The organism is Changchengzhania lutea, from assembly GCF_006974145.1.
Lineage (GTDB): Bacteria > Bacteroidota > Bacteroidia > Flavobacteriales > Flavobacteriaceae > Changchengzhania > Changchengzhania lutea.
Genome location: NZ_CP039456.1, coordinates 1248358 through 1306028 on the forward strand (window position 1 = coordinate 1248358; position 57671 = coordinate 1306028).

The 57671-nt window shown below is 35.1% G+C and carries 54 protein-coding genes (2 of these 54 only partly in view); 20 read left to right on the top strand and 34 right to left on the bottom strand.

Features of this window, described 5'->3' with window-relative positions; all coding sequences use genetic code 11:
• The 3 genes in view from FAF07_RS05890 to FAF07_RS05900 are tightly spaced (at most 45 nt apart) and all read left to right on the top strand, a layout consistent with a single transcriptional unit that may run on beyond the window.
• Nucleotides 1-389 carry the end of an undecaprenyl-diphosphate phosphatase gene (locus FAF07_RS05890; RefSeq protein WP_142784231.1) on the top strand. Its footprint begins 406 nt before the window's first position, so 389 of the gene's 795 nt are visible here — the last part of the coding sequence; the start codon falls outside the window, past its left edge; the stop codon is at nt 387-389.
• Nucleotide 390: 1 nt separating this feature from the next.
• Nucleotides 391-1092 (top strand): tRNA pseudouridine(55) synthase TruB, encoded by a 702-nt coding sequence (truB, locus tag FAF07_RS05895; protein ID WP_142784232.1) that lies wholly within the window; start codon nt 391-393, stop codon nt 1090-1092.
• Nucleotides 1093-1137: 45 nt separating this feature from the next.
• Nucleotides 1138-1860 (top strand): hypothetical protein, encoded by a 723-nt coding sequence (locus FAF07_RS05900; protein WP_185956528.1) that lies wholly within the window; start codon nt 1138-1140, stop codon nt 1858-1860.
• Here the strand turns inward: FAF07_RS05900 and FAF07_RS05905 are convergent.
• Nucleotides 1844-2461 (bottom strand): thioredoxin family protein, encoded by a 618-nt coding sequence (locus FAF07_RS05905; RefSeq protein WP_142784233.1) that lies wholly within the window; start codon nt 2459-2461, stop codon nt 1844-1846. The two genes, FAF07_RS05900 and FAF07_RS05905, sit on opposite strands and share 17 nt — an antisense overlap.
• 227 nt (nt 2462-2688) lie before the next feature.
• Between FAF07_RS05905 and FAF07_RS05910 the strand changes: the two genes are divergently transcribed.
• Complete coding sequence (locus tag FAF07_RS05910; RefSeq protein ID WP_142784234.1) at nt 2689-3252, top strand: DNA-3-methyladenine glycosylase I; 564 nt, start codon at nt 2689-2691, stop codon at nt 3250-3252.
• Between the two features lie 142 nt (nt 3253-3394).
• Here FAF07_RS05910 and FAF07_RS05915 read toward each other — a convergent pair whose 3' ends face one another.
• The 4 genes from FAF07_RS05915 to FAF07_RS05930 all read right to left on the bottom strand — a co-directional run bounded on the left by FAF07_RS05915 (nt 3395) and on the right by FAF07_RS05930 (nt 6063).
• Nucleotides 3395-3949, bottom strand: a complete 555-nt coding sequence (locus FAF07_RS05915) for a GNAT family N-acetyltransferase (RefSeq protein ID WP_142784235.1) — start codon at nt 3947-3949, stop codon at nt 3395-3397.
• A gap of 101 nt (nt 3950-4050) precedes the next feature.
• Nucleotides 4051-4680 carry a leucyl/phenylalanyl-tRNA--protein transferase gene (gene aat, locus FAF07_RS05920; RefSeq protein ID WP_142784236.1) on the bottom strand — a complete coding sequence of 210 codons (630 nt, stop codon included), beginning with the start codon at nt 4678-4680 and terminating at the stop codon, nt 4051-4053.
• A 99-nt stretch (nt 4681-4779) separates the two neighbouring features.
• Nucleotides 4780-5157 (bottom strand): DUF3127 domain-containing protein, encoded by a 378-nt coding sequence (locus FAF07_RS05925; RefSeq protein WP_142784237.1) that lies wholly within the window; start codon nt 5155-5157, stop codon nt 4780-4782.
• Nucleotides 5158-5193: 36 nt separating this feature from the next.
• On the bottom strand, nt 5194-6063 hold the full coding sequence (locus FAF07_RS05930) for a flavin reductase family protein (protein WP_142784238.1): 870 nt from the start codon (nt 6061-6063) through the stop codon (nt 5194-5196).
• Nucleotides 6064-6182: 119 nt separating this feature from the next.
• On the opposite strand from FAF07_RS05930, the gene FAF07_RS05935 reads away from it, so the two are divergent.
• Together FAF07_RS05935 and FAF07_RS05940 are read left to right on the top strand one after the other, a co-directional pair.
• On the top strand, nt 6183-7346 hold the full coding sequence (locus tag FAF07_RS05935; RefSeq protein WP_142784239.1) for a sensor histidine kinase: 1164 nt from the start codon (nt 6183-6185) through the stop codon (nt 7344-7346).
• Nucleotides 7339-7689 (top strand): hypothetical protein, encoded by a 351-nt coding sequence (locus FAF07_RS05940; RefSeq protein ID WP_142784240.1) that lies wholly within the window; start codon nt 7339-7341, stop codon nt 7687-7689. The genes FAF07_RS05935 and FAF07_RS05940 overlap by 8 nt, the downstream gene beginning before the upstream one ends.
• On the opposite strand, the gene FAF07_RS05945 is transcribed toward FAF07_RS05940, so the two are convergent.
• On the bottom strand, nt 7684-8073 hold the full coding sequence (locus FAF07_RS05945; protein WP_142784241.1) for an HIT family protein: 390 nt from the start codon (nt 8071-8073) through the stop codon (nt 7684-7686). The two genes, FAF07_RS05940 and FAF07_RS05945, sit on opposite strands and share 6 nt — an antisense overlap.
• A gap of 44 nt (nt 8074-8117) precedes the next feature.
• Nucleotides 8118-8591, bottom strand: a complete 474-nt coding sequence (gene greA / locus FAF07_RS05950) for a transcription elongation factor GreA (protein WP_142784242.1) — start codon at nt 8589-8591, stop codon at nt 8118-8120.
• Between the two features lie 159 nt (nt 8592-8750).
• Here greA and FAF07_RS05955 point away from each other — a divergent pair, with 159 nt between their 5' ends.
• A complete protein-coding gene (locus tag FAF07_RS05955; RefSeq protein WP_142784243.1) occupies nt 8751-9182 on the top strand; it encodes a hypothetical protein in 432 nt (143 codons plus the stop codon).
• A gap of 47 nt (nt 9183-9229) precedes the next feature.
• Here FAF07_RS05955 and FAF07_RS05960 read toward each other — a convergent pair whose 3' ends face one another.
• The 8 genes from FAF07_RS05960 to FAF07_RS05995 all read right to left on the bottom strand — a co-directional run bounded on the left by FAF07_RS05960 (nt 9230) and on the right by FAF07_RS05995 (nt 16579).
• The gene (locus FAF07_RS05960) at nt 9230-11290 is read right to left on the bottom strand and encodes a TonB-dependent receptor (RefSeq protein WP_246067782.1); all 2061 of its coding nucleotides are present in this window, start codon (nt 11288-11290) and stop codon (nt 9230-9232) included.
• 499 nt (nt 11291-11789) lie between these two features.
• Nucleotides 11790-12197, bottom strand: coding sequence for an alternative ribosome rescue aminoacyl-tRNA hydrolase ArfB (gene arfB / locus FAF07_RS05965; protein WP_142784244.1), 408 nt, complete (start codon nt 12195-12197; stop codon nt 11790-11792).
• Nucleotides 12197-13750: a DUF4301 family protein gene (locus FAF07_RS05970; protein ID WP_142784245.1), complete on the bottom strand. Its 1554-nt coding sequence runs from the start codon at nt 13748-13750 to the stop codon at nt 12197-12199. The genes arfB and FAF07_RS05970 overlap by 1 nt, the downstream gene beginning before the upstream one ends.
• Nucleotides 13750-14316, bottom strand: coding sequence for an AAA family ATPase (locus FAF07_RS05975; RefSeq protein WP_142784246.1), 567 nt, complete (start codon nt 14314-14316; stop codon nt 13750-13752). The genes FAF07_RS05970 and FAF07_RS05975 overlap by 1 nt, the downstream gene beginning before the upstream one ends.
• Nucleotides 14277-14909, bottom strand: coding sequence for a nicotinamide riboside transporter PnuC (pnuC, locus tag FAF07_RS05980; RefSeq protein ID WP_142784247.1), 633 nt, complete (start codon nt 14907-14909; stop codon nt 14277-14279). Before pnuC ends, FAF07_RS05975 begins: the two co-directional genes overlap by 40 nt.
• On the bottom strand, nt 14893-15153 hold the full coding sequence (locus FAF07_RS05985; RefSeq protein WP_142784248.1) for a thiamine-binding protein: 261 nt from the start codon (nt 15151-15153) through the stop codon (nt 14893-14895). Before FAF07_RS05985 ends, pnuC begins: the two co-directional genes overlap by 17 nt.
• 71 nt (nt 15154-15224) lie before the next feature.
• Entirely contained in the window at nt 15225-15953 is a 729-nt protein-coding gene (locus FAF07_RS05990; RefSeq protein ID WP_142784249.1) for a geranylgeranylglyceryl/heptaprenylglyceryl phosphate synthase, read from the bottom strand.
• A complete protein-coding gene (locus tag FAF07_RS05995; protein ID WP_142784250.1) occupies nt 15953-16579 on the bottom strand; it encodes a 4'-phosphopantetheinyl transferase family protein in 627 nt (208 codons plus the stop codon). The genes FAF07_RS05990 and FAF07_RS05995 overlap by 1 nt, the downstream gene beginning before the upstream one ends.
• Nucleotides 16580-16716: 137 nt before the next feature.
• On the opposite strand from FAF07_RS05995, the gene ahcY reads away from it, so the two are divergent.
• Nucleotides 16717-18033 carry an adenosylhomocysteinase gene (gene ahcY, locus FAF07_RS06000; RefSeq protein WP_142784251.1) on the top strand — a complete coding sequence of 439 codons (1317 nt, stop codon included), beginning with the start codon at nt 16717-16719 and terminating at the stop codon, nt 18031-18033.
• 519 nt (nt 18034-18552) lie between these two features.
• On the top strand, nt 18553-19023 hold the full coding sequence (locus tag FAF07_RS06005) for a very short patch repair endonuclease (RefSeq protein ID WP_142784252.1): 471 nt from the start codon (nt 18553-18555) through the stop codon (nt 19021-19023).
• A gap of 51 nt (nt 19024-19074) precedes the next feature.
• Here FAF07_RS06005 and FAF07_RS06010 read toward each other — a convergent pair whose 3' ends face one another.
• Complete coding sequence (locus FAF07_RS06010; protein WP_142784253.1) at nt 19075-19338, bottom strand: hypothetical protein; 264 nt, start codon at nt 19336-19338, stop codon at nt 19075-19077.
• Between the two features lie 261 nt (nt 19339-19599).
• Here FAF07_RS06010 and FAF07_RS06015 point away from each other — a divergent pair, with 261 nt between their 5' ends.
• The 5 genes from FAF07_RS06015 to tamL all read left to right on the top strand — a co-directional run bounded on the left by FAF07_RS06015 (nt 19600) and on the right by tamL (nt 30214).
• Entirely contained in the window at nt 19600-20703 is a 1104-nt protein-coding gene (locus tag FAF07_RS06015; protein WP_142784254.1) for an ISAs1 family transposase, read from the top strand.
• 349 nt (nt 20704-21052) lie between these two features.
• Entirely contained in the window at nt 21053-21418 is a 366-nt protein-coding gene (locus tag FAF07_RS06020; RefSeq protein ID WP_142784255.1) for a S24 family peptidase, read from the top strand.
• 1 nt (nt 21419) lies between these two features.
• On the top strand, nt 21420-22727 hold the full coding sequence (locus FAF07_RS06025; protein WP_142784256.1) for a Y-family DNA polymerase: 1308 nt from the start codon (nt 21420-21422) through the stop codon (nt 22725-22727).
• 108 nt (nt 22728-22835) lie between these two features.
• Nucleotides 22836-27926 carry a translocation/assembly module TamB domain-containing protein gene (locus FAF07_RS06030; protein ID WP_246067783.1) on the top strand — a complete coding sequence of 1697 codons (5091 nt, stop codon included), beginning with the start codon at nt 22836-22838 and terminating at the stop codon, nt 27924-27926.
• 41 nt (nt 27927-27967) lie between these two features.
• Nucleotides 27968-30214, top strand: a complete 2247-nt coding sequence (gene tamL / locus FAF07_RS06035; protein WP_142786548.1) for a translocation and assembly module lipoprotein TamL — start codon at nt 27968-27970, stop codon at nt 30212-30214.
• Between the two features lie 67 nt (nt 30215-30281).
• Here tamL and rpmA read toward each other — a convergent pair whose 3' ends face one another.
• From rpmA to FAF07_RS06055, 4 genes are all read right to left on the bottom strand, one after another.
• A complete protein-coding gene (gene rpmA, locus FAF07_RS06040) occupies nt 30282-30542 on the bottom strand; it encodes a 50S ribosomal protein L27 (RefSeq protein WP_142784257.1) in 261 nt (86 codons plus the stop codon).
• A 53-nt stretch (nt 30543-30595) separates the two neighbouring features.
• Nucleotides 30596-31336 carry a 50S ribosomal protein L21 gene (gene rplU, locus FAF07_RS06045; RefSeq protein WP_142784258.1) on the bottom strand — a complete coding sequence of 247 codons (741 nt, stop codon included), beginning with the start codon at nt 31334-31336 and terminating at the stop codon, nt 30596-30598.
• A gap of 77 nt (nt 31337-31413) precedes the next feature.
• A complete protein-coding gene (locus FAF07_RS06050) occupies nt 31414-31866 on the bottom strand; it encodes a DUF4199 family protein (protein WP_142784259.1) in 453 nt (150 codons plus the stop codon).
• Nucleotides 31867-31956: 90 nt separating this feature from the next.
• A complete protein-coding gene (locus tag FAF07_RS06055; RefSeq protein WP_246067784.1) occupies nt 31957-32865 on the bottom strand; it encodes a DMT family transporter in 909 nt (302 codons plus the stop codon).
• 71 nt (nt 32866-32936) lie between these two features.
• Between FAF07_RS06055 and FAF07_RS06060 the strand changes: the two genes are divergently transcribed.
• The gene (locus tag FAF07_RS06060; protein WP_142784260.1) at nt 32937-33482 is read left to right on the top strand and encodes a heavy-metal-associated domain-containing protein; all 546 of its coding nucleotides are present in this window, start codon (nt 32937-32939) and stop codon (nt 33480-33482) included.
• A gap of 58 nt (nt 33483-33540) precedes the next feature.
• Here FAF07_RS06060 and gldD read toward each other — a convergent pair whose 3' ends face one another.
• From gldD to mutY, 4 genes are all read right to left on the bottom strand, one after another.
• Complete coding sequence (gene gldD, locus FAF07_RS06065; RefSeq protein WP_142784261.1) at nt 33541-34146, bottom strand: gliding motility lipoprotein GldD; 606 nt, start codon at nt 34144-34146, stop codon at nt 33541-33543.
• 21 nt (nt 34147-34167) lie between these two features.
• Nucleotides 34168-35472 (bottom strand): gliding motility-associated protein GldE, encoded by a 1305-nt coding sequence (locus tag FAF07_RS06070; RefSeq protein ID WP_142784262.1) that lies wholly within the window; start codon nt 35470-35472, stop codon nt 34168-34170.
• A 59-nt stretch (nt 35473-35531) separates the two neighbouring features.
• Nucleotides 35532-35975, bottom strand: a complete 444-nt coding sequence (locus tag FAF07_RS06075; RefSeq protein ID WP_142784263.1) for a single-stranded DNA-binding protein — start codon at nt 35973-35975, stop codon at nt 35532-35534.
• 88 nt (nt 35976-36063) lie between these two features.
• Entirely contained in the window at nt 36064-37107 is a 1044-nt protein-coding gene (mutY, locus tag FAF07_RS06080) for an A/G-specific adenine glycosylase (RefSeq protein WP_142786550.1), read from the bottom strand.
• A gap of 142 nt (nt 37108-37249) precedes the next feature.
• On the opposite strand from mutY, the gene FAF07_RS06085 reads away from it, so the two are divergent.
• Together FAF07_RS06085 and FAF07_RS06090 are read left to right on the top strand one after the other, a co-directional pair.
• Complete coding sequence (locus FAF07_RS06085) at nt 37250-37540, top strand: HU family DNA-binding protein (protein WP_055442767.1); 291 nt, start codon at nt 37250-37252, stop codon at nt 37538-37540.
• A gap of 398 nt (nt 37541-37938) precedes the next feature.
• The gene (locus tag FAF07_RS06090) at nt 37939-39486 is read left to right on the top strand and encodes an Rne/Rng family ribonuclease (protein WP_142784264.1); all 1548 of its coding nucleotides are present in this window, start codon (nt 37939-37941) and stop codon (nt 39484-39486) included.
• 237 nt (nt 39487-39723) lie between these two features.
• Here FAF07_RS06090 and FAF07_RS06095 read toward each other — a convergent pair whose 3' ends face one another.
• The 4 genes from FAF07_RS06095 to FAF07_RS06110 all read right to left on the bottom strand — a co-directional run bounded on the left by FAF07_RS06095 (nt 39724) and on the right by FAF07_RS06110 (nt 44180).
• Entirely contained in the window at nt 39724-40845 is a 1122-nt protein-coding gene (locus FAF07_RS06095) for a M57 family metalloprotease (protein ID WP_142784265.1), read from the bottom strand.
• Nucleotides 40846-41095: 250 nt separating this feature from the next.
• Complete coding sequence (locus FAF07_RS06100) at nt 41096-42133, bottom strand: NADP(H)-dependent aldo-keto reductase (RefSeq protein ID WP_142784266.1); 1038 nt, start codon at nt 42131-42133, stop codon at nt 41096-41098.
• A gap of 277 nt (nt 42134-42410) precedes the next feature.
• The gene (locus FAF07_RS06105; RefSeq protein ID WP_142784267.1) at nt 42411-43370 is read right to left on the bottom strand and encodes an OmpA family protein; all 960 of its coding nucleotides are present in this window, start codon (nt 43368-43370) and stop codon (nt 42411-42413) included.
• 45 nt (nt 43371-43415) lie between these two features.
• Complete coding sequence (locus FAF07_RS06110) at nt 43416-44180, bottom strand: exodeoxyribonuclease III (protein ID WP_142784268.1); 765 nt, start codon at nt 44178-44180, stop codon at nt 43416-43418.
• Nucleotides 44181-44346: 166 nt separating this feature from the next.
• Here FAF07_RS06110 and FAF07_RS06115 point away from each other — a divergent pair, with 166 nt between their 5' ends.
• Nucleotides 44347-47757 (top strand): hypothetical protein, encoded by a 3411-nt coding sequence (locus tag FAF07_RS06115; RefSeq protein ID WP_142784269.1) that lies wholly within the window; start codon nt 44347-44349, stop codon nt 47755-47757.
• Here FAF07_RS06115 and FAF07_RS06120 read toward each other — a convergent pair.
• The 5 genes from FAF07_RS06120 to FAF07_RS06140 form a co-directional block, all read right to left on the bottom strand.
• Nucleotides 47754-48698, bottom strand: a complete 945-nt coding sequence (locus tag FAF07_RS06120) for a M28 family peptidase (RefSeq protein WP_142784270.1) — start codon at nt 48696-48698, stop codon at nt 47754-47756. The genes FAF07_RS06115 and FAF07_RS06120 overlap by 4 nt on opposite strands.
• 85 nt (nt 48699-48783) lie before the next feature.
• On the bottom strand, nt 48784-49530 hold the full coding sequence (locus tag FAF07_RS06125; protein ID WP_142784271.1) for a succinate dehydrogenase/fumarate reductase iron-sulfur subunit: 747 nt from the start codon (nt 49528-49530) through the stop codon (nt 48784-48786).
• A gap of 9 nt (nt 49531-49539) precedes the next feature.
• Entirely contained in the window at nt 49540-51537 is a 1998-nt protein-coding gene (locus FAF07_RS06130) for a fumarate reductase/succinate dehydrogenase flavoprotein subunit (protein WP_142784272.1), read from the bottom strand.
• A gap of 5 nt (nt 51538-51542) precedes the next feature.
• Nucleotides 51543-52235 (bottom strand): succinate dehydrogenase cytochrome b subunit, encoded by a 693-nt coding sequence (locus FAF07_RS06135; protein WP_142784273.1) that lies wholly within the window; start codon nt 52233-52235, stop codon nt 51543-51545.
• 110 nt (nt 52236-52345) lie between these two features.
• Entirely contained in the window at nt 52346-54145 is a 1800-nt protein-coding gene (locus tag FAF07_RS06140; RefSeq protein ID WP_142784274.1) for a T9SS type A sorting domain-containing protein, read from the bottom strand.
• Nucleotides 54146-54322: 177 nt separating this feature from the next.
• Here FAF07_RS06140 and FAF07_RS06145 point away from each other — a divergent pair, with 177 nt between their 5' ends.
• The gene (locus tag FAF07_RS06145) at nt 54323-55615 is read left to right on the top strand and encodes an aminopeptidase P family protein (RefSeq protein ID WP_142784275.1); all 1293 of its coding nucleotides are present in this window, start codon (nt 54323-54325) and stop codon (nt 55613-55615) included.
• 62 nt (nt 55616-55677) lie between these two features.
• On the opposite strand, the gene FAF07_RS06150 is transcribed toward FAF07_RS06145, so the two are convergent.
• Nucleotides 55678-57000: an aspartate kinase gene (locus FAF07_RS06150; RefSeq protein WP_142784276.1), complete on the bottom strand. Its 1323-nt coding sequence runs from the start codon at nt 56998-57000 to the stop codon at nt 55678-55680.
• Nucleotides 57001-57097: 97 nt separating this feature from the next.
• On the opposite strand from FAF07_RS06150, the gene FAF07_RS06155 reads away from it, so the two are divergent.
• Nucleotides 57098-57671, top strand: the 5' portion of a protein-coding gene (locus FAF07_RS06155) for a hypothetical protein (RefSeq protein WP_142784277.1). Its footprint extends 83 nt past the window's final position; only the first 574 of its 657 coding nucleotides appear in the window; it begins with the start codon at nt 57098-57100; its stop codon lies off the right edge, out of view.

Here is a 57671-nt window from a genome sequence, read left to right on the forward strand (position 1 = left end):
ACACCCAAAAAAAAGTATCCTTTTCAAATGCCTTTATTATTGGTATTTCACAAGCTGTGGCGATGCTTCCAGGAATTTCTAGATCTGGGGCAACCATATCGACCTCTGTATTGTTGGGAAATGATAAAACCAAGGCAGCTCGATTTTCATTTCTAATGGTGGTTCCTTTAATATTTGGTAAAATTGGAAAAGACATTTTTAGTGGGGATCTTAGATATGATAGCACAAACTTCACCTCATTATCCATTGGTTTTATTGCTGCTTTTATTGCTGGTTTATTTGCTTGTACATGGATGATTGCATTAGTTAAAAAAAGTAAACTCTCCTACTTTGCTATATACTGTGCCATAGTTGGTACTGTTGCTATTATCTTTTCATTATTAAATTAAGATGAAAACCGTCGAAGATTATCTTTCAGGTCAAGTACTCCTCATAGACAAACCATTAAAATGGACTTCCTTCCAAGTTGTAAACAAGTTGCGCTGGGAAATACGGCAACACTTTAAAATTAAAAAAATAAAAGTAGGTCATGCCGGAACTTTAGACCCTTTGGCTACGGGTTTGCTGGTGATTTGCACAGGCAAAATGACAAAGCAGATTGACACCTTTCAAGGACAGCTAAAAGAATATACAGGCACTTTTGTTTTGGGCAGCACCACACCTTCTTATGATTTGGAGACCGAAGTTAACGGCACTTTCCCCGCAGATCACATTACAGAGGATTTAATTCATAAAACAACAGCGCTATTTATTGGAGAGATTCAGCAATATCCACCTGTTTTTTCAGCACTGAAAAAAGATGGCAAGCGTTTATATGAATTCGCACGAGCTGGTGAGGATGTAAAAATAGAGCCAAGAACCGTGCACATCCAAGAATTTGAAATTACAAAAATTGACGGGTTACAAATTGATTTCAGAGTGGCTTGCAGTAAGGGTACTTACATCCGTTCTTTAGCTTATGATTTTGGGAAGGCTCTTAATTCAGGTGCACATTTATCAGCCTTACGGAGAACAAAAATTGGCGATTTTAATGTGGAGAAGGCTGAGACTATTGAAGGCTTCATTAACGGGCTTAACAACCTTATTACATAATTTTACGTATATTTCATATACAAACATCAAGAATATTATTAGATTTTGAACTTTACAGATCAACATAAAGCCGTATTACTCACGTTTCTTATCTCCGGAACGGTAGTACTTTCTGTGTTCAATTTTAATCTAAAACAGAAAAATACTTTTGAATCTGAAAGCTACTATCAAGTAGAACCAGAACAAGAATTAACGGAAGAAGATATTAAAGTGCTCGAAGCCTTGGAACAATTAAATGCAAGTAAGGCCGAAACCAATCAGGCCTTTAATGAAAGTCAAGATAAAAAGCATTTTGCACAAGCCTACAAACCCATTGCCCCTCCCGAAGACTTTAAACCCGCTACACCAAGTGAAAGTGATGAAGGAGACAGCGCTAACACAAGTATACCTCCCAAGGACATACATGAACCCGCTATAGATGAAGCCGATATCTCATCTTTTAGTAAGGTTAATGATTTATTGAAAAAGCAACAAAGTGAGGGTGTCAATAAAAAAAGTACGATACGCTATTCCTTAGTTGGAAGAACACATCAATTCTTACCAACGCCTGTTTACTTATGTGAAACTGGTGGTAAAATCGTCATTAATATTACTGTTAATTCCAGAGGAAAAGTGACTGACGCCTATGTCAATTCATCCTCAACATCATCTAATGAATGTTTGAAAGAACACGCCTTGGAATATGCAAATAAATCAAAATTTAGTGCGGATGCTTCAAAAGATACGCAGCTAGGGTCTATAACGTTCTATTTTATTGGCAAAAGCTAGTTTCTAATTGACAAAATATGGCAGTCATGTCCTCAATTACATTCTGCCCTTTGTTTTGATTGTACCAATGCTGTAAATCCTCCTTAAAATCTGGCGTTAAAACACCATGTAGCGCTTTAAACCTTTTCACAAAATGAGTAGCTTCAGAAGGTCTAGGGCCAAAGGTGTTTACAACCTCACCAGAATCATTATCCACTAATAATACTTTAGGTACGGAACGACTACCGTTAGTTAAAAAAGCATCCATAAGTTCTGGATGCTCATCACGAAGTACGACCTTAAATTCAATATGAGTATTTAATTGGGCTATTTTATTAAGTACAGGCAAAACATGTGCCGCATCACCACACCAGCTCTCCGAAATGACCAACATGGTAATAGGGGCGTTAACAGACTGTATTTTAGCCTTGGCATCATCACTAACCTTAAGCGTTTTATCCCAGCGATTCATACGCTTGTCGTTCATTTTTGTGTAATTAATTAAGTCTTCGGTTTTTTCAAGACCTGTTGTAGAATGCGTCTCAGCCAGCCTCTTAACCAACTCTCTATAGGCTTCGTAAGATATGCCTTGTTCTAATCCTTTTTTTATATAACCTTTCATGTGCTTCTATTTATTGTTTTCTATTGTCACATCTAACAATCATTCTTATGTGTGACTATATATTTAGTCATGGATGTTTCATCTCCCTTAATTTAACAACACAAATTTTCACGACAAATTTAGTATCTTGGTATTGAAGTTTAAATGACATATGTCATACTTTAAACAAAAAACTTACAACCTTAATTGTTCGTGGTTTTATAGTTACGTTTTATAATTTACAGCTTATGAAAAAACACAGATGTGGTTGGTGTACTGGTGACGCTTTGTATGAAGCCTACCATGATAATGAATGGGGCGTGCCAGTTTATGACGACGACACACTATTTCAATTTCTAATATTAGAAACCTTTCAAGCAGGTTTAAGTTGGATTACCGTGTTGCGTAAACGTGAAAACTTTAGAAAAGCATTGGATCATTTTGATTATCGGAAAATTGCCAATTATGATGAAGAAAAAATTGATGCTTTGCTCCAGAATGTAGGGATTATCCGTAATAAATTAAAGTTGCGGGCCACCATTACAAACGCTCAAGCTTTTATGGCTATTCAAAAAGAATTTGGAAGTTTTAGCACCTATATATGGGGGTTTGTAGATGGCAAGCCTATTACAAATTCACTTGAGCATTATAAAAACGCCCCTGCCAACACGCCATTAAGCGATACTATTAGCAAAGATTTAAAAAAACGAGGTTTTAAGTTTGTAGGTTCAACCGTAGTTTATGCACACATGCAGGCTACGGGCATGGTAAACGATCATGAAGTGAGGTGTTTTAGGTATGAAGTGGTTTAAATTGGGTATGTTCTTTTTAATAGCTTGAGTATGATTAGTGCATTTGTTGCACAAATAACCTGTTAAAAGAAATAAACCATAGGAAGATACATAAGATTTTCAATGAATTGACCTGAGCAATTAATTATATAGATTGTTGTGCTTAGTCATTTTTTCTTTTGTCAGTTTCGAGTATTGAATATTCAAAATTGTCCGACCATCCTGATTTTAAAGGTAATAGTTGTCTTCTTCGCCCTTCTCTTATCATACCTGATTTTTCCAGAACTTTAAAGGAACCTATATTATCTACCGCGCATCCAGCTTCTATTCGATGTAATTTGAGGGTTTCAAATCCAAAATTTATTACTGCTTTTAAAGATTCAGTTGCGTAACCTTTTTTCCAATAATCTAAATGTATTTTATACCAAACTTCAGCTCTTTTATATTTTTTGTTTCCGAGCTTTAGTCCAAATAAACCAATAAATTTCCCGTCTGAATTGTTTTCAATTGCAAAAGTGTAATTCTTTATTTCACTCAATTGATTTTCTGTGGTCCAAGGCAAAATTATAAATTTGGTTTCATCAATATTTTTCGGAATTCCCAAAGCATTATATTCATCCGTTTCGGGTAAAGAATGGAGTTGATGAATCGAATCTAAATCTGATAAGTCAATCAATCTCAATTTTGTTCTTTCCGTTAATATCTCGATTTCTGTCATTTTTTAAATTAAATACAACTTTTGCCAATATCCAACTTTCTAATGTTTTATATCAGAATTTAAACGAATCCATAATTTTATTCTGACAAAATCAAACCATTTTATCCTTGTAAATATTCCAAAAATAAATCCCTAGAAATGTCCTCAGCACCTAAACTTTCTAAATGTTTAGTATATACTTGGCAGTCTATAAGTTTATAATTAGTGTTTTGAATAAAGGTGATGAAGCCTACTTTACTGGCGTTACTTTCTTTTGCAAACATACTCTCCCCACAAAATACGCCATTGCCCAAATCGACACCGTAAAGTCCCCCGATTAAATTATCTTCTCGCCAAACCTCTACAGATTTAGCATACCCTAATTCGTGCAGTTTTAAATAGGATTCAACCATGCCGTTAGTTATCCAAGTACCTGCTTGTCCATCACGTTTTGCCAAAGCGCATTCAGTTATTACCGCTTTAAAATTTTTATTGATAGTTACAGTAAAATCTTTATGTCGTAAAACCTGTCCCATACTTTTTGAGACTTTCAATTTATTCGGAAATAGGACAAAGCGTGGATTTGGCGACCACCATAAAATGGGTTCTTTTTGTTCAAACCAAGGAAATATACCATGCTTGTAAGCATGCAGTAACCGCTTTACCGATAAATCGCCACCAACAGCCAACAACCCCTCTGATGAGGCTTCAGAGACTTCTGGGAACCATATATTTTTGGTTAGGTGTTGCATGGGGTATTTTCTGTAAAAATAAAAAACCTCAAGGTTTTAATAAACAGTGAGGTTCTTATTTTAATATTCCCGCCTTCGCGGGAATTACCGTTCTTTTTATTAAAAAGGAAGATCGTCGTGATCTTCTTCTTTTAAGTCTCCGGCAGGCTCAAAAGCATCTGCTGGTGGTACTGGTGGTACATTTTCACCGGTAGCTTCACTCTGTAATGCTTCAATTCTCCAACCTTGAATCGAGTTAAAATATTTGGTTTCGCCTTGTGGATTTACCCACTCTCTACCTCGTAAGTTGATACTTATCTTAACCTGTTGACCTACTTGGTAACTGTTTAATAAATCCGTTTTATCTTGTACAAACTCCACCATAATATGTTGTGGATATTGCTCTTCTGTTGTCACTACAATCTCTCTTTTTCTGAACCCATTACTTCCAAAAGTTTGAGTTTCTCCTACCATTTTAATTCTTCCTTGAACTTCCATTAATTTAAATTTATCTGTTTATTTATTTATCTATGTTTAACTCAACAATATCTTCCAAGCACTTTCAACATCACCAAAACTTAAATAGTTTCTTGCCAGTTTGTGCTTTTGTCTATGCGTTGTTTTTTTTATATTAGGATAGCGTTCTCCCAAATCCTTAATAAATGCTTCCACTATAGCTGCGCTGGGTAAATTCTCAACATTAGCTAACATGCCCAAATCATTTCCTGTTAACACCATGCTATTTTTAACATGATCTGGGAAATTATCAACACCAATTCCCAAGGTTGATAAAGGTTTTGGTATTTCAAAAAAGCCCTTTTTAGCACGACTGTAATAGTTGCCTCCAGCTCTAGCAACCAAATCCAACATTTGCTGATTTATGGATCCATCATCATCTAAAACCTCATTATCTATATGCATCTTCACCACCTCGCAAATAATTAAATTCCCAGCACCTCCTTCTGTGCCTAATTTAATAATGTCATTCACCTTGCATTCAAACTGTACAGGGGACTCTCCAACACGGTAAGGCTTTACAATATCTGACTTTACCATGGTTAAGCCTGCCTTTTCAAACTCATTCACATCTTCGGCATACTCGGTACTGCTCAATGACATTTGATGCACGATATCATAATTCACAACGTTTATAACCACTTCTTTAGTGTCCTCCACATTACGTAAAGTGTGTTTCACCGTATTATCCCTAACGCGTCTTGCAGGCGAAAAAATTAAAATAGGTGGGTTCGCACTAAAAACATTAAAAAAGCTAAATGGCGACAAGTTTGGATTTCCATCCGCATCAACGGTACTAGCAAAAGCAATAGGTCTTGGTGCCACAGCACTTAATAGATAACTATGTAATTTACTGGTTGATACCTGCTTAGGATCTATAGAGGTCATTAAACTTTTAGGTTTGTACAAATGTAACTAATCTGGACTTGAAGTAAAAACAGATTTACTAACAACTTGAACAATAATATTAACAGTTTTGCATTATATTACCTGTAAATTAGTATGGAATGATTTTTACCAAGTACAGCAACACCTTTCGCTGGATTATAATTATGGTGTCTTTTGCTATGGTGGCTCTTATCTTATGGAACACCTATGTTTTTTTTCAAAATTTTAAAGAAGAAGAGCGCGTAAAAATGCAAAATTGGTCATTTGCTCAAAAAGAATTGAGTAGCACTGACAACTTAACCGATAATATTGGTGAACTTCCCATTGAAATTTTACAGAGCAATAAAAGCACGCCCATGATTAAAGTTAATCAAGATGGCAGTATTGATTATAATAATATAGATGAAAAAAAAGCGGAAGATCCTGCCTATTTACAGAAACTGATCCTAAAATTTAAGGACGAATACAAACCCATAGAAATTAAATATAAGGATGAGGTTTTATCAACTATATACTACGGAAACTCACCATTGCTCAACAAGCTAAAATACTATCCCTTAGCGCTATTGCTCATTATTTTTTTGTTTGGTGCTGTTATTTACTTTTTTTATCGAAGCAATAAGAATGCCACACAAAACAAATTATGGTCTGGAATGGCCAAGGAAACAGCGCATCAAATTGGAACCCCGTTGTCCTCTCTAATTGGCTGGACGGAGATTTTAAAAAGTGAAAACGTTAATCCTGAATATATTGTTGAAATTGAAAAAGATGTTGACCGGTTACAGACCATCACAGAGCGGTTTAGCAAAATAGGATCTTTGCCTACCTTAGAATTGAAAGATATTGTTTCAGAAACCATAGAGGCTTATGATTATTTAAAGTCGAGATCTTCTAAATTAATTGAATTTGATATTATTGTACCTGATGGCGATATCCCTGTGTATTTAAACAAGCAACTTTTTAGTTGGACCATTGAAAACTTAGTGAAAAATGCTATTGATGCCATGAAAGGCCGCGGACAATTAACCGTTGAAATTGCGCAACTAGAGAATGATGTTAAAATAAGAGTGACCGATACTGGCAAAGGCATTCCTAAAAAAGATTTTAATAAAATTTTTGAGCCGGGTTTTACAACCAAAAAACGTGGGTGGGGTCTTGGGCTATCACTTACCAAACGTATTATTGAAGACTTCCATAATGGTAAAATAAAAGTCTTGCAATCCGAAATTGGTAAAGGCACCACATTTCAAATCAACTTAAAGCGCGCTACCCATTATGAATGATAAACTCATACCCATAAAAGAAGTACCTCTAAAAAATAATTGTCCGGAATGCTATAGTAACGATGGTTTGCGCCTAACATTTAAGCAACGCTTCTTCGAAAACACGTTTTACAAGTCTATTAAAAATGATATTACACATGAGCTCGCGTGTAAGACCTGCAATACGTCTATTTACCCTGTACAATGGACTGAAGATATTGAACGTGTTTTTGAATATCATAAAAAGGGCCTTAGGCCAAAACGAGCTTCCACATATTTAAAGAAAGCCACTTGGATTATTCTTGCTTTAGTGGGTGTAATTGTGATTTCTGCCGTGGCTTGGACGTTTTATACAACCTTATAATTGGGCTTTAATTGATTGGGCTATATTCAGAAATTCTGTCTCAGAAAGTTTTTCCTTTTGAATAAATCTAGCATCTTCCATAGTATGTAACGGAATTAAATGCACATGCGCATGAGGAACTTCTAATCCAATAACACTCATACCAATACGTTTACAAGGAATCGCCTTTTTAATGGCTATAGCTACTTTTCTTGAGAAGGACATTAACCCGTTATAGGCATCTTCATCTAAATCAAAAATTTTATCAACTTCCTTTTTGGGAATGCACAAAGTGTGACCCTTGCTATTTGGATTCACATCCAGAAAAGCCAAATAATCATCTGTTTCGGCAATCTTATAACAAGGAATGTCGCCTTTTACTATTTTAGTGAAAATGGATGCCATAATTATGAGGGGTTATTAAACTTCCGCAAAGCGGAAAATACAATTTATCTTGATATTTCTATGATGTCAAATTTCATAACACCATTAGGGACTTGAATCTCTGCAACGTCTCCTACAGACTTTCCTAATAAACCCTTACCAATAGGCGAGTTTACTGAAATCTTCCCTGAGGCCAAATCTGCTTCACCATCTGCAACCAAGGTATAATTCATTTCCATACCATTGGTTTGATTTTTTATTTTTACCTTAGAAAGCACTAATATTTTAGAGCTATCCATTTGAGATTCGTCAATAATACGTGCGCCAGCCAAAGCATCTTCCAGTTTAGCAATCCGCATTTCTAACATGCCTTGCGCTTCCTTTGCGGCATCGTATTCTGCATTTTCACTTAAATCGCCTTTGTCCCTTGCCTCGGCAATAGCTCTTGAGGCTTTTACACGTTCAATATCCTTTAACTGTTTTAGTTCGTCTCTTAGCTTTTTTAATCCTTCAGGTGTATAGTATGATACTTTACTCATAACTTCATCGTTTATAATTACATAATATAGCGATAATACAAAAGCAGATTTGGTATTAACGCAAAAAATCTCGTTTACACGAGATAGCCTAACAAATATACAAAATATTTAACGCAATTTACTTTTTGTTGTAAATTGCATTCTTAATTCCCTATGTAAATGAAAGTCTATTCCCTTCTCATCATATTCCTAGTTAGTACCGCTTGCAGTAAAAATAATGCTAATAATGAAAATTGCAAATTTCTACTCGATCTCGGTGTTAATGAAACTGTTAATTTAAGCCTTCCTCAATACAGTCAGCTCGACTTTATTAGTGTCCCTGTTTATATTCCCAATGCTGGAAATGGCGGCATTATCGTGACTAAAACGGGAACTTCTTCCTATGTGGCGTTTGATGCAGCAGACCCAAATCATATTTTTAGTTCGTGCTCTGTATTAAGCATTGACGGTATCAATGGCATATGTGGTTGTGATGATAAAAACGAGTATAACCTGTTTAACGGTTTACCTGCTAAAAGTGGTATACTACCTTGTAGTTTACGGCCTTACCGTGTGGAAAAAAGCGGCAACACACTGCTTATTTTTAATTAATTCCTCTCCCAGCCCCTCCGAAGGAGGGGAATAGAAAGATTGTCATATTAGAATTTTAAAGTTGCGCCAATTAAAAAATTAGTTGTGGCTTGCGGGTAGTAGTACACATAACCGCCACCGTAATCTGCTCCATTAGATTCGTATTTTTCATTTAGCAGATTGTTTATAAGACCCGTAATTGTAATTGACTTAAAAATTGAGTTCGGTTTTATCTCATAAATGATATTAAAGTCATTCACAAAATAACGATCCAATGTACCTCTTTCATCTTCAATATTATTTAAATATTGCTTTCCTACATATTTGCTGTATAGTGAAAATTGTAAATTATTTGCAGGTGTATAAACAACAGCATTTCCTAAAACGATATTTGGTGAAAATGAAATTTTAGTATTATCTAGAACAGATGTTGTACCATTTATTTCTTTAACAAAATCGATATTTTTATTATCGCTAATTGCAATATTTGGCTGAATACTAAATGCATAAGAAAATTTAATTTGTGCATCAACTTCCAAACCTAAGCGATAACTTTTGCCACTGCTTGCTCTTATTGGGCTTCCAACATCATCAAAAGCACCAGTTAGCACTAATTGATTTTGATAAAACATATAGTAGATATTAGAGTTAACACTAACTTTATTTGAATTGTATCTCCATCCTAATTCAATATCATTAAGTGTTTCATGCTGCGTAACACCCGCTTTAAAATCATCACGATTCGGTTCTCTATTAGCTCTTGCGTATGATACATACAAACTATTCATATCAGAACTTTTATATGTTAAACCAACTTTAGGGTTAAAAAAACTAAAATTGGCATCAGTAACAAAATCCACTAAATCAGAGCTTACACCATCAGTTTTGTAACTCACAAAACGCCCTTGTAAATCAACAAATCCTGTAAATTTTTCTGCTAACTTAAAAGTGGCTTTAGAAAACATACTAAAATCGTTTTTAATAGCATCACCTTCATAATAACGATCTCTAATATTAACATTTTGAGCTAGATCGCTTCCCCAAATAACTTCCCCAAAATGATCTCCAGAATATGTGTTATAAGACACTCCAGATATAATTTCTAGAGCATTTTTTTTATACGTTACGTTAGCATTTATAACATAAAAATTATTGTCCAACCATCTACGGACAATAACATCGGAATCGTCTTGAATTAAGTTAGCTAAATCTTCTGCAGATTCTTCTGGTTTATATTGCTCAAAATACCCTTTTCCTTTGGTATAGTTTAAACCAAGTGTTGTTGACCAATGGTTATCTAAACGTTCATTCCAATGCAATTGATAATGATCTTGCCAATAATTATCCGTTTCATTTTCGTAGGTATATGGATTTTGGCGACGATTTTCTTCTAATTCATCTGCCGTTAACCCAAACCAAGATTGATATGTTTGTTCTCTATTCCCAAAAGTTAAGGCTTTAATTAACGTGTTATCATCTTTATATACCCCTTGTAAAAAGTAAGAACGCAAATCTGTAAAAGCACGATCCACATAACCATCGGAGTCTATTTTAGAAAAACGACCAGAAATTTCAAAATGATTATTTAGCAATCCCGTACTTAATTTAACCGTATGTTTTCGTGTATTGAAACTACCAAAACTATTAGATATTTCTCCTGAAGCCTCCTCTGAAAAAGCATCTGTTAGCAGATTTAAACTTGCGCCGAAAGCTCCTGAACCATTTGTAGATGTTCCAACACCACGTTGTAATTGCAAACTTTCTGTTGAGGACGCAAAATCGCCCAAATTTACCCAAAACGTACCTTGGCTTTCCGGATCGTTATACGGAATTCCGTTGATGGTTACATTCACTCGCGTAGCATCTGTACCACGAACCCGAATACCCGTGTAACCAATCCCTGCACCTGCATCACTGGTAGTAACAACAGATGGTAAATAGTTTAGCAAAACAGGAATATCCTGTCCTAAATTACGCTTTGCCAATTGTTCTTTACTAAGGTTCGAATGCGTTATTGGAGAATCTGCATTTACGCGCACCGCCTTTACTAAAACTTCGTCTAGTTTTTCTGTTTTAGTTGAATCTTGTTCGATTTGATTTTTTTGTGCACTTGCACTGACTGATAACACAAGTAGTGTTAAAAAAAGAAATAAATTTTTAATTTTGAAGACACCATTTTGAAAGCCAAAATTGAATCTTTGTTCAAAAAGATTATCATTCTTTGAGTTTAAGAATAACTTTTTTAAAGTCGATTTCATTACGATTATGTTTATAATCGAATAAAAAGAGGTAATTATTCTTTAATTGTTATTAATTAGTTTTTTATCATTACGATGAGTTTTTACGACGTGGTAATCTTTTTCTTTTTAACAGATTTCCACAGTAATTAAAAAATTACTTCGCAATGACGGTATACTTTATTTTCCTAAACAGCATTACCTGTTCTAGGTTCAATGGGTATGATCTCAGCCTTTTGGAAGTTAAAAGTTGAAAGCTAAAAGCTAAAAGTCTTAATTGACTGCTACCTAAAAACTGATGACTGCTAACTGAAAAAGCACCCCTTTAATGAGAACGGTGCAAAGGTAATAACCAATTTTGAATTATGAATTAGAAAAAGTGAATTATTTTCTAATCGATATCCGGTTTTTTTCTATTTGCCTTTTTATCAGATAGATTACGCTTGTTTTTTAAACGTTTTCTAATAACCGATTTGGGTATTTTCGTTCTAATTCGCTTTTTGGGAACAATTAAAGCAGCATCAATGATATTAAAAAAACGTTTAATGATAAGGTCTTTATTTTTGTGCTGACTTCTACTTTCATCACATTGCAGAATAAGAACATGGTCTTTGGTTAATTTATTTTTAAGATTTTTGTAAAGACGGTTTTTTTCATTGTCAGTAAAAGATGCTGATTCGTCTAAACTAAAATATAATTCTACTTTAGAAGATACTTTATTTACATGCTGACCACCGCTACCTGAACTACGTACTGCTTTAAAATTTAACTCTTGTATTAGTGCGTCTTTATTGTACATTATGATGCTTGGTGTGCTTCTTTCAATAAGTCGTTAGCCGTTTTAACAGGATTGAATGTGATTAAGGGCACTTCAACAAAAATGGTGTTCCAAAAGGCCATACTCCCGTTCCACAGACCTGGTAATTCCAATGCCTTAATATCATTACCGTTGTGGGTTTTGTCTGTAATAAATGCTGCGTTATAATCTACGAATTGTGTCAAATCAAATTTTTCACCTTTGTGATTTTTGATACCACAGACTAAATCAACCGGGTTAAAATGGGTGGCATTCTTTAACAACTGCATTTGTTTTTTATTTTCTGAATCAATTTGAGCAGATTCCACAATCTGTAATGAGATGCTCCCTTGATTGTCTTCCACCCAAAACGGACCACCTCCAGGCTCACCCTCGTTTTTAACCATGCCACAAGCACGTATCGGTCGGTTCAACTTATCCATTAAATAGGCTATTTTATTTTCTGAGTTTTGTGTATTAAAATCACTTCCAACCACAACATTAAGTTTCTTATGTAAAAACTGAACGATCTCTTGAATATTTTGCTCAGAAACTTCGCCTTTATCTATTGTTTTAATAAACTGAAAAGTCTGATTTTGTATACTTAATAAAATACCCGCTAACACTTTTTTATATTTTGAAATGTCTTCGTGATAGCGTTTTACAACTACGTTATCAATATTTTTAATAAAAATAACGTCGTAATCCAAATCATTTAAATTCTCTAGCAAGGCGCCATGTCCAGATGGTCTAAACAAGATATTTCCATTCTTCTGCCTAACTATAGATTCATTAAAATTTAATGCAACCATATCTGTGGATTGTTTTTGATATGAGAATGAAACCTCAAAGTTTGTATCCGTTTTTGATTCAATAGCGGCCTTAATTTGGAGTAATTCCTTTTCAAATTTCTCCTTATGTATTTCCGAAATCGTAAAATGAAGATCTGCCTTATTATGGCTTGAAGCATAATGTGCGCCTTCAAAAAAATGTTCTTCAAAAGCTGTGGCAATATTGGTGTCATACTTATGAAAAGGCAACAAGCCTTTTGGGGAAAAACTATAGTTTAATAGATCTTCTTTCAACATGGTTTTTACGATAGCATAGCTCTTTTCGTCATGAGATAACTTATCAAAATCAGGACGTGCTTGTTTCGTTTTTTTAATAACTTCAGCATAAAATGGAAACTTTTCTAAATTAGAAACAAACGCTGTAATTTGTGTGCTCTGACATCTTTTTGCATAATTATCTATACTTTCGTCTGAAGGTTTATAATCTTCTAAAAACTGAAATAAAAATTTAAACATTCTCGTGGCCGCACCGGAAGCGGGCACAAATTTAAGCATAGAAATGGAATCCCGATGTTCTTCAAATGTGCTAACATACCGTGATGCCTCATCTTCACTCACTTTAAGAATTCCATCTTTTACGGTGGCCGCCTTTTTTAGACGAGAAAATGCCATACCAGATTTAATAATGTCTATTTGATCTTGAATTTTTTCAAGTGTTATTCCTTTATCTTTTATTTGTTGAAAATCTTTTTCTGATAATTTCATCAATCTTTATTTAATAATGTGTCAATGTGTGCTATTGCTGTTTCCAAACGTTCCTTTTTATTTCCTTTAAGGATGACGAAAGGCCGTTTGTTTTTTACTAATTCATTTTTAAAAGCCTCAAACATCTCCTGTCTGTCTTCAGGTTTATCCCTTAAATCATCTGCTTCCCAAGGCGTGTCAATATAGGTTAGAAAATATAAATCATAGGTATTTTCTAAAGCGTATTTTTCTAAAATGGGGTCACAAGTTCCCAAATAATAAGCTTCGGAATATACTTTAGTTTCCAATAAGTCCGTATCGCAAATTAACACCGAATCTGTTTTATTAGCAAGTTTATTTTCCAATCGCATCTGCCCTTCTGCAATGGGCAATAAATCATGAGGTTCACAGGTTTTGCGCTCATTATTCCATTTATCCTGAAGATAATCCCGTGCAAATTCTGGTACCCAAACCGAATTATAATACCGCGCCAATTGCCTGGACAAGGTCGTCTTCCCAGTAGATTCAGGGCCAAATAAAACTACCTTTATGCAGTTTGCGGGTTGCTGTTTAAATTTTTCTTCCATGCTAAATATCCAAATATCGCAATTATTGTAAATCCTAAATATTGAAAACTCGTAAAGGTAAATCCTTTGTAAAAATAGAGCGGTATTGATATTATATCACCTACAATCCACCATACCCAATTCTCTAATTTTCGTCGTGCCATAAGCCACATGCCCACGAAAAATATGGCTGTGGTAATCGTATCGACATACGCCACCCAGCTAGTCCATTTATCAAAGGTGTTGTAAACTAAATAAACGAATAGCAGGGTTGCTAAAAATATAGCCACACTGATCTTTTTTTCGTTCAATGTCGTTCTTGAAATTGGCGTCATATGCGACTCGTCCACTTTTCGAGTCCAGATATACCAGCCATAAACACTCATAATAAAATAATAAGCATTAATCATCATATCCCCCAATAGTCCCCATTTTAATAAAAGGTATACAAAAATTACAGTGCTGACCATGCCCGTTGGAAATACCCAAATCTTGTTTTGCTTAGAAAACCAAACGGATAGAAACCCAAAAATTACAGCAACAATTTCTAAAACGATGTCTACCGTGTTATAACCTTCATATTGTCCGAAGAAAAAATCAAAAATGGGGCTCATAATCGTGTCGATCAGATTTTACAATTTTCATATATAACAAACCACGCTCAATAAGCTCAAAAGCTTCCTTTATTTCGGTAGTAAGCACATGCATGACTTCATCATAATCACCATAAACCTGTGTACTTAAGGGATTCTCCAGTGTTTTAAGATTTGAAGCTCTTATTTTTTTAATAAAGTGAATAATGGCTGGCTCGTATTCGTCTTGCAGCGGTGTTAAGGTTAATTCTACTGATATTTTCATAATTCTTTAGATAATTGAGCATAAAAAAAGAGAGATTAGCCAATCTTTATTCATTCTATTTTCTTGGTTCTTTATTCTCTTCTTAATTCTTCAAAAAATGATTCATCCTCTTCAAATGCGGTTCCAATAACCACTACATCTGCTCCGGCTTGGTAGGCTTCTTCAAGTTGTGCTTTATTTCTAATGCCGCCACCTACTATTAGCGGAATATCTATACTTTTCCTGACCGCATGGATAATGCTGGGTGTTAAAGCTTTTAATGCGCCGCTACCTGCTTCCAAATATATGAGCTTCATTCCTAAAAAAACACCCGCGATACTCGTATCTACAATGTGTTGAATGTTATTTCGGGGCATTGGTTTTGTATTGGTAACTATTTCAACTGCCGTTTCTTTGCCACTTTCTACTAAAATATAGCCTGTAGAAATGATTTCCATAGTAGTATTTTTCAATTTTGAAATTGAGTCTACATGTTGTCCTATTAAATAGTCAGGATTTCTTCCTGAAATCAGTGATAGAAACAATAAGGCATCCGCTTGATCAGTAATTTGATTGTGATCTCCTGGAAATAATATAATTGGTAAAGTTGAATGTTTTTTTATTTCTGAAACCAAAACTTCTGTAGCGTTTTCATCTACGGTACTCCCGCCAACAAAAATATGTGTGGTAATGGATGCATTTACTTTGCCGATAAATTTTTTGGTATTTTTAATTGAAAACCTATCGGGATCTATTAAAACTGCCAATAATTTTTCGCCTTCTGAAATGGATTTCTTTATGTTCCTATAAATCGATGTCATTAACTTATGGCATAAGCACAGGTAAAACCTTCAAACTCTATAAACGCAATATCATATCTGTTTTTTGTATCGTTGTAGTCAATCCAGGCTACCGAATCATGAGCATCAGTAGAAAACGGAATTACCAAACAGTGCTTTTTAAAACTTAGCCCTGGCGTCGCATAAAGCTTATATAACGACTCTTTTACACACCAGATTAAGGTTAAATCTTTAACATAACTATCTGCTATCTTATCTAAATAAGCAAATTCATAATCAATAAATTTATGGGCTATAATACTAATTTTGTTACGCTGTTTTTCAATATCAATGCCAACGGGCGAATTGCTAACCATAACTGCCGAAAAAGTAAATGAATGGGTTATTGAAACAAACTTACCATCGCTTAAATGAGGTTTGCCATTAGTATCATAATACAGGTCGGTATCAGTGTATCCAAATTCAGCCAACAACTTCCTCACACTTAAAAACCCGCGTTGGTGCAATTCGCTTTTCATTCCTAAAACACGTTCTAAACTTTCTGATTTAAGGGTTATATTTTGCATCAAATCGCTATAAGATTCAGAAATCTTCCAGATTTTAACAGTAGTTTGTGAATTTGGAATAAGGGTTTTATAAAGAGGCATTTAATATTCTAAATGTTATTAGTTATCTTTGCACAGCTTAAACAAATGGACAGCTATCTGATAGGCGAATTTAAGTATTTTAAGTTCTATATCATAAGGTTGATTCGTTTTATAAACAGAAAAAAACAAAATTGAATATGAGTACAAAAACCGTTGCTTACGTACCCTATAAAGTAAAAGACTTGTCGCTTGCTGCTTGGGGAAGAAAAGAAATTGAATTAGCCGAGGCTGAAATGCCAGGACTTATGAGTCTGCGCGAAGAATATAAAAACTCCCAACCCTTAAAAGGTGCTAGAATTGCTGGATGTTTGCACATGACCATTCAAACAGCGGTTCTTATTGAAACCTTGCAATCTTTAGGTGCTGAAGTCACTTGGAGCTCATGTAACATTTTCTCTACACAAGATCAAGCCGCTGCTGCCATTGCTGCTGCAGGCACTCCAGTATATGCTTGGAAAGACATGACTGAAGAAGAGTTTGAATGGTGCATTGAACAAACCTTATTTTTTGGCGAAGACAGACAACCATTAAACATGATTCTTGATGATGGTGGCGATTTAACCAATATGGTTTTAGACAAGTATCCTGAATTGGCTGCAGGGATTAATGGCCTATCTGAAGAAACTACAACAGGCGTGCATAGACTTTATGAGCGTGTTAAGAACGGGACATTGCCAATGCCTGCAATCAACGTTAATGATAGTGTTACCAAAAGTAAATTTGATAATAAATACGGATGTAAAGAAAGTGCCGTAGACGCTATTCGTCGTGCAACAGATCTTATGCTTGCTGGAAAACGCGTTGTGGTATGTGGTTATGGAGATGTTGGAAAAGGTACAGCTGCGTCCTTTAAAGGTGCAGGAAGTATTGTAACCGTGACTGAAATAGATCCTATTTGTGCATTGCAAGCTGCTATGGACGGTTTTGAAGTTAAAAAACTGGAAACCGTTGCGCCTAACGCAGATATTATTATTACTACAACAGGTAATAAAGATATTGTGCAAGCAAGACATTTTGAAGCTGTAAAAGACAAAACCATTATTTGTAATATCGGGCATTTTGACAATGAAATCGATATGGCTTGGTTGAATGACAATCATGGTCATACTAAAGATACCATCAAACCACAAGTAGATAAATACACTGTTGATGGTAAAGATATTATTGTACTGGCCGAAGGGCGATTAGTAAACTTAGGCTGTGCTACTGGACACCCAAGTTTTGTAATGAGCAACTCATTTACAAACCAAACCTTGGCCCAAATAGAATTGTGGACCAACAAAGACGCCTACGAGAATGACGTGTATATGTTACCTAAACATTTAGATGAAAAAGTAGCAAAACTGCATTTAGCAAAAATTGGTGTTGAACTTACAGAACTTCGTAAAGAGCAAGCCGATTATATTGGTGTGAAACAAGAAGGCCCCTACAAACCTGAGTACTACAGATATTAATTATCCGTCATGCTGTCCCGATAGTTATCGGGATTGTTTCAGTATCACATACATATTTAAATCCCAAGCGACCATGTTTGGGATTTTTTATTTACCGCCATTGTGAGATGCCCAGACAAAGAGATCTCATTAATAGAACCGAAGTCATACCCTAAATCTATGTTTTGGGTTTTTTGTTTACCGTCATTGCGAGGACGCAGGACGTGGCAATCTGTTCATCCAGTAACTGTTTTTCATTCAGTTTCAATTAAAAAGATGGCTTCGTGCCTCGCCATGACGAAGCTTAACGGTAGCGGCGATTTCTTGTTTACCTTCATTTTGGGAAGCCCAACGAAGCAATCTCTTTAATAGAACCGAAGTCATAATCTAAATCTATGTTTGGGCTTTTATGTCATCGTCATTGCGAGGAGGTCACGCTGTGACAATCTCATTAATAGCACCTAAACCCTTCCAGACCTGTTTGGCTTTTACTCAACGCCATTTTAAAATCCCTTAGATTATTTGTATTTTTAAACGGCCATGTCTTATAAAGAACCCAAAATAAAAGTACCCCGGTTTAACGAAGCCTCAGGTTTTTACACCACAAAAAAGCGCTCAAAAATCATGAGCAAAATTAGGGGTAAGAACACAAAACCAGAACTGCTTTTTCGTAGGGCCTTATGGAAACATAATGTACGCTATCGTGTCAACAACAAATTGATACCAGGAAAACCAGATGTTTCTATCCAAAAATATAAGCTTGCCATTTTCATTGATGGTGAATTTTGGCATGGTTATAATTGGGAAGAACGAAAAACCAAACTTAAATCCAATCGGGATTTCTGGATTCCTAAAATTAAGCGAAACATGCAACGGGACAGAGAGGTGAATTTAGAATTGACCCATTTGGGCTACACGGTCTTTCGGTTTTGGGCAACCGAAATTAACAATGATTTAAACCGTTGCATCAATGATGTTTTGGTTTTTATTGCTACTGGAGAAAATAATTGAATAATTTTAGGCAATTTGTTTTGGTGAAAAAAGTCGAAACAAATGCGCTTTCTACTCCATTTTAAAATACGCATGCAGCTCTTCCTCAATAGCAGCTTGCAAAGCACCAATATTAGCATCTTCCTTTACAAAAACAGTCAGGTGTTCATCGGCTCTATTTCGTTCTACACTTTCTCTAATTTCAATAAAATCAATGGCATCATCAAAGCCTTCCAAATGTTTCTTTATGGGTTTATCCAAGGTCTCATCACTTAAAAAAACCTTAATGGTTTGGGCGCTTGGGGAGTTTCTAATTTCAGATCTAAAGGGTTGCATTGCCAATTCATTTTAAGTTAAAGCATATGATTGCTCATACAATTCCTTAAAGTTAAGAATTTAATTAATACCTTTTGTAAATAAATTTTACAATGAGCAGGAAGCAGGTAATAATTCAGGGCAAACTCACACTTTTTTCAGCCATTTTGTTTACTTAAAAACACACTTAATTATCTGATATTTAGTTAGATAGCTGTTGTTTTTCATTTTAAATTATTGTATATTATACTGATAATCAATAATTTAAGTGTTTTAAAAACAATGAACAAATTCAAGTCTATATTCAGTAAGATAAACGATCCTAGAAGCGATATAAACAAGCTTCATAACTTAGAAGACATCCTTCTTATTGGTATAATTAGTGTGATTTGTGCGGCAGATTCATGGAAAGATATGGAAACTTATGCCAAAGCAAAAGTAGATTTTTTGCGTTCATTTCTTGATTTGCCAAATGGTACGCCCTCTGATGACACCTTTAACCGAGTGTTCTCTTCCATTGATTCAGAACAATTTGAAACCTGTTTTATAGATTGGGTCTCTAATTTGATTGATATAACGGCTGGCGAGGTTATTCCCATTGATGGTAAAACCTTGAGAGGTGCTAAATCTAATGGTAAGAAATCCCCTTTTCACATGGTAAGTGCTTGGGCAAGCAAAAACAATATGGTTTTAGGACAGGTCAAGGTTTCTGAAAAATCCAATGAAATTACGGCCATACCAAAACTACTGGAACTAATTACTGTAAAAGGATGTGTAGTTACCATTGATGCCATGGGCTGTCAAAAGGCTATTGCAGAAACTATTATTAAACAAGAAGCAGATTACATCTTAGCTGTAAAAGAAAACCAAAAGCAATTGCATCAAGATATTCTAGACGAATTTCGCTTTGGCAAGACTATAGATAGCCATACCGATGAAGATCTGGGACACGGCAGGATAGAAACACGAAAATGTAGTGTTATCAATGACTTTAAATTTATTGAAGACCAAGATAAATGGACAGGGCTGGAAAGTATAGTAAAAGTAGAAAGTATTAGAGAATTTAAAAACTCCGACAAGCCAACAGAAACAGCTACAAGATATTATATATCAAGTGTGAAAACAGATGCAAAAGCACTACAGAAAATGATACGCTTACATTGGGGAATTGAAAACAAACTACATTGGGTACTCGATGTGGCTTTCTCTGAAGACGCCTCAAGAAAAAGAGCTGGTAATGCTGCCCAAAATTTCTCTATACTAAGCAAAATTGCACTAAACTTGCTAAGAAAAGATAAACAAACCAAGCAAGGACTAAAAGGAAAAAGGCTAAAAGCGGCTTACGATAACAACTATCTTATTAAGATCTTAGGAATAAAAGTGTGAGTTTGCCCTGGTAATAATTTTAAATAACTTATTGACTCAAATAGAGTAAAGTATTCCTTAAATAAAAAAATGACCTTACATTTTTAGAAATATATACGAATCACCATTTAAAAATTGTACGTGGTATTCTAAAATATTGATACTCAAAACCAAACGAAAACATTAAAATAAAATTTAAAATTATTTGTATTTCATGCTTTAAAAATACAGTCGCATTACTTTTTCAAGTAACTTTAAAGCTATGAAATAAGCCATAATAACTATTTTATTACCTACTGAAATGAGGGTTGGCCAAAGATACCTACATACCAACAGAAAGGTCTAAACCATAGAAAATAAAAATAAACAGATGAAAACGCTCCAAGTAAATTTGATAGAAAAATCAAAAAAAAATTATAGAGTTTCCCGACCTACACAAACCGGGTTTTCTAGTCCTGCAACACATTATAATGAACCAAGGGTGGATTTAAATGACGTGTTAATTGAAAATGCATCTGCCACCTTTTATGTAAGAGCAGTTGATGATAGTTTCAATGCGTTTGATATTTATAAGAATGATGTGTTGATTATTGACAAGTCCCTAACTCCAAAACACAATCAATTGGTTATTGCTATTCGAGATGATGCCTTCAAGATAATTAGAATTGTTGCAGAAGCCACTACTGAACTTCAAATTTGGGGTGTTATTACATACATTATAAAATCGGTTAAATAGTATGATTGCGTTGGTAGATTGCAATAGTTTTTACGCCTCTTGCGAACAGGTCTTTAGACCCGATTTGCAACATAAGCCCGTAGTGGTGTTAAGCAATAACGATGGGTGCATTATCGCCGCCAATAAAGAAGCAAAGACCTTAACGGAAATTCCCATGTTTCAACCAGTATTCAAAATAAAAAAAATATTGGATTTGCATAACGTGGTTTGTTTTTCTTCAAATTATACACTTTACAGCGATATGTCCCGTAGGGTTATGGATACGTTAAAAACATTTTCCCCTTTAGTGGAAGAATACAGTATTGATGAAAGCTTTGTGGATTTATCCTTTTACCATCCAGAAGAATTGGTCGAGATAGCCCACAAAATAAAAGATATCATTTACAAAAATACCGGCATTCCTGTTGGCGTGGGTATTGCAAAAACAAAATCCTTAGCAAAATTAGCCAATAAATTTGCAAAGAAAATTCCTGAGAACGATAATGTGTTTGTCATAGATTCCGATGAAAAAAGAAACTATCTACTCCAAAGTCTAAAAGTAAAAGACATTTGGGGCGTGGGCAGAAAACATGCCATTCGTTTAAACAATAAAAATATTACTACCGCTTTGGAATTCGCAAACTTACCAGTAGCGTGGATTAGAAAAGAGATGACGGTGATTGGCGAACGCTTATGGAGGGAATTGAATAATATGTCCTGTTTGGAAATGCTAAGCGTCCCTCATGCCAAAAAAGGTATTGGTACGGCAAAATCCTTCGGGAAAAAATTAACCGATTACCATTTAATTGCTGAAAGTTGTAGCTATTACGTCGCCGAAGTAGCCGATTTATTACGACAACAACAAAGTGCCGCCTCCCAAATAGAAGTATTTTTAACCACCAATTATCATAGCGATACCGATAAGCAATACCAGAATAAAATCATCATCGCATTGGATAGCCCCACAAATAGTACCATCGTATTAACCCAAAAAGCCTTGATGGGACTTAAGAAAATATTTAAATCTGGTTATCGTTACAAAAAGGTGGGCATAAACTTATCCCAGTTAGTCCCCGAAAACCAAATACAGATGAATTTGTTTACGCCATATCACAAAAGCGAAAGTAAAGAACTCACCCAGGTTATGGACGCCATAAACAGTAAATATGGAAAAAACAAGGTGAAATTAGCTACTGTTGGTAACCGTGAAAACGAATGGGCACTTATTAAAGAACATCGAAGCCCCAGATATACCACACAATGGCACGAACTACTCACTATTGGAAAACCTTCACGCTCAGCTTGCTCTAAAGACACGATTAGTTCATAAAATTTCGCGTAAAAGGGCAAATTTAGTTCGATTAAGCTAATAATATAATCTTTTAAAATAAGTTACGAGAAGTGTCCTTATTAACTTTGTAAATTCGGAGATATAAAATTGAGCAAAAATAAGGACATAGACAAACAACATGCATTTTTTAAAAAAAACCGAGCCTTAAGGCGATTGGGCAGGGTGATATTGGGCATACTCATCTTTTTTGTGCTTATCGTTTTGTTTATTCGTAGTCCATGGGGACAAGATATTATTAAAGAGCGTTTGGTTTCTTATATTTCTGATAAAACCCATACCGAAGTATCTATAGACAGACTTTTTTTAACCTTTGACGGCGATATACAATTAGACGGACTTTATCTGGAAGACAAACAGGGTGATACACTTATTTACTCCAAAACTTTAGAAGCCAATATTGCACTTTGGGAAATTATCCGAGGCCGTGGCATGGGCGTAGACGCATTGGACTGGGAAGGGGTTAGGGCAAATATTACTAGAAAAGATACCATTACCGGCTATAATTTTGAATTTTTAATGGATGCTTTGTCGGCATCAAACCCTTCAACTCCAATAGATACTACCGCAACTCCTATGCATATTGTTATAGGCGACCTGCGCTTAAACGATTTTAAGGTGGTTTATAATGATGCAGTTGTAGGTATTGATAGCTATTATGTATTCGACGCTTTAAATGCTGACATGGAAATAACGGATATAGAAACCATGGAATTTGCCGCTTCTAATTTTGAATTGGAAAACGCCAATATAAAAATTGTTAAAAAACCCATAGCAGCTACCCAAGATGATAGTGTACCACTGCCTAAACTGTCTTCTGAAAAATTCTTCTTAAAAAACGTAAAATTCAATTATCAATCTTATGTAGACCGGATTGAATTTGATGCTAACTTTTCTGATTTATATGCTGAAATCCCTAATATCAATTTGGAAGAGAGCGTATTTGATATAAATCGGTTTGATCTAAAAAATTCCAAGATCATGCTCTATACCCAAACGGAAAATAATGTAGTTACCGAAAAAATAGAGGCGGTTGTAGCTGAAATTGATAAGGACATTCAAAATTTTAATTGGCCCGAATACAGATTCTCATTAACCAATTATAATCTGGAAAACAATCGTTTTGGCTATTTTGTAGGAAATCAACAAGCCAGCAAAAATACGTTTAGCCCAAATGCGATTTTGCTCAATCACATCCATTTAAAGGGAGCATCCATATACATTAAAGAGCAACAGGCAGGCATAGATTTAGAAAGTGCTTCACTTGATGACATCTCAGGTTATAAACTAGAAGCCTTGTCATTATCTGCGAAAATTACAGATAATACTTTAGATGTTAAAAATCTTCATGTGGTATTAAACCAGAATAAGATCCAGGGCGACTTAAAGATGGCTTACCCATCGTTCTCCGCTCTCATAGACGCACCAGAGAAATCTAAAATAGATCTAAATCTCCCTGATTTTCAACTCTATCTCAATGATATATTAAAACTTCAGCCACATTTAAAAACAAATCCATATTTGAAAATACTTGGGGAAAAACCACTTACCGGAAACATAAAAGCCTCGGGATATTTATCCGCAGTTCAATTGCCAATGTTTAATGTGTTTTGGGGAAATACTACACACATTTCAGCAAATGGGACAATAAATTATTTAACCCAACCCGATAAACTTCAGTTTAATATTCCCAATTTTAAAGCAAACACAAAACGTCAAGATCTTGTCCGGTTTATTGATGAAAAATCACTTTCCGTTAATCTTCCCCAAGATATAGAACTTACAGGAAACTCTAAGGGAAGCTTAAATGCATTTAAAATATGCACCAAACTCCAAACCAACCAAGGTATTGCAAGAATTGATGGGCAATTTAAAAATGAGACCACTATGGCGTTCAATGCCGATATTTCAATAGAAGATTATCAAATGGGTAACCTGTTGCAAAATTCAAATTTAGGAAACCTAACCCTTACTATGTCTGCGAAAGGACAGGGCAATAACATTAATGTTTTAAATTCTGATTTTGAAGCTACCGTTGAAAGTTTCCAGCTCAATAATTACGCTATCCAAAAATTAAAAATAAGCGGTCAAACTAAAAATGGTGTTGGTACCCTCGAATCAAAATATAAAGATGATAATTTAAATTTAGATTTAACCGCTGGTGTAGTTCTAGATTCCATAGCGCCAGAAATCACTATGGAACTGGATGTTATTGGAGCCGATTTACAAGCGCTAGGTTTTATGAACCGAAACGTACGAACCGGTTTAAAATTATACGCAAATTTTAAAGGTGATCTAACAGACTATGATGTTGCTGCCATTGTTGAAGACGGCGTAGTTGTTTACGATAATAAAACCTATCTCCTAGGTGGATTGGATGCCTTAGCACACGTGAGAAAAGACACCACATCTGTAGCATTAAGAAATAAAGTGCTGGACATTAATTTAAAATCCAATACAGATCCCGTAACATTCAGTAAAGCTTTACGGCGCCATGTAGCAAGTTATTTTTACAGAGATGCCGTTATACCAGACACCATAGCAAATCCTGTTAGTTTACAATTAAGAGGGAAAATTGCACAAGCCCCTATTTTAACAGATGTATTTCTGGTTAATATTAAAGATTTGGATACTGTTGATATTGCTTTAGATTTTAACGAAATTAAAAGGGAACTAACAGCAAACATTACAGCGCCACATATTAATTATAACGATTACGAAATTGACAGTTTAGCTTTTAGTATGGATACCGATGTCGATAAATTCAATTTTAATCTCGGGTTTGGGCATATTAATGCAGGCCCCATTTCCTTACCACCCTCCATTATAAAAGGAAAACAGATTAACAATGAGTTGTCGCTAAACTTTTTGGCCTATTACCAAGAGGAAAATATGATGAATATTGAAGCAAAAATTACAGGTAATCGGGAACGTTTGCGATTTCATGTATTACCCGAAATACTTCTTTTGAATAAAGAAAAATGGATTATTCCTAATGATAATGAAATCATCCTTACAGATAAAAATCTTGCATTCCATCACTTTAGAATTAATAAAAACAACCAGTCCATTGAAATTATAGATAAATCGCCAAATATTTCTAAAAAACATATTGCCGTTAATTACAATGATTTTAAAATCAATGAAGTCTTAAATTATTTAAATCCCGAAGAAAAACTTGCAAAAGGTATTTTAAATGGAAAATTTGTACTTCAAGAACCCTTTGGCGATACTGGAATCATAGCAGATCTTTCGGTGTCGCAGTTTGAAGTTATGGATGTAAATATGGGAACGTTTACTATGGATGGAGGTTTTCGTGGTGGCGACACCTATGATTTAAATACTACACTAAAAGGCGGTGACATAGATATGGACGTTAACGGCAATTACATTGCAGATATTGACGGTGCCAAACTCAATTTAAATGTCGATATCAATGCATTCCAAATGAAAGCGCTAACCGGTTTTTCACAAGGCGCCATTACCGATGCACAAGGCGCTTTTACTGGCAATTTTAAAATTGAGGGCTCGCCTTTGGAACCTAAATACAAAGGTAATTTACAGTTTAAGGATGTCGATTTTAAAATCGCCATGCTCAATAGCGTGTTCACCTTAAAGGATGAACGTTTGGTGATCGATGAAAATCAACTTGAAATGGACAATTTTACCATTTTAGATGAAAACAATAACACCTTCGTTATGTCTGGCCATATTGGAACGGAAAGTTTCTTAAACCCAACCTTTGATTTGACTATAAATGCAGAAAATTTTAAACTCATAGATGCCACTAAAGAAGATAACGAGTTTGTATATGGCACGGCCATTTTTGATGTGCAGGCTACGGTTACGGGAGATCTTCAAATTCCAAAAATAGATATGAATCTCAATCTGGATTCTGATACGGATGTCACCTATGTTATGCCTTCTGCTACGGTAAATATTGAAGAGCGCGATGGTGTGGTCATTTTTGTAAATCGAGAAACCCCCGATGCCATTCTTACCCGAACCGAAGCGCAAACGGCCACGCTTAAGGGGTTCGATATCAATGCAGATTTAAGTGTTGGAAAGAATGCTGGTATTACCGTAGTTATAGATCAAGATACCGGAGATAATTTTAAAGTTCAGGGTGAGGGGGATTTAAATTTTACCATGAGCCCAAATGGCCGCATGAATTTAGTAGGGCTTTATGAAATTTCAGAGGGCCATTATGAAATGAACTTATACGGCTTGGTCAATAGACGGTTTGATATAGCCAAAGGCGGTCGCGTAAGATGGTTTGGAGACCCTTTTGATGCCGAACTTGATGTGAAGGCCATCTATGCAGTTGAAACTTCGGCTTCTTCATTAATGGCACCTACGTTTTCAAGTATTGATGCAAGTGCCAAGGGAAAATACAAACAGGTTTTACCGTTTTATGTGTATTTAAATATTGATGGTGAATTAATGGCTCCAAAAATATCCTTTAATTTAGATATGCCCGAAGATGAACATGGCGCTATTGGTGGCCAAGTATATGGACGTGTGCAACAAATCAATCAACAGGAAGACGAATTAAACAGGCAGGTGTTCTCATTATTGGTCCTCAACCGGTTCTACCCCAATGCGGGAAGTGATGGAAGCCAAGGCGGTTTCGCAACCATGGCCCGCGATAATCTAAATGATGCCTTAAGCGATCAACTCAATCTGTTTTCTGAAAAATTATTTGGTAACGCAGGTTTTGAAGTAGATTTTGGTTTGGACAGTTATACCGATTACCAAGCTGAAACGCCACAAGATAGAACCCAACTAGATATTGCAGCACAAAAAAAATTGCTTGATGACCGCTTGATCGTTAGGGTTGGCAGCGAGGTAGATTTACAAGGAAGCAGTCCAATAGACGAACCAACACCGCTTATTGGCAACGTGAGTTTAGAGTACTTAATTACCGAAAATGGCCGATACAGAATTAGAGGGTTTAGGAGAAATGAATTTGAAAATGTAATCGATGGACAAACCATTGTTACAGGAATTTCTTTAATATTTACGCAGGAATTTAATAAGTTCACCGAACTTTGGGATGCCATGTTTCAATCACAAACACAAAAAGAAAAACAAATAACGACGGAAAAAGAACAGGCAGAAAAAGCCTTAGGACAAAAGGAGAAAGATGTAAATGAAAGCATGGAAAAAAAGAAAGATTAACTTAATGAAATTAAACCTTGACAGATAAGCTTAAGCGTATCATGACAGTATCTATTTTAGGGATTATTTTTAATGCATGTAGTGTTAAAAAATATATTCCCGAAGACGAACGCTTATATACCGGTGCAGAAGTAACCATTGATAGTGACTCTATAATTAAAAATGAAAACTTATTAAAAGCGGAATTAGAATCCGTTTTGCGTCCAGAACCCAATGGCAAATTCCTTGGTATGTACTCTGGATTATATTTTTATTATAAAAACCTAAAAGAAAAACCTGGCTTTATAAATAGGTGGTTGTACAAAAAATTTGGGGAAGAACCTGTTTATCAAAGTGATGTTAAGCCTTATGAGGTTGAAGAGTTATTGCGTAACCGATTGGAAAATAGAGGCTTCTTTTACAGTCAAGCATCTTCAAGTTTTACTGAAAATGACAAAACAGCATCTGTAGATTATAAGGTTGTGGTGCCCACACCATACACCATGGCAACCTATACCTTAGATTCTTTACCATCACCAATATATCAAGATATCCATAACATAGTTAAAGATTCAAAATTAAGGGAAGGTATGCGTTTCGACCTTTCCAATTTGAAAATGGAGCGCGAACGCATTGATTTCAATCTTAAAAAACAAGGCTATTATAATTTTAATGAACGCTTTTTAATTTTTGAAGCAGATACCAACCAATACAGAACAAAACGTTTCGACCTTTTTCTAAAATTAAAAAAAGATGTTCCAGAAAAAGGAATTGTGCCTTACAAGCTTTCTAAAATAAGTGTTTTTCCCAATTACAACGTAGAGACCGATACTATTAGTGGCCCTATAAATCGTTTCAATGATAAAAATTATATTCAAGAGAACCTTTTTTTTAAACCTAAATACCTTGATCAATTTATAACTTTGGAAGAGGGACAGTATTACGATTCACAAAAATCTAAAAATACAGCCAGACGATTAGCTACCATAGGTGCCTATAAATTTGTTAATATTCAATACCAAGAAAAAGATTCATTGTTAACAGATAGTTTAGGTATGCTTGAAGCCAATATTTATTTATCCCCTTTAAACAAAAGAGCTATTCGGGCCGAATTACAGGCAGTCACAAAATCCAATAATTTTGCAGGTCCTGCAGTAGCCTTAACGTTTAGTAACAGAAATTTATTTAAAGGCGGGGAAACACTAAACATAAGCACTAAATTTGGGTATGAATCGCAAATTGGAGGCAAAAAAAATTCGGGATTAAGCAGTATTGAATTGGGTTTAAAAGGCGAATTGATTTTTCCAAGAATGCTCATCCCTTTTAAAATTAAAAATGAATTTTTTAAATATGCCATTCCTAAAACGAAAATGTCTTTAAGTGCGGATTATTTAAGCAGAACTAAGCTGTACACTTTGCTCTCTGGGACAGGGCTTTTCGGTTACCTTTGGGATGCTAATAAATTTATTACCCATCAAATTAACCCAATTTCCATAAACTATACAAGGCTTTCTAAAACTACGGAAGAATTTGACCAAATTTTAGATGACAATCCCTTTTTAAAAAGAAGTTTTGAACAACAATTTATATCTGGACTTACCTATGCTTTTACCTATAATGGTATGGTAGAAACAAATAAAAAACACCAAATTTATTTTGAAACTACTATAGATGTGGCTGGTAATTCCTTAAGTTTATTTTCAAAAGAAGAAAATCCTGGAGACCCAAAAACTATTTTTGGCCTGGAATATGCACAATATGCAAAAGCTGATATTGATATTCATTATCATTATAATTTTGGAAAGCAACATATTTTAGCCACTAGATTATTTGCCGGTTATGGTTTGCCCTATGGTAATTCTGACGTTATTCCATTTGTAAAACAATATTTCTCTGGAGGCCCATATAGCGTTAGATCCTTTAGAATTAGATCTCTAGGTCCGGGCACATATAATGGTGATTTTAATAATGGTAATTTTTTCGATCAAACTGGAAATATTCGTTTAGAAGCCAATGTAGAATATAGATTTCCTTTAATTAATTACTTAAATGGCGCCCTCTTTATGGATGCCGGAAACGTGTGGAATTCCAAAGAAAATCCATCACTCCCTGGTGGTAAGTTTTCAGGAGATTTTCTTAGCGAGTTAGGCATGGGAGTCGGTTTTGGTATGCGGGTAGATGTGCAAGGTTTTATAATACGTTTAGATTTAGCAGCACCTTTTCACGATCCCGGATTACCAAAAGGAGAACGATTTAATTTTGATTTGGATGCTCCTATATTGAATTTTGCAATTGGCTATCCGTTTTAATAAAAAACAAAAAACCCTTTCTGAATTTCAGAAAAGGTTTTTTTTAATAATTTAGAAAGTTGTTTTGCTAAACCTCAAAAGGCTCAATAGAAACATAAGACTTGTTGTCTTTTTTCTTTGTAAATTTTACAAGACCATCTACATATGCGTGTAATGTATGATCTTTTGAAGAATATACATTTTCACCTGGGTGATGTGTATTCCCTCTTTGTCTTACGATAATGTTTCCAGCTATAGCAGCTTGTCCACCAAAAATCTTAACACCTAAACGTTTTGATTCTGATTCTCTACCATTCTTAGAACTACCTACTCCTTTTTTATGAGCCATTGTCTTAAGTTTTTATATTGTTCGCCAAGTTGGCCAACAGGTTAATGATTTTATTATTTGCTTTTCAACAAGGCTTTAGCTTGTTTAACCCACTCTTCAGTTTCAATCTTCTCGCGAGTAACACCATCAATTCCAGAAAGCTCGTCTCTATCGGCGGCTTTCAATTTGCTGATTTGCTCGTAAGTATAGATACCTACTTTGTTAAGTCTTTTTTCATAAGCTGGACCAATACCGTTGATTTCTTTTAAATCATCAGCTTCGGCTTTAGTAGCTGTTCCAATACTGTGAAGCACTTTATCGATGTTCATTTCGATATTTGCATCATCAGCTCTGTTTTCGGCACGAGTTACTAAATTGTCACTTACTTCAACTTCTTTTTTCACTGCTTTCTTTGCTTCAGCTTTAGGAGCTTCTACTTTTTTAGTTTCTTCTTTTACTGGAGTCGCTTTTTCAGCCTTAGCTGGTTTTGACTTCTTAGATCCAGAAGCAGCAATACTTTCAATTACAATTTCAGTTAAAGATTGACGGTGACCATTTTTAACACGGTAACCTTTACGTCTTTTCTTTTTGAAAACTATAACTTTATCACCTTTAAGGTGCTTTAAGACTTTTGCTCCTACAAGAGCTCCGTCTATAGCTGGGGCGCCTAAAGTAATATTGTCACCATCACCAACTAAAAGAACTTTATCGAAATCAACTTTCTTACCTTCTTCTGTTTGTAAACGGTTAACAAAAACTCTTTGGTCTTTTACAACTTTGAATTGTTGCCCTGCTATCTCTACAATTGCGTACATAGCGTAACGTTTTATTTATTTAATTTTGTTCAAAAATGAGTGCAAATATACTCCTAATTAATTAAACTACAAACGTTTTATTCATTTTGAGGCATATTTCTACTCTTTTTGAAAAGTTGCATCACCGTAAGGGTGGCAACCACCGTAGTTGCTAATCCCATGATGGCTACTATAAAGGTTATCATGCCTATATCTGTATTAAAAGTACCATGCATATTCTGAAGAAGTTGTGGCAAAAAACCTGCATTAATTTCTGTGGCATAGAACAAAAAGAAAATGGTAAATACAAAGGTGGCAATGGTACCCGTTATTACACCATCTCTAAACCCTTCCGCGTAACCAAAGGTTTCTGGGTTTTGCAACTTATTTAATCGTATGGCTTCATAAATACCAAATGCGGTAATTACAGCATTGAAAAAACTAAAAACAGGATTTATGTGCTTATCGAACAGTGCCAAAACCAAAAAATAGGCTATTAAAACAATGCCCGTAACGAGTCCGAACCTAATAGGTAGTGATAATTTATTCATAAGTACAATGCGTTAGATGCACTTAAATTTCGTGAAAAATTATGTATTAAAATAATTTATAGTTCATTTTTACATGTTTACGATTTTCCTTTAGACCATTTTTGGTTTTGTTTTATGCGCTAAATACACCCCTATTAAAATGATAATACTAGCAACACCCTGCAACCAATGAAAATCCTCACCGTCTAAAAAACCCCAGGTCAATGCTACAATAGGCATAATGAATGTCACTGAAGACGCAAAAACAGGTGTGGCCATTTGCACGAGTTTATTAAAGAGAATTTTTGCCATAGCTGTCCCAAAGAATGACAAGATGGTAATATAGACCATGGCCATTTTAAATTCCGGGTTTTCAAATGTGGCTTTCGTAAAAAAATCTGAAAAAAGCAATACTATAACTGCTGGGATTATAATAGCGACATAATTGGCTGTAGCAATAGCCAAAGGCTTCACATGTTGTAAATAGCGTTTTATGATATTCACATTTAAGGCATACATGATAGTTGATAAAATTACAAACCCCGCATATAGGTAGTTTTGATTCGGATTTAAATCAGCCCCCTTAAATATTAAAATAGAAGTTCCAATAAAGCCAATGATGACACCAATAACCTGGCGCTTTGTTGAGGCTATTTTAAACACGGCAGCACCCAATAGAATGGTATTTAGCGGGACCAAAGAATTTAAAATAGAGACTACGGCACTGTCAATTTCTGTTTCTGCTATCGCGAAAAAGAATCCTGGAAGAAAGGAGCCTAAAAATCCGGAAATGATAAGCCATTTCCATGCTTTCACCTGTATGGTCTTTAAACTTTTAAGCCCTATTGAGAATAAAAACAGGCCAGTGATAATCGTTCTTAAAGCCCCAATCTGAATTGGGCTTAAGCCTAAAAGTGACTTCTTAATTAATATAAATGAACTTCCCCATATAATCGACAATGTAAAAAGATACATCCATTTTGAATTCAGGCTATTTATATTAATAATTCTATGCATCATAAAGTTTCTGTTTTCGCTACAATAAACGCTAACATTTTGTAATTTTGAGTATAATTTAATACTTAAAAAGAATGAAGACATTAAAAAACATTATAGCCATAGTTATTGTGACTGTTTTTGTAATGAACTGTAAAAATGAAGTTCAACCAGAAGTAAAAACTATAGCCGTTGAAGCGGATGTTGCTGCTGAAAACAAATTAGACCCTAACGCCAAATACGCCAAGGCCGAATTTACCATTGAAGGTATGACTTGTGCCGTAGGTTGCGCAAAAACCATTGAGAAAAAAATGTCTCAAATGGATGGTGTGAAATCTGCCACCGTTGATTTTGATAAAAAATTAGCTATGGTAGAATATGATGAAGCCAAGGTTAATCCTGTACTATTAGAAGAAACCGTAACTAAGGTTGCTGATATCTATAAAGTAACGGATATGAAAACGGTTGCTGATTTTTCAACTGCAAAATCATGCGATAAAAGGTGCTGTGCTGGCAAAACCGACGCTGAAAAAGCAGCTTGTAAAGAAGCGTGTTGTGCCGATAAAACATCTATGGATAACAAAACAGCCTGTGCGGCAGATTGTAAAAAAGCATGTTGCGCTAAGAAAGAAACGGCATAAACCTTATATTTATGTACTAGTAAAAAAAGGGGTTTTAATTAAATTAAAGCCCTTTTTTTTATTTCCATTCCACAGTTTCCATAATATGCTTCATATCTTTTTGCAAGTAGTTTGCCGCCGGTAAAATAGAATCGTAATTTGGTTTTGCGTAGAAGTACAAAGAACCCGTTAGAAAGTGATTTATACTGTCTGTGATATAGAATTGTGCAGGAGATGCTACATCGCCTTTAACTTCAGAAAACAGACCATATACGCGTTTCTCTTTATTTTCGTATACCGTCACTGGAATCTCATCAGCCTTAATCATATGTTTTTGGGTAAGGTTTTCGGCATCCTTTAAAAACAACATGAAGTTTTCTTTTTTATTATCAATGGCTTTATAGGTTAAAAAAATAGTGCCTTTTAGTGTTGGATACTCAATATCCAGACCATAACTGGTCGTGGTGCCACTCAGGTTTTTGGACTTTATTTTAGTGGCCAGTTTATTCATTTCAAAAGAAAAAGGCAAGTCTAATTGCGACTTCGTATAATCTGCTTTAGGGTATTCCAATCTTAAATAGGCTTTTGGCTTAGGCACGTAATCCTCACCACAAGCTACAAAACCAAAAACCATAGATAAGGTTATAATTTTGAACACATATTTATTCTGGGATTTCTTAATCATGAAGTTTCAGTTTTCAATCAATTATAGAATCGTAAATTTAATCAGTTTAATGCGTTTTTTATCTAAAGCTTCAATAGTAAAAACGTAATTATCTATGTTTATTTTACTGTTTAATTTCGGGAAACTTCCAGAATTCTCTAAAACAAACCCAGCAATGGTTTCAGCTTCACCTTTAGAATTTTCAAAGATGGTCTCGTCTTCAAGTTTAATAATTTTATAAAAATCCTTTAAAGCCGTCTTGCCTTCAAACACATAATTATGGTCATCTAATTTAGAATAGGTTAAATCTTCATCATCAAATTCATCACTGATATCACCAACAATTTCTTCAATAATATCTTCTAACGAAATCAAACCCGAAGTTCCGCCATATTCATCTACAACAACGGCTAAGTGAACTTTCTTCTCTTGAAATTCCGCCATCAAATCATCTAACTTTTTATTCTCTGGCACAAAAAACGGATCTCTAATTAAACTGGTCCAATCAAATTGTTTCCTATCTATATAAGGCAATAAGTCCTTCACATACAGAATACCTTCAATAGTGTCTATACTATCCTTATAAACTGGGATTCTGGAGTAGCCATTAGCAATTATTTCGGGCATTATTTCTAAATACTTCTGATCTACGTTCAGCGCAAAAATATCGATCCGAGGGCGCATGACTTGTTTCGTATCTGTATTTCCAAATGACACAATCCCTTGCAGTATTTTATGTTCTTCTCTAGTAGTATCCTCTTCGCTAGTTAATTCTAGTGCCTGTGATAACTGGTCAACACTTAAATTGGATTTCTGTTTGCCTAATTTATTATGAATAGCTAAGGTCACGCTACGCATGGGCAAACTTATGGGTGATAATAAAAAATCTAAAACTTTTAAGGGGTAAGCCATAAAAGACGCAAATTTAATTTTGTTTCTGCTAGCATAAATTTTAGGCAGAATTTCGCCAAATAATAATATTAAAAAGGTCACTATAACAACCTCTAATGTAAACTTGAGGACTGGTGAGATAATATTTGAAAAAAGTGTGCTACTTAAATAGGCAAATAAAATAACAATGGCAATATTTATAAAGTTATTGGCGACCAAAATGGTGGCTAATAATTTTTTAGGCCGTTCTAATAGCTGACTTATTATTTGAATCCGTTTAGAGCCTCCCTCCAATCCTTCATCTATATCTGTTCTGGTTAATGAAAATAAGGATACTTCTGCACCCGAAATAAGCGCAGAACAGAATAAGAGTAAGAATAATAACGTGAAACCTATAACACTTGAAAAATCAATTGCTATAAGTGCGGATGTAAAACGCAGGGGCTCAGGATCCAAGTATGGTGGTTTTAGTTAAACTTTGAAAACGTGCTATACAGTAGTTTTTTGTTTTCATTTTAAAACGGGAGATCATCCTTTTCTGGCGCAGAGGCTTCATCCGCTTTTGGCATTGCCGCTGGCTGAGAAGCTTCTGGCTTATTGGAAGCATTATTGTCACTTTCCTTTTTGGTAGACAGAAATGTAAAATCTATGCACTGAACTTCAGTCGAATATCTATCATTGCCTTTGTCATCCTGCCACTTTCTGGTTTTTAAACGACCTTCAATGTACACTTTATCACCCTTGCTCAAATACTTTTCACATATTTCGGCACCTTTATTCCGAACCACTATATTATGCCACTCTGTATTTGTAACCCGTTCATTGGTTTGCTTACTGGTATAGGTTTCATTTGTTGCCAAGGGAAAACGGCCAATGCAACCACCGCCCTCAAAATAATGCATCTTTACCTCATCTCCCAAATGCCCTATTAGCATCACTTTATTTAATGTTCCAGACATAATTACGTTCTTTTTTGAATATGCAAAATTACACTAATGCTTTGCATTTTTTTAAAATTAATAAAAAAATATGATTGTGGATAGTAAACTACTGAAAATTAAAGTCATCAATAAAATTTCCAATTAAAATTGGAACTGCATAATCCCTTATTTTAGAGATGGGAATACCAGCACTTTTTATATGGGTTGTACTCACAATCCAAAAGGTGGTATATAAATGCTGATGAGATAATTTGTGAACGATAGGCTTATCATTATACTTGGATATTTCAAAGTGAGTATCACTTAACAAATTATGCGCTTTAAGATGTTCTAATACGACTTCATCCTTGAGTTGTTTTTCTACTTCAACTAACGGAAACTGAAATAAATTTTGCCAAATCCCTTTGCCTTCCCGTTTTTCTAAAATGGTTTTAGCATCATCAGAAGTAAATACCATAAAATGAAAATACTTTTTCTTCGCTTTCGCGGATTTAATTTTAACAGGCAGTTCATCAATTCTGTTTTTATTAAAAGCAATGCATCCATTATTAAAAGGGCAACTATGGCAATACGGATTTTTAGGCCTACAATGGGTTGCACCAAACTCCATGATGGCTTGGTTAAACTCAGCTGGATTATTCTTATCAATGAGCGCTTGAGCCAATTGTTTGAATTCTTTAGCACCTATTGAAGAATTGATTGGGGTGTCTATACCAAAATATCTAGAAAGCACGCGATATACATTGCCGTCTACCACCGCAGCAACTTCATTAAAACAAATGGAAGCTATGGCGCTAGCAGTATAATCGCCCACCCCTTTAAGTTTTAATAAATCCTTATAAGTATCTGGAAACTTACCATCGAGTTCATTTGCAATATGTTTTGCTGCAGCATGTAAATTCCGTGCACGAGAATAGTAACCGAGTCCTTGCCATAATTTTAAAACCTGTTCTTCATCGGCTTTAGCAAGATCAAAAACCGATGGGTATTCATCAACAAAAGCTGTATAATACGGTAAGCCCTGTTTCACTTGTGTTTGTTGCAAAATAATTTCAGAGAGCCATATGAAATAAGGGTTCTTGGTTTGGCGCCAAGGCAAATTACGCTTATTAACTGAATACCAATATGTTATAATTTCTGAGAATATCATGGATTGAATAATACGAAGTCGCAAAAATAAACGTTTATAATCTTAAATTTTAATGAATTAGGTTTGAAATATTGAATATTAAATTCCTATATTTGCATCCCTTTTAGAATTAAAAATAGTAACCCAAATAAATTATATTAAAATGACGAAGGCTGATTTAGTAGCAAAAATTTCTGAGAAGTTAGGAATTGAAAAAGGAGATGTTCAAGCAACTGTTGAAACATTCATGGAAGAAGTAAAAACTTCTTTAGAAGGTGGTGACAATGTATATCTTAGAGGTTTTGGAAGTTTCATTATCAAAACAAGAGCAGAAAAAACAGGTAGAAATATTTCTAAAAATACGACTATTAAGATACCTGCTCATAATATCCCTGCATTTAAACCTGCAAAAGTATTTGTAGAAGGTGTTAAAACCAATGTAGACGTTAAATAAAATATTAATAATAAATTACTAATTTAAAAAAGACACTATTTATGCCAAGTGGTAAAAAACGCAAAAGACATAAGGTAGCGACGCACAAACGCAAGAAACGTAGACGCGCTAACCGTCACAAGAAGAAAAAATAAACCAAAAAAGTAGTTAGACAAACTACTTTTTTGGTTTTAAAACAACAACGTTCTTTGAAATGAGTTCATTAAATTTTTAACATCATTTTGATGTTTATGAACTCCACGGATTTAAAAAATCCTGTGAAAAATAATGTATAATCCATCTGTATAATTTGGTTGCTGGTTGTTGGTTGTTAGTTGTTGGTTTTTGGTAATTTACCGTTAACTCTTAACTTTTAACTTTTAACTCTTAACTAGAGTATATGGATAAAAATTAACTCCATGGAGAAAGAATTGATTATTCGATCTAGTTCCGAGCATGTTGATTTTGCCTTATTAAAAGATGGAAAACTTATTGAATTACAGAAAGACGAAGATGATAACAACTTTTCGGTTGGTGATGTGTTTATAGCCAAAATACGAAAAGCTGTTCCTGGTCTAAATGCTGCATTTGTAAATGTAGGTTATGAAAAAGATGCCTTTTTGCATTATCATGATTTAGGACCAAAATTACCTTCTCTTTTAAAATTCACAAAACGTGTAAGCACAGGTAAATTAAACGACTATTCTTTAAAGAATTTCCCATTTGAAAAAGATATTGATAAAGACGGCAAAATTGCCGATGTCTTAAAATCAAATCAATCGCTATTAGTACAAATTGCAAAAGAACCTATATCTACAAAAGGCCCCAGAATTAGTTCTGAGTTGTCCATTGCAGGTAGATATATTGTTTTAGTCCCTTTTTCCAGCCGCATCTCTATTTCTCAAAAAATAGAAGACAAAGCAGAAAAAGACCGATTAAAACGATTGGTAAAAAGCATCACACCGCAAGGTTTTGGTGTTATTGTGCGTACTGTAGCCCAAGGCAAAAAAGTAGCTGAACTAGATAAGGATTTACAAAATTTGCTTAGTCGCTGGACGGCAATGTGTAAAAAGCTGCATAGAGCACATCATCCAAGTAAAGTATTAGGAGAAATGAATAAAGCCTCGTCCATTTTACGAGACATTTTCAATGACACTTTTACCAGTATTCATGTTGATGATGAAGAGCTCTACTATCAAATTAAAGAGTATGTGCAAGAAATTGCACCTAAAAAAGAATCAATAGTTAAACTGTATCAGTCTAAAGTACCCATTTTTGAAAAATTTGGTATTGAAAGACAAATTAAAACCTCATTCGGTAAAACCGTTTCTATGGCAAAAGGTGCGTATCTCATTATTGAGCATACAGAAGCCCTACATGTTATAGATGTAAACAGCGGTAACAGGTCCAATAAAGCCAATAACCAAGAGGATACAGCATTAGAAGTTAATTTAATAGCCGCTACAGAAATGGCCCGTCAATTGCGTTTACGTGATATGGGAGGTATTATTGTAGTCGATTTTATTGATATGACCAATGCTGCCAACAGGCAAAAACTGTTTAATCACCTTCGTGACGAAATGAAGGATGATCGAGCAAAACACAAAATTTTGCCGCCTAGTAAATTCGGATTGATACAAATTACAAGGCAACGTGTACGCCCAGAAATGAACATTAAAACACGAGAGGAAAATCCTGACGAGATTATTAATGGTTCTGAGGTTGAAGCACCCATAGGTTTGGTGCAAAAAGTAACACAAGATCTTGAACGATTGCTTAAAAAAGACTATAAAAAGCTGACATTAAACACACATCCTTTTATAGCTGCCTTCTTAACACAAGGCATTCCATCTATACGTTCTAAATGGTTTTTAGAACACAAAAAATGGGTCAAAATTTTACCAAGAGATGCTTACACATATTTAGAATATCATTTTTTCGATAAAGATGGTAATCAAATTAAATAACTTAAAAACCTGCTACTTTTATAAGTTTGCGGGTTTTTTGTTTTATAATTTGGCGTTACCCGAAAAGGGTTGGGCTATTCGTTACAAGTCCTCGGTCGTACCTCTCTGTGGGCTTTCCTCTGCTATCCCTAACGCGAGTTTAGCACCAATTTAGAAGTTCCTACATGACATGTCGAAAAAGTTTAATAATCTATATTATATTGGCAGTTGTTAAATAACCAAAGTAGATTTAAACTTTTACAAACCAGTATATTTCCATTTTCCTTTTTTCAAAATAGTATATGTATTACTAGTAAATACTCCCCCATTAGCATCCATTACTTCTAAATATATTTCAAAATAAGAACTTTTTGCACTTGAATAAACAGTGTCAGGTTCAACGAAAAAAGGAAGATTTTGACCAGTCCATATAACATAAGGAGCCCCATTTACATTTCTTTTTTTATACCACCATTTATAGTTTTGGGCATTTGTTATACCTCCATCATAAGTCCAAGTGATAAAATTTATACCAGAGCTCATATAAGTAGGGCCAGATAATAGAGGTTTAGGTGGATCTGGAAACAAATATCTTGAAGCTGAAACATCATATGAAGAAAAACTAAATGTGTTGCCTCCAGTATTATAGCCCATGATAGAATTAAAATCACAATTTGGTGTTCCAGGTATATTACTAATATTTGAGCAACCATTAACTATATCAGTATAACTATAGCTATGGTTTAGACCCAATGCATGCCCTAACTCATGAACTATTACCCATTCCTTTTGTAAAGCACTATAATACCCTATCCCTCCATCATTAATTTTCATCCAACTACCTGGTTTTCCATCGGAAGTGGGAAACCCAGCTGAAGCCGCTCCACTTGTTTTATAATACACTTGTATGTCAGCGTTATCATAATCGTATGTTATATATAAATTAACATGACAAATACTATTCCATTCATCCATAGCAGATTGAACAGCTGACATCCATGCTTGACTTACTTCAGATGCAAACGCAACACTTATACCAAAATCATGATTGACATCATGTGACACTAAATATGCTGTAGTTGTTTGAAGAATTTTGCTATTACTAGAATTTTTACTAACCAAATTTTTATTTGGCGGTAATGAATACTCCTTATTTTTATAAAATTCAATGTCTCCTTCTACTAAATAAAAATCACCTCTATCTTCAATATCACTTTCTTCAAAACCCCATTGTTTTAGGATTTCGAGTAACTTGCTATTATCCTCTAAAGCTTCTTCAACTACAACTTCCTCAGTTGTTTCTTCCGAACAATTCTGAAATAAAAATAATGGTATTACAAATACCAAAAATAACTTGATAATACTAAATTTGTTTTTCATTTTTTAATAATTTAAAGGTTAATAAAAATTTAATTTGCTATTAAAAAAATGAGGGAAAGTTTCTTAATGTATTAAAGTTAGTTTTTATGTTTTAATTTCATATGAGTAAAATGTTGAAAAACTTACTCTTTATCGAAAAACTAAAAATGTTGCTGTGGGGAATCCGTAAAATGAGGGTTTTTGTGAAACTATAAAGTTCAAATAATTAAGATTTACCTCTTAAGAGGAAATATGGTAGATAACTTATTAATTAAGGCGCAGGATTAGGTATTGCCGCATGCACCTCATTTATTTGCTTTAGTACCTCTTCACTTAAACTAATATCTATACTGCTGATATTTTCTTTAAGCTGCTCTAAATTGGTAGCTCCAATAATGTTACTGGCTACAAAAGGTTGCTGCGTTACAAAGGCTAATGCCATTTGCGCTAAAGTCATATTATGAGCTTCTGCTATTTTTAAATAGCGTTTTGTTGACTCAGTAGCCTGCTCGCTGCTGTATCTTGCAAATCGCGGGAACAATTTAAGTCTGGCATCATCACCGGCAATTCCTTTAATATATTTACCTGAAAGCACACCAAATGCCATGGGTGAATAGGCCAAAAGCCCTAAATTTTCACGAATAGCCACTTCTGCCATATCGCCTTCAAAGACTCTATTTAATAAGGAATATGCATTTTGAATGGTAGCCATTCTAGGTAAGTCGTGTGTTTTTGATTCTTCTAAAAAACGCATCGCGCCCCAGGCCTTTTCATTGGACATCCCAACATGACGAATTTTACCAGATTTAATCACCGTATCTAAAGCATGAAGGACGTCATTAAAATTATCTTTCCAAGCATCGTTTGGATTATGCTTATAATCGCGAACTCCAAAAGTGTTCGTCTCTCGCTCTGGCCAATGCAATTGGTATAGATCTATATAATCGGTTTGTAATCTTTTAAGTTCTGCATCGACAGCTTCTTTTATAGCAGTAGGACTAAATCCCGTGGTACGGATATGCGCTGTGTAATCGCCTGTGCCTGCAATTTTAGAACCAATGACAACTTGGTCTCTACGTCCTGTTTTCTTTAACCAAGTGCCAATAATTTCACTGGTTCTCCCTTGGGTTTCGGCTGTGGCAGGAACGGGATATAACTCTGCGGTATCAATAAAATTGATGCCTTGATCAAAGGCGTAATCGAGTTGGGCATGCCCTTCGGCTTCCGAGTTTTGATTGCCCCAAGTCATAGAACCTAAGCATAATTTACTAATTTTTAAATCGGTATTTGGTAAGGATGTGTATTTCATAAATGGTTTATATGCTATTTCCTCATATATCTCGTTCAAGACAAACTACAGCGGAAATCTTTTTAATGGAATATTAAATATAATTATAGGTTCCTGAATTTTCAGGAATGGTGTGTAAAGATAAAACCTTTCAGAATTAAAATTAAATCTGAAAGGTTTAAAATATGCTAATACTTATAAATGAAATGTCATTGCGAGGAACGAAGCAATCTGTTTATAATAGTAACTAATGCTTTAAATCATGAGATTGCTTCGTTTCTCGCAATGACGGTACTTGTTAATTCTCGTTTAGCAATTTAGACAGTTCGTCCAACTTTGGCGTTAAAATTACTTCTATACGGCGGTTTTTTGCTTTGCCTTCTGCCGTATCATTTGTGGCAACGGGTGCAAACTCGCCACGTCCTGCTGCGGTTAAATTTTCTGGGTTGATGTTGTTGTTTTCTCGAAGTATATTAACGATGGCCGTGGCGCGTTTGGTAGATAAATCCCAGTTGCCGCTAAGTTGCGTGTTGCCTTGGTAGGGGACATTATCTGTATGTCCTTCAATTAACACCGCAATATCCGGGTTGTCGCCTAATACGCTACCCAATTGCTGCACCGCCTTACGACCTTCGGATCCTACTGCCCAACTCCCTGAATTGAATAACAGCTTATTTTCCATAGAAACATAGACTTTACCGTCGCGTTGTTCTACGGTCAAGCCCTTACCTTCAAAATCTGTTAATGCACGGGAAATGGCATTTTTTAAATCGGTCATGGCGGCATCTTTCGAGGCGATAACATGTTCTAATTCTGCCACACGATTGGAACGGTCTTCTAATTCTTTTTTGAGTTTTTGTAAGCGTGCATTTTCGGAAGCTAGGGCTTGCTCTTTGGCTTCAAGTTGTGCCAATAACTCTCTATTCTTTTTAGAGTTTTCTGCAATCGCTGCCGAACTATTTTTTTCTAAAGCATCATAAGAGGCTTTTAAATTATCGAAATTTGATTTTGTTGCGTTGTAATCTGCTTGCAGCTTATCCCGTTTTGCAACTGCGACATCGTATTCCATCTCCAGTTGATCCAATTCATTTTTAGCAGCGTTTCTCTCATTGAGCAATACGTCATTTTCATCAGAGAGTTTTCTGTTTTCTTGTTTTAAATTAGCATACTTGTCTTCTAATTCTTTATAAATTTTTGGTGACACACAAGATGCAAAAAGCACGAGCGCCAGCATGGTAAAGGTGATGTTTTTAATCATGTTTATTAAATTTGAAATGTTATTGATTGCATTTTTGACATGCTCCTAATTTTCAATATCCACTAAAATTGGACAGTGATCACTATGAACAGCATCAGAGAGTATAACGGCTCTTTTAAGTTTTTCTTGTAACGGTTTTGAAACCATGGCATAATCTAAGCGCCAACCCTTGTTATTTGCGCGTGAATTGGCTCGGTAACTCCACCACGTATAGTTATCGGGTTCTTTATTCAAATACCTAAATGAATCAATAAAACCGCTCTCCATAAAATTCCCGATCCACTCACGCTCGACCGGTAAAAACCCGGAAACATTTTTCAAGCCTTTTGGATTGTGAATATCAATTTCGTTATGGCAAATATTATAATCACCACATATTACTAAGTTTGGAATGTCTTTCTTTAAGGCATTAATATAATTTTGAAATAGATCCATATATTCCAATTTATGATTTAAGCGCAAGTCATTAGTACCCGACGGTAAATACAAACTCATTATAGAAATCCCATCAAAATCCGCTCGAACATTTCGTCCTTCAAAATCCATAGAGGCTATTCCTGTCCCATATTCAACAAGTTTTGGTTGGATTTTACTAAGGATGGCAACACCACTGTAACCTTTTTTTTGGGCGCTATACCAGTAGTTATAATGGTAACCCGCATCAGTAAACAGGCTGAGATCCAATTGCTCTTCCATCGCCTTGATTTCCTGTAGGCAAACCACATCTGGATTAGCCACTTTAAGCCAATCTATAAACCCTTTATTTATTGCTGCCCGAATACCGTTAACATTGTATGATATGATTTTCATTCTTGGTTGAAATAGTTTATTAAGGTTGAATTTATCTTATATTCTACGAAGAAACCTTCATTTTAGCTAAAATAAATAATGCGTTACTTTTACACTATTATTTTATAAGTGTTTTAACAAATTCTATCAACAAAATAATTCAAACAAATTGCAGTTTAAGTAGCTGATGAAGTATCTTCTATGTTTCCTTATTTTTTTAATTGGTTTTTGTGCCTCAGCTCAAGGCAACCGCTCTAATTATAAAGTGAAACGTTTTGCTGTAAAAGACACCATTCAAATTGATAGCGTGAGTATTAATTCGAACGCATTCGCTATTAAACGAATGGATAATACGATTATCGATTCGTCGTTCTATTTTGTTGATTATGCGAAAGCAATGCTCACGTTTAAAAAAGCCATAGAAACGGATAGTGTCATTATAAACTACTTATGTTTTCCTGATTTTCTAACAAAAACCTATCAGCAGCTGGACGAGAATATCATTGTTGAAAATACGGAGCAGGCGAATACACTATACAAATTATCACAACCCAATACAAGCAGGAATTTTATTCCGTTCGATGGTCTAACCACTTCCGGAAGTATCTCTAGAGGGGTTACTATTGGCAACAATCAAAATTCTGTTTTAAAAAGTGAACTCGATTTACAAATTACAGGCAAGCTGAATGATAAAGTCTCGCTGCGGGCCTCCATACAAGATGCCAATATTCCGCTTCAAGAAAGTGGCTATTCACAGCGTCTGGATGAATTTGATCAGGTTTTTATTGAATTGTTTAGCGAGCGATGGAATATCCGCGCTGGCGATATCGATCTGGAGAATCCCAATTCTTATTTTGCCAACTTCTCGAAGCGTGTTCAAGGGCTATTGGTCAACGCGAATTTTGGCTCTGAAGCATCAAAAACCAATGTGTTCGCCGCTGGTGCTTTGGTGCGTGGGCAATTTACACGTAGCCAGTTTACGGCACAGGAAGGTAATCAGGGCCCATATAAATTGCAAGGTGATAATGGTGAATTGTTTGTGCTTATTGTTTCGGGTAGTGAAACCGTTTATGTCAATGGTTTGCCGGTTAAACGTGGTGAAGATCAAGATTATATTATAGATTATAACGCCGGAGAAATTATATTTAATGCCACATTTCCTATAACCTCTGAGATGCGTATTACCATAGATTATCAATTTAGCGAACGCAATTATTCTAGATTGGTGGCTTTTGGAGGTGGTAATTATACTAGCGAAAAATTTAATTTAGGCATTTCGGTGTATTCTGAAAACGATTCGAAAAATCAACCATTACAACAGAATCTATCTGATGAACAAATTCAAATTCTTGCCAATGCTGGAGATGACAAGTCTCAAATGGTAGCGCCTTCTGCGGTTCAAGAATCCATAAATGAAAATAGAATTTTATATAGAAAGACATTGATAAACGGACAGGAAGCTTTTGTGTTTTCAAATGATCCAAATGATGAATTGTTTCGTGTTCGCTTCACCTTAGTGGGTGAAAATCAAGGCGATTATATCTTGAGCAGCAGCGATGCCATTAATAATATTTATGAATATATTGCACCCGTTGGGGCTATTCCGCAAGGTAACTACGCCCCTATAGTCCAACTAGTAGCACCAACTAAACTCCAAATAGCCACAGTAAACGGCCGATATACCCCTTCGGAAAACACAAAAATCAGTTTTGAAGCCGCAGGCAGCAAAAACGACTTGAATTTATTTTCCAATAGTGATGATGAGAACAATGATGGGTTTGCTGGTAAATTAAAGGTTAGCCAAACGCTTGCAAAAAAAGACAGCCTCTGGAATATAAATGCATTTGCAGATCTGGATTACATTGAACAGAATTTTAAAACGATTGAACGCTTATACAATGCAGAGTTCTCTCGAGATTGGAATATAGAAAATCCTATTGGGAATCAAAAATTAGTGGTTTCTGGTTTAAATCTTGTTCATGCTAAAAAAGGGCTTGCAAATTATCAGTTCGAGCATCTATCATTTTCCAATAGCTTTAATGGAAATAGACATGTAGCCCATATCAATCTTATATTAAATAAATTACATATTATCTCGTCGTCCAGTTTTCTTAACGCATCGTCAAATTTGAATACTTCCACTTTTTTAAGATCTTACAATAGGGTTTCTTACAATCTCAATAAAAAGTGGATTGGGGCAAGATTTGCAATTGAAGATAATGAGGAAACTGATAAGCTGACATCAACTTTAACACCACTAAATCAAAAGTTTAAATCTTATGAAGTGTTTACAGGAATTGGTGACAGCACTAAGGTTTTTACTGAAATCGGGTATAAGTATCGGGTGAATGATAGTCTTCGTTCTAACCAATTGCAACGGGTGAATGCTTCCAATACGTATTATTTAGATGCCCGTTTTATCCAAAATAAAAACACAAATTTGTCGTTGTATGCCAATTATAGAACGCTTAAAAGTGAAGATGAAACCATTGCTGATGAACAATCTATTAACTCCCGTTTACAGTACAACCAGAAACTATTTAAGCAATTCGTGCAATGGAATACCATTTTTGAAACCAACTCCGGCACTTTACCGCAGCAGGATTTTACCTATGTAGAAGTTGAACCCGGACAGGGCACATATACTTGGATAGATTATAATAACAATGGTATTCAAGAATTAGAAGAATTTGAAATAGCCCAGTTTCAAGATCAGGGTATTTATATAAGGGTGTTATTACCTAATCGGGTGTTTATTAAAACACATCAAAATAGATTAAGCCAAACGCTTACCCTTAACCCTTCAAGATGGTCTACTTCTAAAAATAAAGCACGTGTATTTTGGTCACATTTTTACAACCAAACGAGCTATTTAATTGACCGAAAATTAAAACGAGAAGGGAATAGTTTTAATCTTAATCCTTTTGAAAATGATGAAGAAAACCAACTGGGATTACAATTGAATTTTAGGAACGTTATGTTTTTTAATCGCGGAAAACAACATTACACGACCTCTTATACCTATCTATCTAACAAGGCACGAAACCTTCTTTCTATTGGCTTTATTGAAAATAATTTAAAAAGCCATCAGTTGAATTTTAACCATAAAATTGCTGAAACTTGGTTGATTAATCTGCTCGCTGCTTTTGACACCAATGAAAGTGTCAGCGAAAATTTTGTTAGTAAAAACTATAATTTTGATGAAACGAGATTAAATCCAAAACTCTCATATTTGTTTAATGACAACTCACGCTTCGATATCTTTTATCAAAACACAACCAAAGAGAATACTATTGGCAAAAAAGAATCATTAAAACAGCAAAAATACGGGGCTTCCTTTACGCTTGCCAACAAACAAAAAAGCGCTGTTAATGGTGAGTTTAATTATTTTTCAAATAGCTTTAAAGGCAATGCAAACACGCCTGTGGCCTATCAAATGCTAGAAGGTTTGCAACCTGGAAAGAACTTTACCTGGAGTTTATTGGCACAAAAAAAACTAACAAAATTCTTAGACTTAAACTTGAATTATTTTGGCAGAAAATCGGAGTCCAGCAAAACCATTCATACCGGCTCTATTCAACTCAAGGCCTATTTTTAAAGTCTAGCAATATCGACTTTATTAAACACAGAAATAATGGTTTTCACAGCTTCAATATAGAATTCAGGCTGAATGCCCTCATAATCATCTGTAGGTTCGTGATAATCTTTATGATCTGCAACTCCAAAGTACAAAAATGGAATTCCGGCTTGATGAAAAGGCGCTTGATCTGATGAATACGTCCAGTTTTGCAAACCGTCATAGCCATCATGACCAGCAATAAGCTTTATTTTTTTTGAATGTTCGCTTTTGGTTACAATACACTTCAAGCGTTTATTATATGCGGTGCCTACTGCAAAAAGTTCATTCTTGCAACTTCGACTAATCATGTCTAAATTAATATTGGCTTTGATGCTTTTTGTTGATATTATATTACTGTCAACAAAATGCTTAGCGCCTCTAAGCCCCAGTTCTTCTCCATCAAATGCCGCTAAAATAACCGATGTTTTAGGAGGATGATTTTTTAAATATTCTGCAATAGAAAAAAGTGCGCTTACTCCCGATGCATTGTCATCTGCTCCGTTATAAATCTGCCCTTTCTTAATCCCTTCATGATCGTAATGAGCGCTTATAACTATAAATTCCCTTGTGTTTTTTGTGCCTTTAATAAAACCCAAAACATTAATACCAGAGTAACTCTTTCCGCCTTTATAGAAATAAAATGGCTGTTGATAAGATTTTTTGTAAGGTGAAATTTTTAATTTCTGATATTGATGTATCACATAATTTTTAGCTTTAATGCCTCCTTTGGTTCCTGTTCTTCTACCTTCAAAAGCATCGGACGATAAATTTTTGACATGACATAATAAATTTTCAGAATTAAATAAAACATCCTGCGCTTTAGGATCTGGATGCGCTGCATGTATATACTGCGCTTGCGCTTTTACAATGGTAATATTTATAAATAAAAGGAGTGCAATTAAATAGAGTTGCTTAGTCATAGTCTTTCTCTTGATTATAAAGAAACAAAAATCCCAAGACTTAACTTGGGATTTTAAAAAACTTTATGATTTGTTGTTGGTCCTTTTAGCCTTCTAAACTGGCTGATAAGTACTCGCGATTCATTCTGGCAATATTCTCCAGAGAAATCCCTTTTGGGCATTCTACCTCACAAGCTCCTGTATTGGTGCAATTGCCAAAACCTTCTTCATCCATTTGTTTTACCATATTTAACACACGGTCAGTAGCTTCAACTTGTCCTTGAGGCAGCAATGCAAACTGTGACACTTTTGCAGAAACAAATAACATGGCAGAGGCATTTTTACATGAAGCCACACAGGCGCCGCAACCAATGCATGTAGCAGCATCAAAAGCAGTATCAGCGTCGTGTTTATTAATAGGTATATTATTTGCATCTTGTGTGTTTCCTGAAGTATTTACAGAAATAAATCCACCTGCTTGTTGAATTCTATCAAAAGCACTTCTATCAACGATTAAATCTTTAATCACTGGGAAAGCAGTGGCGCGCCATGGTTCTATAGATATGGTATCGCCATCTTTAAAACTACGCATGTGCAGCTGACAGACAGTTACCATAGAATCAGGACCGTGTGCACGACCATTAATAAACATGGAGCACATCCCGCAAATACCTTCACGACAGTCGTGATCGAAGGCTATAGGCTCTTCATCTTTATCAATTAATTCTTGGTTTAAAACATCCAGCATCTCAAGAAAAGACATATCTGGAGACACATCGTTTAACGGATAATCTACAATCTTTCCTTTATCACTGGCGTTTTTTTGACGCCATATTTTCAATGTTAAATTCATAGCCATTGTTTATTTGTAACTTCTCTCTTTTACCTCGATGTTTTCGTATACCAAGTCTTCCTTATGCAAAACTGCCGCACTAGGTTCGCCCATATATTCCCAGGCAGAAACGTACTGAAATTCATTTCTACGCATAGCCTCACCTTCAGCTGTTTGATATTCATCCCTGAAGTGACCTCCTGCAGATTCTTCTCTTTCCAACGCATCTTTTGCAAATAATTCGCCTAATTCTAAGAAATCTGCCACCCGACCCGCTTTCGCTAATTCTTCATTATATTCATCAGCTTTACCGGGCACTTTAACATCTTTCCAAAATTCTGCTCTTAAATCAGCTATTTCAGAAATAGCTTCTTTCAAGTCATTAGCATTTCTTGCCATGCCACATTTATTCCACATGATCTTTCCTAAGCGTTTATGAAAATGATCTACAGAATGGGTTCCGTTATTATTTATTATTTTATCAATAGTTCCTCTTACATTTTTTTCTGCCTCGTCAAACTCTGGTGTGTTTGTTGAAATGGCACCTGTACGAATATCATGTGATAAGTAATCTCCAATAGTATAAGGTAACACAAAATAACCGTCTGCCAAACCTTGCATTAATGCCGAAGCCCCTAATCGATTAGCACCATGATCTGAGAAATTTGCCTCTCCTATGGCATATAAGCCAGGAACGGTAGTCATTAAATTATAATCTACCCAAATACCTCCCATGGTGTAATGCACCGCTGGGTAAATCATCATAGGCGTTTCGTATGGATTCTGATCTACGATTTTCTCATACATCTGGAACAAATTCCCATATTTATTTTTGATAACGTCCTTTCCCAATTGGGTAACTAAAGCATTATCGTCTTCATCTAATCCTTTTACATGGGCCTGCTCTTTACCATAACGCTGTATGGCCGAGGCAAAGTCTAAAAATACAGCTTCTCCTGTTTTATTTACGCCATATCCCGCATCACAGCGCTCTTTAGCGGCACGTGAAGCCACATCTCGCGGTACCAAGTTCCCGAAAGCTGGATAACGACGTTCTAAGTAATAATCTCTGTTTTCTTCTGAAATTTGAACAGGTTTCAATTTGCCTTCCCTGATTGCCAAAACATCATCCATGTTTTTAGGCACCCATATACGGCCGTCATTACGAAGCGATTCAGACATCAAGGTTAACTTAGACTGATGATCTCCAGAAACAGGAATACAAGTTGGGTGAATTTGTGTATAACATGGATTTGCAAAATATGCGCCACGTTTGTGTGCTTTCCATGCGGCTGTTACATTACTTCCCATGGCATATGTAGACAAGTAAAAGGCATTACCGTAACCCCCTGTGCCTAAGACAACAGCATGCCCTGAATGTCTTTCTATTTCTCCAGTAACTAAATTTCTTGCAATGATTCCTCTCGCTTTTCCATCTACAATAACCACGTCTAACATCTCATGGCGGTTATACATTTTGATTTTGCCACGACCTATTTGACGGTTCATAGCCGAATAGGCGCCTAACAATAATTGCTGGCCTGTTTGTCCTTTGGCATAAAATGTTCTTGATACCAATACGCCACCAAACGAGCGATTATCCAATAATCCGCCATAATCACGAGCAAAAGGAACTCCTTGCGCGACGCATTGATCAATAATATTTGTAGACACCTCAGCCAATCGGTATACATTCGACTCACGGGAACGGTAGTCGCCTCCTTTTACGGTATCATAAAACAAGCGATAGGTTGAATCGCCATCTCCTTGATAATTCTTTGCCGCATTAATTCCCCCTTGTGCCGCAATAGAGTGCGCACGTCTAGGTGAATCTTGAAAACAAAATGCTTTGACATTGTATCCTAATTCTGCCAAAGTAGCCGCAGTAGAACCGCCAGCTAAACCAGTTCCTACCACAATAATATCAATCAGTCTTTTATTGGCTGGATTAACAAGGTTGATGTTGTTTTTATGATTGGTCCATTTATCTTCTAAAGGACCTTTTGGAATTTTTGAATCTAAAGCCATACTTTTTATAATATATGATTAAGATGATGATAAATTGCAATAACAATAAAGCCTAAAGGGATTCCTATGGCATAAACTTTTCCGAAGTTCTGAAGACCTCTAGTGTATTTATTATTAGCGCCAGCCGATTGAAACGCAGAATTAAAACCATGTAGTAAATGCAAAGACAGAAACACGAATGAAATAATATATAGAATCGTTCTGACGTGACTTTCGAATTTATGAATTAGTTCTTCGTAAAATCTAAAACCACTATCTACATTATCCGGATCAATCAGACCCGTCATATCACCCTTAAAATATTTAATATTGATTTCTGGTGCCCAAAAATCATAAAAATGAAGTCCCATAAATGCCAATATAGCCAAACCTGTCCAAATCATATTGCGACTCACCCAAGTGGAATTGGCATTCCCTTTGTTTTTCGAATAACTTATTTTTCGTGAATTTCTGTTTCTAATTTCAAGAATAAAGCCCATAATAAAATGAAAAATGACACCGAAAATCAGCACGGGTTGCAACGCGAATTGAATCAACCAATTGGTGCCCATAAAATAGGATACCTCATTAAATGTGTCTGGACTAAATACAGACAAAGAATTAATGACAAAGTGCTGTAGTAAAAAAATCATTAGGAAGAATGCCGAAAGTGCCATGGCAAACTTTCTTCCAATCGAAGAATTAAAAATTCCGCTCATTATTGTGAAGTTAGTTTATTTAGCAAAGATACGCTTCAAAACAGATTTAGACAAAGAGCAAGAAATTAAATTCTTTATTTAGAATGATTTTTAATTGTAAAATTATATTATTATTTCACAATTAACTTTTTCGTAATCATGGCAGCATTAGAATGAATATTCACAAAGTATAAGCCAGCTGAAACGGACTCTAAATTGATAGATTTTGTGCGTGCTCCATTGGCGATATCGAATTGGGATATAAACCTACCGCTAATGTCGTAGATCATCACTTTTTCTAATAGAATTGATGATGAATTCTCGATATAAATTATACCACTCGCTGGGTTTGGATACATATTAATAGCTTGTTCTAATTGCTTCTCTTCCACGCTTAAATTACAGGTTGTAGATTCAGTCATTACAGATGTGCCGCTACAAGGTACTTGAGTTGTACTTCTATCCATAAGGCTATTCCCTCCTGCTAAATTCCCACTACTTAAAACTCTTTGAAACTCGCCATTTTGTAAATTAAAATGCATCACATCGTTACCATTATCTATAATAGCAGAATTATCAATAACATGCGCTAATTGATGGCCGTGTCCCAACTCGTGCAATGCCACACTTTGAAAATCGTACTGTACAAAAGGTGTAGCGCCCTCGCCAAAATACCAATTAGTACCATCATCGAAGACAATATCTAATTCACTTACAAACCAATTAATATTTGGTGAAGTACCACATCCCGAAATAAAATAAGTACATCTCCCTAAAGTCCCATCAGGTAATTCTGTTCCATTATCAAAACGAACTACGTTGGCCCCATCGGTAGTAGAGCCTACTGCATCTACCGAAGTCACTGCGCCAACAAACCAATTTATTTTAGTTTCACAACGCCATGTGTCCAATGCTCTATTAAAAGCATTTTTAGCATCGGTATTGGCATCAAAATCTGTAAACATCTGCCATGTATACCCACCACTCCCATTTTCATTCACATGTTGAGTTGGATATGCTATACCTCCATCAATTACATTAATTTCGGAATGCGTGACAGTGAGAATCTGACTTGAATCATCAAAGGTTGCGTCTGTGGCATGTATCACTCGAACTTCCCCAGTTCCTGCACGACTAGGAACCTCAACCACAATGGTTGTATTGTTCCAACTTAATACTTGGCTATCTAACGCTTCTATAAAAGAAGCTCCTCCATCATCGGCATCTCTAAAACTGACCTTCCCTTTGGTATTGCCAAAATCTGAACCCGATATGGTTAATTGTTTTTCTTCGCCAGCGACAATAGAAGTTGGTGAAATATTTGAGATACCTACCGGCTTAAAAGATTTATTTTGACTTGATTTGTAGCGCGCTAAATTGTCGTTGTTTTTAATTTTAAGTACCGTTTTTTTTGTGATGTCCTGCACCTTAGGGTAAAAATCCTTTTCAATATCTTTAAAAGAAGTAAAAACGTTGTGCACTGAGTTAGAGATAACATCGTATTTATAAAATCCTTGACTGTCACTATAAGTTTCAAAAGAATTACTAATAGAACCTTCACTTTGAATTCTATCGGAGCCTACTTGCTTCAATATAAACATCCCTTGACTACTTGGAGTCAATTGCAAACTATGGGTTGTAATTTGAGCTCTCAAACCTACAACACCACCAACGGTAATAATCTCGACGAACTCAACTGGGTTCCCCTTAAATACTTTATAGACCTCAACGGTATTACTAGTATAAATGTTATTTTTTTCTGCATTCCAGTACGATTTTTGAGAAACAACTTTACCTTCAACTATTAAATTTGAATTATAAATTTGCTTGTCTATTGGAATTTCTATTAAACTTTGTGAGAACAGTTTTTGAGAACCTGTTACGCAAAATAGCAGTAACATTAAAGTGTAAGCGAGAGTAGTTTTTTTCATTGTGGTAAGATTTAATTTCTCAAAAGTATTTTAAAAAACTTCAGAAAACATGTTTAAACGTCTTAATTGTGTGCTCTATTGCAATTTAAAGTTATTTTATTTAGTTAAGAATTTTTTTTGATTAAATAAAAAGAATACCTGTTTAGTTTACTATTTTTAACCAAACAAATTACTCACATGAAATACAACCCTATAAATAAAGACCTCTTTATAAAAAACAGGAAGAATTTTGCAAAGCAAATGAAACCTAAAAGTTTAGCTGTTTTTAATTCAAACGATATTTATCCTATAAGCGCAGATAGCACATTACCCTTTCAACAACATCGCGATATATTTTATTTAAGCGGCGTAGATCAAGAAGAAAGTGTTTTAGTCATTTTCCCAGATTGCCCTAAGGAAAAGCATCGAGAAATTTTATTTTTAAAGGAAACCAATGACCATATTGCTGTTTGGGAAGGCGAAAAGCTGACTAAGGAAAAAGCCTTTGAAACCAGCGGTATTAAAACGGTATATTGGTTGCAAGATTTAGAGAAAGTTTTATTTGAACTTATGACGCAGTGTGAAACAGTTTATTTAAACACTAATGAACATTATCGAGCCAATATTGAAACAGAAACTAGAGAAGCGCGCTTTACAAAATGGCTGAAAGAAAAATATCCTGCCCATGCTGTGGCGAAAAGCAACCCTATATTACAACGATTACGTTCTGTTAAAAATCCTATTGAATTAGATTTAATCCAACAGGCTTGTAATATTACTGAAAAAGGATTCCGTAGAATTCTAAATTTTGTAAAACCCGGGATTTGGGAGTATAATATTGAGGCCGAATTTATGCACGAATTTTTAAACCAACGTTCTAAGGGTTTTGCTTACACCCCTATTGTAGCCTCTGGAAATAACGCCAATGTGCTGCACTATGTTGAAAATAATCAACCCTGTAAAGCTGGAGATCTTATACTTTTAGATGTGGGTGCCGAATACGCTAACTATGCTAGCGATATGACGCGTACCATCCCAGTTTCTGGTCGTTATTCTGAGCGTCAAAAAGCTGTTTATAAGGCCGTAAATAAGGTGAAAAACGAAGCGACAAAATTACTAGTTCCAGGAGCAGATTGGGCCGATTACCATGTTGAAGTTGGTAAAATAATGACTTCGGAATTAGTCGATTTAAAACTGTTGGATAAAGCGGATATTCAAAATGAAAATCCTGAATGGCCAGCTTACAAAAAATATTTTATGCACGGCACATCGCACCACATGGGGCTCGACACACATGATTACGGCATTTTAACAGAACCTATGCAAGCCAATATGGTGTTTACCGTAGAACCTGGTATTTATATTCCAGAAGAGGGTTTTGGTATTCGCTTGGAAGATGATGTGGTTGTTCAAGAAGCGGAAAATCCTTTTAATTTGATGCGTAACATTCCTATTGAGATTGAAGAGATTGAAGACCTTATGAATTCATAAAAAAACAATCAGGTTGCTCCTATTTATCAACCTGATTGTTTATAACACTAAAAGCTTGTAATTTATAGAGTGACTAATTCAAATAAATAATTATTTAATTTTTTTAGTGTTTTAATTTTATCTTGAGTATGTATCAATAAGGATATATTGTTATTGCTCCCGCCGTAGGAAATCATTCTAATTTTTACATCTTTTAAAATTTGAAATAATTTATACGTTTTGCTATGGTTTACAACGATATGACCTACTAAACATACGATGCTCTGATTTTCGTCAACTTCAACAGTAGAAAAAACTTGTAATGCTTCAATAATTTTATTGAGATTTTTGGTGTCATCAATAGTTAAAGAAACAGCGACTTCTGAAGTGGTAATCATGTCAATCGAGGTTTCATAAATTTCGAAAATTTCGAATACTTTTCTTAAAAACCCATGGGCTTGCAACATTCTGGCCGACTTAATTTTGATAGCCGCAATGCCATCTTTAGCAGCTATGGCCTTGATACCCTGTTCTGAAGTTTTACTGGAAATTAATGTCCCATGGGCTTCAGGATTCATCGTGTTTTTTAATCGGACGGGAATACTATCCGCTCTTACAGGAGTGACCGTTTGTGGGTGCAGAATTTTTGCTCCAAAATAAGCAAGTTCTGCGGCTTCATCAAATGACAAATTAGATATCGGCTGGGTATTCTCAACATGTCTTGGATCGTTATTGTGCATGCCATCAATATCTGTCCAAATTTGAACTTCTTTAGCTTTAATGGCTGCTCCAATAAGTGTTGCCGTATAATCACTACCCCCACGTTGCAAATTGGAAATACCTCCCAGTTCATCTAAACATATAAAGCCTTGCGTGATATATATATCAGCTTGTTCACTAGTTTCTAAAACCTTTTTAAATTGCTCTTTTATATATAATGAATCAGGTTCATTAGCTGCATCAATGCGCATAAATTTTAGTGCTGGCAACAGGGTTGAACTAATACCTTCTTGTTGCAAATAAGCATTAAAAATGTAGGTGGAAAGCAGCTCACCTTGAGCCAAAATAGTGTTTTCTAATCCTTTTGAATACGGAAGATAGGTGCTATCTAAAAGTAAATTAAATACAGACGAAACATAAGCTTTAACATGTTTTTGAATAGCTGGATTTAAAATTAATGTATTTATAGTTTCAGCATAAACATCATGCAGTTCATTTATTTTATGAAGCGCTATATCCAATTTATTATTGGCAATAGATTCTGCTATATAAACCAATTGATTCGTGGTTCCTGACATAGCAGATAACACCACAATTTTAGTACCGCCGTCGTCGATTATGTTCTTAACGCGTTGCATATTTTCTATGGAACCTACAGAGGTACCACCAAATTTCAAAACTTTCATTGTCATTAATTTATAGACAAATCTATAACTACTTCCTATTAAACAGGCATTTATAGAAAAAAAAGTTTATTTTTACACAAATTGTTAAATAATTAACATGAGAACCGTTTCTAATTGTGTTGAAGATATTTTGATTACGCAACCTTACCTAGAGGAAGCCCTTTCAAGACACATTATAAATTTTAGTGCACTTGCTATCGAGCTTACCGAGCCTATTAGCAAAATGCTAAAAAAAGAAGTTAAGCCAGGAGCTATTATGATGGCACTTAGGCGCTACAATCCACCAGTAACCTTATCGAATTCTATAAAAATGAAACGGGTGATCCAGAATTTAGGGGACATCACCGTGCGGTCTAATTTGACTGATTTTACCATCAAAAATTCTGATACCATTATTGATAACCATGCTAAAATTCTTGAAAAAATAAATCAAGAATCTAAACTATTCTATACGTTTACCAGAGGCATTCATGAAAGTAACATTATCATTTCGACTAGTTTAAAAGACTTTATACTTGAGCATTTAAAAAATGAAACGTTTTTAGCTGTGCAAGATGGTCTATCTGCTATTAGCATTAATTTACCGCAAGACAACTCTAAAATCGCAGGATTATATTATCATTTTTTTAAGCGTTTAGCTTGGGAAGGTATAGTGCTTTATGAAGTGATTT

Coding starts and splice junctions, on each gene's coding strand:
- FAF07_RS06105 (WP_142784267.1), bottom strand. CDS start 43,370: ATGATTAAAAACATCACCTTTACCATGCTGGCGCTCGTGCTTTTTGCA.
- FAF07_RS06110 (WP_142784268.1), bottom strand. CDS start 44,180: ATGAAAATCATATCATACAATGTTAACGGTATTCGGGCAGCAATAAAT.
- FAF07_RS06140 (WP_142784274.1), bottom strand. CDS start 54,145: ATGAAAAAAACTACTCTCGCTTACACTTTAATGTTACTGCTATTTTGC.
- FAF07_RS06150 (WP_142784276.1), bottom strand. CDS start 57,000: ATGAAAGTTTTGAAATTTGGTGGTACCTCTGTAGGTTCCATAGAAAAT.
- FAF07_RS05975 (WP_142784246.1), bottom strand. CDS start 14,316: ATGGAAGAAAAATTTAAACAGCAACCCGCAAACTGCATAAAGGTAGTT.
- FAF07_RS06125 (WP_142784271.1), bottom strand. CDS start 49,530: ATGAATTTAACATTGAAAATATGGCGTCAAAAAAACGCCAGTGATAAA.
- FAF07_RS06120 (WP_142784270.1), bottom strand. CDS start 48,698: ATGACTAAGCAACTCTATTTAATTGCACTCCTTTTATTTATAAATATT.
- tamL (WP_142786548.1), top strand. CDS start 27,968: ATGACAGTATCTATTTTAGGGATTATTTTTAATGCATGTAGTGTTAAA.
- FAF07_RS05955 (WP_142784243.1), top strand. CDS start 8,751: ATGAAAGTCTATTCCCTTCTCATCATATTCCTAGTTAGTACCGCTTGC.
- FAF07_RS06145 (WP_142784275.1), top strand. CDS start 54,323: ATGAAATACAACCCTATAAATAAAGACCTCTTTATAAAAAACAGGAAG.
- FAF07_RS05935 (WP_142784239.1), top strand. CDS start 6,183: ATGATTTTTACCAAGTACAGCAACACCTTTCGCTGGATTATAATTATG.
- rpmA (WP_142784257.1), bottom strand. CDS start 30,542: ATGGCTCATAAAAAAGGAGTAGGTAGTTCTAAGAATGGTAGAGAATCA.
- FAF07_RS06015 (WP_142784254.1), top strand. CDS start 19,600: ATGAACAAATTCAAGTCTATATTCAGTAAGATAAACGATCCTAGAAGC.
- FAF07_RS06115 (WP_142784269.1), top strand. CDS start 44,347: ATGAAGTATCTTCTATGTTTCCTTATTTTTTTAATTGGTTTTTGTGCC.
- FAF07_RS05990 (WP_142784249.1), bottom strand. CDS start 15,953: ATGACATCGATTTATAGGAACATAAAGAAATCCATTTCAGAAGGCGAA.
- rplU (WP_142784258.1), bottom strand. CDS start 31,336: ATGTACGCAATTGTAGAGATAGCAGGGCAACAATTCAAAGTTGTAAAA.
- gldD (WP_142784261.1), bottom strand. CDS start 34,146: ATGATTAAGAAATCCCAGAATAAATATGTGTTCAAAATTATAACCTTA.
- FAF07_RS06090 (WP_142784264.1), top strand. CDS start 37,939: ATGGAGAAAGAATTGATTATTCGATCTAGTTCCGAGCATGTTGATTTT.
- FAF07_RS05940 (WP_142784240.1), top strand. CDS start 7,339: ATGAATGATAAACTCATACCCATAAAAGAAGTACCTCTAAAAAATAAT.
- FAF07_RS05915 (WP_142784235.1), bottom strand. CDS start 3,949: ATGACAGAAATCGAGATATTAACGGAAAGAACAAAATTGAGATTGATT.
- aat (WP_142784236.1), bottom strand. CDS start 4,680: ATGCAACACCTAACCAAAAATATATGGTTCCCAGAAGTCTCTGAAGCC.
- FAF07_RS05910 (WP_142784234.1), top strand. CDS start 2,689: ATGAAAAAACACAGATGTGGTTGGTGTACTGGTGACGCTTTGTATGAA.
- truB (WP_142784232.1), top strand. CDS start 391: ATGAAAACCGTCGAAGATTATCTTTCAGGTCAAGTACTCCTCATAGAC.
- FAF07_RS06050 (WP_142784259.1), bottom strand. CDS start 31,866: ATGAATAAATTATCACTACCTATTAGGTTCGGACTCGTTACGGGCATT.
- pnuC (WP_142784247.1), bottom strand. CDS start 14,909: ATGAGCCCCATTTTTGATTTTTTCTTCGGACAATATGAAGGTTATAAC.
- FAF07_RS05930 (WP_142784238.1), bottom strand. CDS start 6,063: ATGACCTCTATAGATCCTAAGCAGGTATCAACCAGTAAATTACATAGT.
- FAF07_RS05970 (WP_142784245.1), bottom strand. CDS start 13,750: ATGAAATTATCAGAAAAAGATTTTCAACAAATAAAAGATAAAGGAATA.
- ahcY (WP_142784251.1), top strand. CDS start 16,717: ATGAGTACAAAAACCGTTGCTTACGTACCCTATAAAGTAAAAGACTTG.
- mutY (WP_142786550.1), bottom strand. CDS start 37,107: ATGATATTCTCAGAAATTATAACATATTGGTATTCAGTTAATAAGCGT.
- FAF07_RS05945 (WP_142784241.1), bottom strand. CDS start 8,073: ATGGCATCCATTTTCACTAAAATAGTAAAAGGCGACATTCCTTGTTAT.
- greA (WP_142784242.1), bottom strand. CDS start 8,591: ATGAGTAAAGTATCATACTATACACCTGAAGGATTAAAAAAGCTAAGA.
- FAF07_RS05985 (WP_142784248.1), bottom strand. CDS start 15,153: ATGAAAATATCAGTAGAATTAACCTTAACACCGCTGCAAGACGAATAC.
- FAF07_RS06130 (WP_142784272.1), bottom strand. CDS start 51,537: ATGGCTTTAGATTCAAAAATTCCAAAAGGTCCTTTAGAAGATAAATGG.
- FAF07_RS05925 (WP_142784237.1), bottom strand. CDS start 5,157: ATGGAAGTTCAAGGAAGAATTAAAATGGTAGGAGAAACTCAAACTTTT.
- FAF07_RS06025 (WP_142784256.1), top strand. CDS start 21,420: ATGATTGCGTTGGTAGATTGCAATAGTTTTTACGCCTCTTGCGAACAG.
- FAF07_RS06010 (WP_142784253.1), bottom strand. CDS start 19,338: ATGCAACCCTTTAGATCTGAAATTAGAAACTCCCCAAGCGCCCAAACC.
- FAF07_RS06135 (WP_142784273.1), bottom strand. CDS start 52,235: ATGAGCGGAATTTTTAATTCTTCGATTGGAAGAAAGTTTGCCATGGCA.
- FAF07_RS06005 (WP_142784252.1), top strand. CDS start 18,553: ATGTCTTATAAAGAACCCAAAATAAAAGTACCCCGGTTTAACGAAGCC.
- FAF07_RS06095 (WP_142784265.1), bottom strand. CDS start 40,845: ATGAAAAACAAATTTAGTATTATCAAGTTATTTTTGGTATTTGTAATA.
- FAF07_RS05905 (WP_142784233.1), bottom strand. CDS start 2,461: ATGAAAGGTTATATAAAAAAAGGATTAGAACAAGGCATATCTTACGAA.
- FAF07_RS06055 (WP_246067784.1), bottom strand. CDS start 32,865: ATGATGCATAGAATTATTAATATAAATAGCCTGAATTCAAAATGGATG.
- FAF07_RS06100 (WP_142784266.1), bottom strand. CDS start 42,133: ATGAAATACACATCCTTACCAAATACCGATTTAAAAATTAGTAAATTA.
- FAF07_RS05995 (WP_142784250.1), bottom strand. CDS start 16,579: ATGCCTCTTTATAAAACCCTTATTCCAAATTCACAAACTACTGTTAAA.
- arfB (WP_142784244.1), bottom strand. CDS start 12,197: ATGTACAATAAAGACGCACTAATACAAGAGTTAAATTTTAAAGCAGTA.
- FAF07_RS06085 (WP_055442767.1), top strand. CDS start 37,250: ATGACGAAGGCTGATTTAGTAGCAAAAATTTCTGAGAAGTTAGGAATT.
- FAF07_RS06075 (WP_142784263.1), bottom strand. CDS start 35,975: ATGTCTGGAACATTAAATAAAGTGATGCTAATAGGGCATTTGGGAGAT.
- FAF07_RS06060 (WP_142784260.1), top strand. CDS start 32,937: ATGAAGACATTAAAAAACATTATAGCCATAGTTATTGTGACTGTTTTT.
- FAF07_RS06020 (WP_142784255.1), top strand. CDS start 21,053: ATGAAAACGCTCCAAGTAAATTTGATAGAAAAATCAAAAAAAAATTAT.